49 protein-coding genes (2 of these 49 cut by a window edge) are annotated in these 57,284 nt (G+C 65.0%); 29 read left to right on the top strand and 20 right to left on the bottom strand.

The window, feature by feature from the left end; translation table 11 throughout:
- On the top strand, window positions 1-649 hold the 3' portion of the coding sequence (nth, locus tag F8G81_RS19245) for an endonuclease III (RefSeq protein ID WP_267279298.1). It extends 122 nt beyond the left edge of the window; the window shows 649 of its 771 coding nt (coding positions 123-771); its start codon lies beyond the left edge, outside the window; the stop codon is at window positions 647-649.
- Window positions 646-1,323, top strand: a complete 678-nt coding sequence (locus F8G81_RS19240) for an NUDIX hydrolase (RefSeq protein ID WP_267276239.1) — start codon at window positions 646-648, stop codon at window positions 1,321-1,323. Before nth ends, F8G81_RS19240 begins: the two co-directional genes overlap by 4 nt.
- Before the next feature lie 111 nt (window positions 1,324-1,434).
- On the opposite strand, the gene F8G81_RS19235 is transcribed toward F8G81_RS19240, so the two are convergent.
- The 3 genes from F8G81_RS19235 to F8G81_RS19225 form a co-directional block, all read right to left on the bottom strand.
- On the bottom strand, window positions 1,435-1,629 hold the full coding sequence (locus tag F8G81_RS19235; RefSeq protein WP_267276238.1) for a YegP family protein: 195 nt from the start codon (window positions 1,627-1,629) through the stop codon (window positions 1,435-1,437).
- Window positions 1,630-1,807: 178 nt separating this feature from the next.
- Window positions 1,808-2,731, bottom strand: coding sequence for a CHAD domain-containing protein (locus tag F8G81_RS19230; RefSeq protein WP_267276237.1), 924 nt, complete (start codon window positions 2,729-2,731; stop codon window positions 1,808-1,810).
- Window positions 2,732-2,841: 110 nt separating this feature from the next.
- Window positions 2,842-4,557, bottom strand: a complete 1,716-nt coding sequence (locus tag F8G81_RS19225) for a bifunctional 3'-5' exonuclease/DNA polymerase (RefSeq protein ID WP_267276236.1) — start codon at window positions 4,555-4,557, stop codon at window positions 2,842-2,844.
- 229 nt (window positions 4,558-4,786) lie between these two features.
- On the opposite strand from F8G81_RS19225, the gene ssd reads away from it, so the two are divergent.
- From ssd to F8G81_RS19190, 7 genes are all read left to right on the top strand, one after another.
- On the top strand, window positions 4,787-5,893 hold the full coding sequence (gene ssd, locus F8G81_RS19220; protein ID WP_267279297.1) for a septum site-determining protein Ssd: 1,107 nt from the start codon (window positions 4,787-4,789) through the stop codon (window positions 5,891-5,893).
- Complete coding sequence (locus tag F8G81_RS19215) at window positions 5,890-7,314, top strand: TadA family conjugal transfer-associated ATPase (protein WP_416377070.1); 1,425 nt, start codon at window positions 5,890-5,892, stop codon at window positions 7,312-7,314. The genes ssd and F8G81_RS19215 overlap by 4 nt, the downstream gene beginning before the upstream one ends.
- Window positions 7,311-8,318 (top strand): type II secretion system F family protein, encoded by a 1,008-nt coding sequence (locus F8G81_RS19210; RefSeq protein ID WP_267276235.1) that lies wholly within the window; start codon window positions 7,311-7,313, stop codon window positions 8,316-8,318. The genes F8G81_RS19215 and F8G81_RS19210 overlap by 4 nt, the downstream gene beginning before the upstream one ends.
- Window positions 8,315-8,953: a type II secretion system F family protein gene (locus F8G81_RS19205; protein WP_267276234.1), complete on the top strand. Its 639-nt coding sequence runs from the start codon at window positions 8,315-8,317 to the stop codon at window positions 8,951-8,953. The genes F8G81_RS19210 and F8G81_RS19205 overlap by 4 nt, the downstream gene beginning before the upstream one ends.
- A 341-nt stretch (window positions 8,954-9,294) precedes the next feature.
- Window positions 9,295-9,666 carry a DUF4244 domain-containing protein gene (locus tag F8G81_RS19200; protein ID WP_267276233.1) on the top strand — a complete coding sequence of 124 codons (372 nt, stop codon included), beginning with the start codon at window positions 9,295-9,297 and terminating at the stop codon, window positions 9,664-9,666.
- Window positions 9,667-9,809: 143 nt separating this feature from the next.
- Window positions 9,810-10,214, top strand: coding sequence for a TadE family type IV pilus minor pilin (locus tag F8G81_RS19195; protein WP_323809210.1), 405 nt, complete (start codon window positions 9,810-9,812; stop codon window positions 10,212-10,214).
- Window positions 10,211-10,570, top strand: a complete 360-nt coding sequence (locus F8G81_RS19190; protein WP_267276232.1) for an Rv3654c family TadE-like protein — start codon at window positions 10,211-10,213, stop codon at window positions 10,568-10,570. Before F8G81_RS19195 ends, F8G81_RS19190 begins: the two co-directional genes overlap by 4 nt.
- Here the strand turns inward: F8G81_RS19190 and F8G81_RS19185 are convergent.
- Together F8G81_RS19185 and F8G81_RS19180 are read right to left on the bottom strand one after the other, a co-directional pair.
- Window positions 10,567-12,957 (bottom strand): DEAD/DEAH box helicase, encoded by a 2,391-nt coding sequence (locus F8G81_RS19185; protein WP_267276231.1) that lies wholly within the window; start codon window positions 12,955-12,957, stop codon window positions 10,567-10,569. The genes F8G81_RS19190 and F8G81_RS19185 overlap by 4 nt on opposite strands.
- Window positions 12,958-13,060: 103 nt before the next feature.
- Window positions 13,061-13,750, bottom strand: coding sequence for a GNAT family N-acetyltransferase (locus F8G81_RS19180; protein ID WP_267276230.1), 690 nt, complete (start codon window positions 13,748-13,750; stop codon window positions 13,061-13,063).
- Window positions 13,751-13,899: 149 nt separating this feature from the next.
- On the opposite strand from F8G81_RS19180, the gene F8G81_RS19175 reads away from it, so the two are divergent.
- On the top strand, window positions 13,900-14,793 hold the full coding sequence (locus tag F8G81_RS19175) for a rhodanese-related sulfurtransferase (protein WP_267276229.1): 894 nt from the start codon (window positions 13,900-13,902) through the stop codon (window positions 14,791-14,793).
- A 14-nt stretch (window positions 14,794-14,807) separates the two neighbouring features.
- Here F8G81_RS19175 and F8G81_RS19170 read toward each other — a convergent pair whose 3' ends face one another.
- From F8G81_RS19170 to F8G81_RS19160, 3 genes are all read right to left on the bottom strand, one after another.
- Entirely contained in the window at window positions 14,808-15,407 is a 600-nt protein-coding gene (locus F8G81_RS19170) for a hypothetical protein (RefSeq protein WP_267276228.1), read from the bottom strand.
- Between the two features lie 84 nt (window positions 15,408-15,491).
- Entirely contained in the window at window positions 15,492-15,950 is a 459-nt protein-coding gene (locus F8G81_RS19165; protein ID WP_267276227.1) for a hypothetical protein, read from the bottom strand.
- Window positions 15,951-15,959: 9 nt separating this feature from the next.
- Window positions 15,960-17,117, bottom strand: coding sequence for a hypothetical protein (locus F8G81_RS19160; RefSeq protein ID WP_267276226.1), 1,158 nt, complete (start codon window positions 17,115-17,117; stop codon window positions 15,960-15,962).
- 283 nt (window positions 17,118-17,400) lie between these two features.
- Between F8G81_RS19160 and F8G81_RS19155 the strand changes: the two genes are divergently transcribed.
- From F8G81_RS19155 to proC, 7 genes are all read left to right on the top strand, one after another.
- The gene (locus F8G81_RS19155; RefSeq protein ID WP_267276225.1) at window positions 17,401-18,177 is read left to right on the top strand and encodes a MerR family transcriptional regulator; all 777 of its coding nucleotides are present in this window, start codon (window positions 17,401-17,403) and stop codon (window positions 18,175-18,177) included.
- A 38-nt stretch (window positions 18,178-18,215) separates the two neighbouring features.
- Entirely contained in the window at window positions 18,216-19,895 is a 1,680-nt protein-coding gene (locus F8G81_RS19150) for a DUF7059 domain-containing protein (RefSeq protein WP_267276224.1), read from the top strand.
- Window positions 19,896-19,964: 69 nt separating this feature from the next.
- Complete coding sequence (locus tag F8G81_RS19145; protein ID WP_267276223.1) at window positions 19,965-20,690, top strand: ArsR/SmtB family transcription factor; 726 nt, start codon at window positions 19,965-19,967, stop codon at window positions 20,688-20,690.
- Window positions 20,691-20,827: 137 nt separating this feature from the next.
- The gene (gene topA / locus F8G81_RS19140) at window positions 20,828-23,557 is read left to right on the top strand and encodes a type I DNA topoisomerase (protein ID WP_267276222.1); all 2,730 of its coding nucleotides are present in this window, start codon (window positions 20,828-20,830) and stop codon (window positions 23,555-23,557) included.
- 75 nt (window positions 23,558-23,632) lie between these two features.
- Window positions 23,633-24,085, top strand: coding sequence for an SseB family protein (locus tag F8G81_RS19135; protein ID WP_267276221.1), 453 nt, complete (start codon window positions 23,633-23,635; stop codon window positions 24,083-24,085).
- Window positions 24,086-24,153: 68 nt separating this feature from the next.
- Complete coding sequence (locus F8G81_RS19130; RefSeq protein ID WP_267276220.1) at window positions 24,154-25,140, top strand: Ppx/GppA phosphatase family protein; 987 nt, start codon at window positions 24,154-24,156, stop codon at window positions 25,138-25,140.
- A gap of 287 nt (window positions 25,141-25,427) precedes the next feature.
- A complete protein-coding gene (gene proC, locus F8G81_RS19125; RefSeq protein WP_267276219.1) occupies window positions 25,428-26,261 on the top strand; it encodes a pyrroline-5-carboxylate reductase in 834 nt (277 codons plus the stop codon).
- A gap of 69 nt (window positions 26,262-26,330) precedes the next feature.
- Here proC and F8G81_RS19120 read toward each other — a convergent pair whose 3' ends face one another.
- Entirely contained in the window at window positions 26,331-27,017 is a 687-nt protein-coding gene (locus F8G81_RS19120) for a potassium channel family protein (protein WP_267276218.1), read from the bottom strand.
- Window positions 27,010-28,443, bottom strand: a complete 1,434-nt coding sequence (locus tag F8G81_RS19115; protein WP_267276217.1) for a TrkH family potassium uptake protein — start codon at window positions 28,441-28,443, stop codon at window positions 27,010-27,012. Before F8G81_RS19115 ends, F8G81_RS19120 begins: the two co-directional genes overlap by 8 nt.
- Before the next feature lie 95 nt (window positions 28,444-28,538).
- On the opposite strand from F8G81_RS19115, the gene F8G81_RS19110 reads away from it, so the two are divergent.
- Both F8G81_RS19110 and F8G81_RS19105 read left to right on the top strand, forming a co-directional pair.
- On the top strand, window positions 28,539-29,750 hold the full coding sequence (locus F8G81_RS19110) for an acetoin utilization protein AcuC (RefSeq protein ID WP_267276216.1): 1,212 nt from the start codon (window positions 28,539-28,541) through the stop codon (window positions 29,748-29,750).
- 89 nt (window positions 29,751-29,839) lie between these two features.
- Entirely contained in the window at window positions 29,840-30,463 is a 624-nt protein-coding gene (locus tag F8G81_RS19105; RefSeq protein ID WP_267276215.1) for an ArsR/SmtB family transcription factor, read from the top strand.
- Between the two features lie 35 nt (window positions 30,464-30,498).
- Here F8G81_RS19105 and F8G81_RS19100 read toward each other — a convergent pair whose 3' ends face one another.
- Window positions 30,499-31,737, bottom strand: a complete 1,239-nt coding sequence (locus F8G81_RS19100) for an IS110 family transposase (RefSeq protein ID WP_267276214.1) — start codon at window positions 31,735-31,737, stop codon at window positions 30,499-30,501.
- 356 nt (window positions 31,738-32,093) lie between these two features.
- Window positions 32,094-33,431, bottom strand: a complete 1,338-nt coding sequence (locus F8G81_RS19095) for an alpha-hydroxy acid oxidase (protein WP_323809209.1) — start codon at window positions 33,429-33,431, stop codon at window positions 32,094-32,096.
- An 81-nt stretch (window positions 33,432-33,512) separates the two neighbouring features.
- On the opposite strand from F8G81_RS19095, the gene F8G81_RS19090 reads away from it, so the two are divergent.
- Window positions 33,513-34,232, top strand: a complete 720-nt coding sequence (locus F8G81_RS19090) for a FadR/GntR family transcriptional regulator (RefSeq protein ID WP_267276213.1) — start codon at window positions 33,513-33,515, stop codon at window positions 34,230-34,232.
- Between the two features lie 59 nt (window positions 34,233-34,291).
- Here the strand turns inward: F8G81_RS19090 and F8G81_RS19085 are convergent, their stop codons facing one another.
- Window positions 34,292-35,305, bottom strand: coding sequence for a LacI family DNA-binding transcriptional regulator (locus tag F8G81_RS19085; RefSeq protein WP_267276212.1), 1,014 nt, complete (start codon window positions 35,303-35,305; stop codon window positions 34,292-34,294).
- Window positions 35,306-35,669: 364 nt separating this feature from the next.
- Between F8G81_RS19085 and F8G81_RS19080 the strand changes: the two genes are divergently transcribed.
- Genes F8G81_RS19080 through F8G81_RS19060 form a run of 5 tightly spaced genes read left to right on the top strand, consistent with a single transcriptional unit; the run spans window position 35,670 to window position 41,590 of the window.
- The gene (locus F8G81_RS19080; protein ID WP_267276211.1) at window positions 35,670-37,112 is read left to right on the top strand and encodes a Gfo/Idh/MocA family protein; all 1,443 of its coding nucleotides are present in this window, start codon (window positions 35,670-35,672) and stop codon (window positions 37,110-37,112) included.
- 28 nt (window positions 37,113-37,140) lie between these two features.
- Complete coding sequence (locus F8G81_RS19075; protein ID WP_267276210.1) at window positions 37,141-38,106, top strand: NAD-dependent epimerase/dehydratase family protein; 966 nt, start codon at window positions 37,141-37,143, stop codon at window positions 38,104-38,106.
- On the top strand, window positions 38,103-39,008 hold the full coding sequence (locus F8G81_RS19070) for a 5-dehydro-4-deoxyglucarate dehydratase (protein ID WP_267276209.1): 906 nt from the start codon (window positions 38,103-38,105) through the stop codon (window positions 39,006-39,008). Before F8G81_RS19075 ends, F8G81_RS19070 begins: the two co-directional genes overlap by 4 nt.
- Entirely contained in the window at window positions 39,008-40,111 is a 1,104-nt protein-coding gene (locus tag F8G81_RS19065; protein WP_267276208.1) for a mandelate racemase/muconate lactonizing enzyme family protein, read from the top strand. The genes F8G81_RS19070 and F8G81_RS19065 overlap by 1 nt, the downstream gene beginning before the upstream one ends.
- Before the next feature lie 27 nt (window positions 40,112-40,138).
- Window positions 40,139-41,590 (top strand): aldehyde dehydrogenase (NADP(+)), encoded by a 1,452-nt coding sequence (locus tag F8G81_RS19060; protein WP_267276207.1) that lies wholly within the window; start codon window positions 40,139-40,141, stop codon window positions 41,588-41,590.
- A gap of 82 nt (window positions 41,591-41,672) precedes the next feature.
- On the opposite strand, the gene F8G81_RS19055 is transcribed toward F8G81_RS19060, so the two are convergent.
- From F8G81_RS19055 to F8G81_RS19040, 4 genes are all read right to left on the bottom strand, one after another.
- Complete coding sequence (locus tag F8G81_RS19055; RefSeq protein ID WP_267276206.1) at window positions 41,673-44,057, bottom strand: bifunctional SulP family inorganic anion transporter/carbonic anhydrase; 2,385 nt, start codon at window positions 44,055-44,057, stop codon at window positions 41,673-41,675.
- A gap of 456 nt (window positions 44,058-44,513) precedes the next feature.
- Window positions 44,514-45,716, bottom strand: a complete 1,203-nt coding sequence (locus tag F8G81_RS19050) for a M24 family metallopeptidase (RefSeq protein ID WP_267276205.1) — start codon at window positions 45,714-45,716, stop codon at window positions 44,514-44,516.
- The gene (locus tag F8G81_RS19045) at window positions 45,713-47,824 is read right to left on the bottom strand and encodes a DUF6807 family protein (protein WP_267276204.1); all 2,112 of its coding nucleotides are present in this window, start codon (window positions 47,822-47,824) and stop codon (window positions 45,713-45,715) included. The genes F8G81_RS19050 and F8G81_RS19045 overlap by 4 nt, the downstream gene beginning before the upstream one ends.
- A 16-nt stretch (window positions 47,825-47,840) precedes the next feature.
- A complete protein-coding gene (locus F8G81_RS19040; RefSeq protein ID WP_267276203.1) occupies window positions 47,841-49,010 on the bottom strand; it encodes an acetylxylan esterase in 1,170 nt (389 codons plus the stop codon).
- Between the two features lie 455 nt (window positions 49,011-49,465).
- Here F8G81_RS19040 and F8G81_RS19035 point away from each other — a divergent pair, with 455 nt between their 5' ends.
- From F8G81_RS19035 to F8G81_RS19020, 4 genes are all read left to right on the top strand, one after another.
- Complete coding sequence (locus F8G81_RS19035) at window positions 49,466-50,410, top strand: carbohydrate ABC transporter permease (RefSeq protein ID WP_267276202.1); 945 nt, start codon at window positions 49,466-49,468, stop codon at window positions 50,408-50,410.
- Window positions 50,400-51,350 (top strand): carbohydrate ABC transporter permease, encoded by a 951-nt coding sequence (locus tag F8G81_RS19030; protein WP_267276201.1) that lies wholly within the window; start codon window positions 50,400-50,402, stop codon window positions 51,348-51,350. The genes F8G81_RS19035 and F8G81_RS19030 overlap by 11 nt, the downstream gene beginning before the upstream one ends.
- A 271-nt stretch (window positions 51,351-51,621) precedes the next feature.
- Window positions 51,622-52,995 carry an ABC transporter substrate-binding protein gene (locus tag F8G81_RS19025; RefSeq protein ID WP_267276200.1) on the top strand — a complete coding sequence of 458 codons (1,374 nt, stop codon included), beginning with the start codon at window positions 51,622-51,624 and terminating at the stop codon, window positions 52,993-52,995.
- A gap of 173 nt (window positions 52,996-53,168) precedes the next feature.
- Window positions 53,169-53,636 (top strand): AAA family ATPase, encoded by a 468-nt coding sequence (locus tag F8G81_RS19020; protein WP_267276199.1) that lies wholly within the window; start codon window positions 53,169-53,171, stop codon window positions 53,634-53,636.
- Between the two features lie 133 nt (window positions 53,637-53,769).
- Here the strand turns inward: F8G81_RS19020 and F8G81_RS19015 are convergent, their stop codons facing one another.
- The 3 genes from F8G81_RS19015 to F8G81_RS19005 all read right to left on the bottom strand — a co-directional run.
- Window positions 53,770-55,791, bottom strand: coding sequence for an HNH endonuclease signature motif containing protein (locus F8G81_RS19015; RefSeq protein WP_267276198.1), 2,022 nt, complete (start codon window positions 55,789-55,791; stop codon window positions 53,770-53,772).
- A 29-nt stretch (window positions 55,792-55,820) separates the two neighbouring features.
- Entirely contained in the window at window positions 55,821-55,946 is a 126-nt protein-coding gene (locus F8G81_RS19010) for a hypothetical protein (protein ID WP_267276197.1), read from the bottom strand.
- 107 nt (window positions 55,947-56,053) lie between these two features.
- Window positions 56,054-57,284, bottom strand: partial view of a beta-galactosidase gene (locus tag F8G81_RS19005; protein ID WP_267276196.1) — the 3' portion only. 785 nt of this gene lie beyond the right edge of the window; only the last 1,231 of its 2,016 coding nucleotides appear in the window; the start codon falls outside the window, past its right edge — the gene reads right to left on this strand; the stop codon is at window positions 56,054-56,056.

The raw sequence follows: 57,284 nt of genomic DNA, 5'->3' as shown, positions 1-57,284 counted from the left end.
GGCGCAGACTACCGACGTCACCGTCAACCAGATCACTCCGCTGCTCTTTGCGCGGTACCCGGATGCGCGCAGTCTTGCCGAGGCAGACCCGGCGGACCTGGAAGCGATCATCAAACCGACAGGGTTTTTCCGGGCGAAAACCCGGAATCTGATTGCCCTGGCCACCCGACTCGTGGACGACTTCGACGGTGTTGTGCCGGGACGGCTCGATGACCTGGTGACACTGCCTGGGGTGGGACGCAAGACAGCCAACGTGGTCCTGGGCAATGCCTTCGGGATTCCTGGAATCACCGTGGACACCCATTTCGGCCGCCTGGCCCGCCGTTTCGGCTGGACCACGTCAGAGGATCCTGTCCAGATTGAATTCGACGTGGCGGAACTCTTTGAGCCAAAGGATTGGACCATGCTCTCCCACCGCGTGGTGTTCCACGGGCGGCGGGTGTGCCATTCACGGAAGCCGGCATGCGGTGCGTGTCCCGTGGCCAACTGGTGTCCCAGCTACGGGCTTGGTGAAACAGATCCTGCCAAAGCGGCCAAACTCCTGAAATACGAACTCGCACCGGGCAGCGAGCCACTCCTGGAAAAGCTGCTCGCTGAAACGCACCGGGCCGCCGAGATCCGGATGGAATCCCAGAAGAGAAGTCCGTGAGCGCCCGGCAGGATCTGATCGACCTGGTGCGAAGGACCGAATCCGGGACCGCACCCGAACCCAACGCGCTCTGGGCCACCCTTACTGTGGATGAAAGCATTGCCCGCAGGGCCGCGGTCCTGATGCTGTTTGGCGTGCTGGACAACGTCCCCGCTTCCTCAGGGAAGGCCCTGGCGCCCGCGGATCTGGACGTCCTGCTGCTGGAACGTGCGCACACGCTGGACTCGCATCCCGGCCAGGTGGCGTTTCCGGGCGGCACCATCGACCCCAACGAATCCCCGGTTGCTGCCGCCCTGCGGGAGGCGGAAGAGGAAACCGGGCTGGACGCCACGGGCGTCGAAGTCCTGGGAACCCTCCAGGAACTGGGGCTGGCCCGGAGCAACTTCCTGGTCACACCGGTGGTGGGCTGGTGGGCGTCGCCGTCGCCCGTGCGGGTGGTGGACTACGCCGAATCCGCACAGGTGTTCCGGATCCCGGTCCGCGACCTGCTGGACCCGGACAACCGCGTCATGTCCACCGTCAGCCGGGGCGGCCGGACTTTTAACAGCCCGGCCTTCACGGTTAACGGTGTCCTGGTGTGGGGCTTTACCGGGATGGTGCTGACGGGACTCTTCGAGCAGCTGGGATGGGCGGTCCCGTGGGACCGCACCCGCCTGCACGTGATAGACATCTAAGCCGGTCCGGGCACTCTTTCACGGGCCAGCCTTCAGCTCTTTCACGGGCCAGCCTTCAGGGGGCCTGCGCCAACAGGGGTCCCCGTCTGACGATGTCTGCTGCGACGTCCGCTACGACTGTGTCTGTTGCCGCAGATCGACCACTATTCCAGTAGCAGCATTTTCGCGCATTGCCTTGATGCCCTCAAGCAGTGCGCTGACATGTTTAAAGTTCGGCGAAACCGCCACGATGTTCCCCTCCGCGTCTGTGAGCCGGAGCCTGTAGGACTCGTCGCCAACACGGTGAATTTCGAACCTGCCCGCCATAAGCCGGACCTCCCCTGGGTATGCTTCTTTGCAATTCCGGTGGACCGTGCTGCTACAGTCACGAGTCCGACTGTAACGTGATCCCCGGCACAGTGGATAGCTACTGCCCGGTACATTTCTGCGCACGTCCCTGGTGGTCCCACCATCACACATGACTGGAGCGGGCAAGGAAAATCGGCTATGGCCGGGGGCTCTCAGTACGTCCAAGGGCCATCACGATGGCCGGCGACGGAACCGGGTCAAGGGCAAGCAGCCTTAAAAACTCCGTTTCGGCGGCAACCGCGCGCAGGGACTCGAGCTGGGCCAGTGCCGCTGCGTCCCGCGGATCAACGTTGGCAGTAGCTGTCAGCAATATGCTGGCCACCACGGCATCGTGCTGTTCGCCCAGGAGCCGCTGGAGCGCGATGGCAGGACGAACGATCGCCAGGGCAGGTTCCCCGAATGACGCGGTTACTGCCTCGGCCGAATAGCGAAGGCCCTTAATCGCTTTACGGACGTTGTGCAGCTGGAAGTGATGCTCATCCAAGGGCAACGGTTCGCGCGCCTTCGCCATCAGGATCCCGAGGCGCTCCCAGCGGTTCTGCAGCGCTGCTGTGACCTCCATCCTGCCGGTGTGGCCCCAACCGGCTGCGAGAACACGCCGTGCCCTGGCCAAAACCGGGCCTGTGGCCGTCTGCTCCAGTGTCGCCGCCCGTTCCACAGCCCGTGCGCGGAGCGCTTCAACCAACTTCCGCAGGCTCTCCTCACGGTGCCACGGACCGTTGGCATCCAGCACCAGGGAGAGCCGTTCAGCTTGGACTTCGGCATCACGCGATTCGCCCAGCCCGCGCGCCAGCGTCTTCAGCATCCCGACGTCGTCCGCCGGGAAATCGGGCAAAAGGAACCTGTTGCACGTGGCCACCGAGCGGAAGCGGCGTACCGCAACCCTCGCGTTGTGGACGGCTTCCGGATCCCCTGCTCCGGCCAGGGGGAGGTTGCCTTCCAGCACATTCAGTTGGTCCAGGAGGTAGTCAGCCAGCGCCGCACGCGGCCGGGTCCGGCTTTGGTGCGGGGCGCCGGAAGATCGCCCGGAGCCGGCCTGCTGCTCCTGAACACCGCTCATGTGGCCAGTTTCCCTTGCCCATGCCCGCCGCCACAAGGGCAGGGGCGTTCAGGTATGGTTCCATGTCCGGATTCCGCGCCTGGCTGACACGCATTGATTCCCGTGTGGGTCTACTTTGCGTTGTCGTAGGAATCGACCACGGCCACACTGACTGGAAATTCGACGGGAATGCGGCCGAACAGCAACTCCTTGGCTGCCCCGGCGGCTTCCTCGATGGCACGGATACACGCCTCCACTCCGGCTTCCGGCGCGTGCACCATTACTTCGTCGTGCAGGAAAAACACCAGTTCCGCCTGGAAGGAACCTTCCGCGCGCATGGCTCGCAACCGCCGTCGTAATTCCGCCAGCCAGCAGGCGGCCCAGTCAGCAGCCGAACCCTGCACCACAAAGTTGCGGGTAAAACGGCCGCGGGACCGGGCGATGGAGTCGGCCCGGCGTTGCTCCTCCGCGGTGGCGGTCCGCTGGCTTTGGAGCCAGCCTTCCGATGGCGGGGGGCTGCTGCGGCCCAGCCGGGTAGTAACGGTGCCGCCCTGCTCGCCGTTGCGCGCCGCCTGCTCCACGAAGCCCACAGCGCGGGGATAGGTGCGGGCCAGCTGCGGCATCAGGCGGCCGGATTCGCCGGTAGTTGCACCGTAAATGGCACCAAGCAGGGCAATCTTTGCCTTCGCACGGTCACCGCCGAACCCCTGCGCCGCAATACCCGCATAGAGGTCCTTGTCCCTTGCGGCTTCCGCCATTTTGGAGTCCTGCGCGAGGGCCACCAGGACCCGGGGTTCCAGCTGTGAGGCATCCGCGACAATAAGTTTGTAGCCGGGATCCGCGTGCACGGCGCCGCGGATCTGGCGCGGAATCTGCAGGGCACCGCCGCCACGGGAGGCCCACCGGCCGGACACCACTCCGCCCACCACGTATTCGGGCTGGAACCGGCCGTTGTTCACCCATGCGTCCAGCCACGCCCAGCCGTTGGCGGTGTGCAGGCGGGAGAGTTTCTTGTAGGCCAGCAGCGGTTCGATGGCAGGGTGGCTGGATTCCTGGAGCTCCCATTTTCGGGTGCTCTTTACCTCAATGCCGTTGCGGTGCAGGGCGCGCATCAGCTCCTGCGGGGAGTCAGGATTCAGTCCGGGGGAGCTGAGCAGGCCGCGTAATTCGGTGTTCAGCGCCTCAAGCTTCGCCGGCCTATGGCCCAGAGGCGGGCGGGGCCCGAGGTGGTCCGCCAGGATTTGCCCGTGCAGGTCCTCCCGCCACGGAACTCCTGTATGCTGCATTTCCGCTGCGATCATTGCCCCCGCAGATTCAGCCGCCAGGAGCAGCTGAAGCCGCTTCTGCTGGTTGTCTTCGCCGCTGGCCGAGGCCAAGGCTGACTGCTGGGCGGCGTATTCGGCGCGCAGTTCGTTCAACGTCGGCAGCGATGCTGCACTCCGGGCCAGATCCTCAAAGAGCGCACCCTGCTCGGCGGGCGGTGGCGGTGGCTGGAGGGCACGCGGCGGCTGCTGCGGATCGTCAAGTGTGATCTTTTCGGCGTTCCGGGCGTAGTCAGTGTGTGCCGTGAACTGGGAGTACGCCAGGATGTTGCCGCACAGCGTCAGGTCATAGCACCGGTCAACTTCCACCCCGGACGCCAGCAGAGCCGGATACCAGTCCTGTGTCCGGTGCCAGATCCAGCGGGGTGGCGGCGCTCCGTGGGCGTGTTCCCGCTGGCGTACGACGGCGGGAAGACCGGCCGCGCTGACCACGCACGGTTCCGGGTTGTCCGGGTGGGGGTCGCCCGCCTGAGTGACTTGCTGCAGTACTGCGCCTTCAGCGTGGGCGGCGAGCAGCAAGTACATGGTTCTCATTCTGCCCTGTAGGGAAGGCCTGATTGACCTCCCCTCCACAGCTGGCCGTTGCGGAGTGTTGTCCACATAGATCACTGCGCCCCTTAGCGCGTTCGGTGGGCAGCGGGAGAGTGGTCCCATGAGCAGGCATCAGCTACCGTCGTCCACCTTTGAACAGGGCGCCCCATCAGGCCCGGCGCGCCGCGGCTCCCCTGCAGGCAACCCCTCACACGGCACCGGAATGACCCTTGCAAAAGGACCGGATCCTGCTGCGGCTGCATGGCTGCCGGATGACTCTGCGGAGGTTCTGCTGGTCACAGGCTTCAGCGTTCTCCGGAGTGAGGTGGAGCGGATCGTTGCCGCCGCCGGAGGACAACTGCGTGTGGTGCCTGATGTGGCCGAGGCCGCCAAATGCTGGGACTCGGCAGCAGCGGTGCTGGTGGGGAGTGACGTCCGGGAGTTGCCGCCGCGGCGGCGGGCGCCGGCGGTTCTGGTGGGCCTCAACGGAGAAGGTGACAGCCTCTGGCATCTGGCTGCGGCCCTCGGGGCTGAACGGGTTGCAGTGCTGCCGGACGCCGCCGCCTGGCTGGCGGAATACCTCAGCAGGTCGCGCTCACCTGAGGCCGGCGGACTGGTGCTCGGGGTTACCGGAGGATGCGGCGGGGCAGGTGCCACCACGTCTGCCATTTGGATCGCGCAGGCTGCGGCCGGGCTGGGTGCGCGCGTCCTGCTGGTGGACGGCGATCCCTGGGGAGGAGGGCTGGAACTTGCCCTCGCTGCCGAAGAGACGCCGGGCCTGCGCTGGCCGGATCTCTCCGAGGCCAGCGGAAGCATCGATCCTGAACAGCTCTCTGATTCCCTTCCCGTCGCCGGAGGCTTTTCGTTCCTGTCCTGGCCGGGCAGCCGGGACCGACCCACTCCAGTGGACGCTCCCACGACGGCGGGTGTCATGGATGCCGCACGGCGTGGGTACGAACTGGTGGTCGTGGACATCGGCCGAGGCTCAGAACAGCTGCACACCTTCGCCTGGGACTGCGACCGCATCCTGGTGGTGGTTCCTGCACTGCTGAAAGCTGCGGTGGCTTCAGCCCGGTTGTTGCAGGAGCTTCCGCCGGTTGAAGCGGCACTGCTGATCAGGGGCAAAACAGGAGCGGCCCTGGACGGTGCCATGATTGCGGAGGCAGTGGGGCTGCCGGTGCACGGAAGAGTCCCGGAGCTCCGCGGCGTGGGTGCCGCGTCGGAGAACGGAAGGCTCCTCGAGCTGGGCAAACGGCGCGGCGTCAGGCACTTTGCCGCTTCAGTTCTGGACCTGCTTGAGGACGAGATTCCGATGGGTGAACTCCTGTGAGCGGCCGTCTGCCCCTTTCCCCAGGCACTCCCGGTCCCGCAGCAGGGATCCGGCGCCGGCAGTCCAGGGCCCAGGATCCCTGGGCACTGGATTCGGCGCTGCTGGAGACCGTCCGCGAATCGGTAATGGCCGACGCCGGACCGGTCACCCCTTCCCGGGTGGCTGCCGCTGTCCAGGCCACAGGCAAGCTGCTGGGGACTGCCGGTTCCCTTGCCGCAATGGAACGGATCAGCGCTGAACTCAACGGGCTGGGACCCCTGCAGGAGCTAACCAGGGACGTGCGGGTGACAGACATCTTCGTCAACGCCCCGGACTCCGTCTGGGTGGACAGGGGAAAGGGGATTGAGCGGGCCAACGTCTTCTTTGCAGGTGAAAGCCAGTTGCGGGCCCTGGCCTCACGGCTCGTCGCTGCCGGCGGCCGACGGCTGGATGACGGGTCGCCGTGCGTGGATGTCAGGCTGGATGGCGGCTATCGGGTCCATGCTGTGCTGCCGCCCATCTCCACAGCGGGCACCCTGCTCAGTATCCGGATCCGCCGCGAGCAGGTATTCAGCCTTGACGAACTCCGGTCCGGGGGCATGTTCGGCCCACTTATCCAGGATGTCCTCGAACGCATTGTGGAGCGCCGGCTGAGCTTCCTCGTCAGCGGAGCCACCGGCTCAGGCAAAACAACCCTGTTGTCCACGCTGCTGGGACTTTGCTCTCCCGGCGAACGGCTGGTGCTGATTGAAGATGCCGCGGAACTGAACCCTGTTCACCCACATATTGTGTCGCTGGAATCACGCCACGGGAACCTGGAAGGTGGGGGTGAAGTGGATCTCGGTGAGCTGGTCCGGCAGGCATTGCGGATGCGGCCAGACAGACTGGTGGTGGGGGAATGCCGCGGGGCTGAAGTCAGGGAACTCCTTACCGCCATGAATACCGGCCACACCGGAGGGGGCGGAACCATCCACGCGAACACGGCCACCGCAGTCCCGGCCCGGCTTATAGCCTTGGGGGCATTGGCGGGGCTGGGGGAGGACGCCATCAGGCTTCAGGCTGCCAGCGCGCTTGATGTGGTTATCCATGTGGAGAGGTCGGCGTATGGGCGCCGCGTGGCCTGCATCGGGGTGGTAAACAATGGTCCCGACGGCCTTACAGTGGTTCCTGCCTTGGAAGCTGACGCTTTTGAAACTGGGGCGCTGGATGCCGGCGCTGTAGGGAGAGAGGCTTTCAGGACCGGGGCTTTGGAAAGTGGCCCGCTGGAGCCTGGGGCGCTGGATGCCGGCGCTATGGAAACTGACACGGGCCGAACACGTCACGGGCCGGCGTGGGCGCCGCTCGCCGCCCGCCTTGGGCTGCAGCACGTCACGCGTGCGGCATCAGGCGGGGGCTTCGTTTCAGGCAGCAGCTTTCGAGCCGTATCCGGAACGGCAGCATGACTGTCCTTCTGGCCGTCGTACTCGTGGGGGCGGTGTTGCTCCTGCACCGGCCCGGTGGAGTGGTGCGCCGGCTCAGGCGCGGTATGGGCACTGGCAAAGTGGGCAGCCTTGGCTCGTCGGGCCCTACGCCGGGCCGGCGCGGAGCTCCAGCTCGTGACGTATCCCTCCTTGGTGCTTTCATGGATGGTGCCTTCCGCCGTGCTTGGTCCAGTGATCGCCGGTTCAGTGGTGGTTGGTTCCTCCGTCTCGGACGTCTTAGTGACAGGCCGGGGGTGGGCGCGGGGGCTGTCTCCCTGACCCTGGTGGTGCAGCAGCTCGCCGCATTGCTGAAGGGCGGCCGGACTCCCGCCAGGCTGTGGGAGGAGATATGGCTGGTCCACACCGGCATGTCGGAACGGGTGCCGGAAGGATCTGGCCGGGTGCCAGAAGGGCCTGCATCGACGGAAGCGCTTGGACGGACCGGACCGCGTGGGAGGATCGAACAGCCATGGCCGGCAATGCGGCCGGAAGCCATGCCGGGCCGGGTTGGCTCTGGCTTGAGCCCAGCCTCACTGATCATGCTCGGGACTGCGCGGGCCGCCGCTATTCGCGGCGCACCGGTGTCCGACGCCCTCAGGATGTCGGCCAGGACCGCCTTCCCGCGCGGAGGCAAAGAGCTCCGAGTCTGGCTCGACCTCGCTGCCTGCCTCGATATTGCCGAGGCAAGCGGCTGTCCTCTGGCTGACGTCCTATCCCGCTTTGCCAGCCAACTCGAGGTGGAAGATGACGCCGAGGCCGCCCGGCAGACGGCGCTGGCGGGACCCAAGGCCACAGTCAGTCTCCTGACGTGGCTGCCGCTGATGGGTCTTGGTCTGGGCATCGCCCTGGGCGTTGATCCACTTGCCATTTTGTTCGGCACACCTCTTGGGCTGGCAGCGCTGGCTGCTGGTGTGCTCCTAACAGTTGCTGGCCGGGTCTGGTCTTCGCGGTTGGTCCATGCCGCGGCAGGGGCGGCCGTGCCATGACAGAAAGTTTTCTCCCTGTACTTTCCTTGGTTTTTGTCCTGACCGGCGCCGCGACTCTTGCTTTTGCGGGCCACGGCCGGGCCAGGACGCGGCTGCTCAGCCTTTGCTCTGCACCAGCATCGGCCGCTGCCGGGAAGGCGGGGGATCGGTTCCGCAGCCATGACACGTCTGCGGACTCGCGCCGGGCTGGCAACTTCGAGGGACTGCGCGACACTCCGATGATCCTGGAGCTCGTGGCCGCGATGCTGGACTCCGGGTCAGGCATTGGACGATCGCTCGAACTCGTGGCATCCGCTGCCTCCAGTGACTACCGCAGTTCGCTGCGTCCGGTCGTTTCGGCGCTCGCCATCGGCGCCGACTGGGAGACGGCTTGGCGAAGCTCGGAGGTGCGCCTGCCGGAGATCCTCGAGTTGCGTGATGCCTTGGGTTTCGCAGCACTGACGGGCGCCCCATCCTCGGCGATTCTTTATGCCCAGGCTGCCAGGCTGCGGCGCGAGAGATTCCGGGCGGCGGAGAAATGCGCGGCATCACTGGGCGTGAAGCTGGTCATTCCCCTTGGACTGTGTTCGTTGCCTGCCTTCATATGCCTCGGCGTAATTCCGGTGCTGCTGGCGCTGGTTCCCTCCGGATCCTGACCCAGTCGCTTGGGGCATCACATTCGCAATTGTGTATGGCAAGCTCGCGGCTTGGTGCGCCATGCCCCATGCGCGATGCCTCATACCCCATACCCCAACCCGCTGCGATTCCCAGTGCGCGCTTCTTCTTTGAACGGTCAGACCCTCCGGTTCAGTCCTCCTCCATGCGCAGCGCTCTTCCGACCACACCTAACTCGCGTGCCCACAGCTCTTGTCCTCCACACTCAGCGCGCAGCCACCTCTTTTCCACTTAGGACACCGTTCCCCTTACCGCCATTCGCGGGGACGGGAAGAGTCGAATCCACCGGCAACCAGGCCGGACCGCAGAAAGGAACATCACTATGTCGCTTAGCCAAAGCAGCCCGAAAGCCCCCACTCCAGGCGCTCCCACTCCAACCCCACCGCCTCCCGCAATGTCGCCCGGAGGAAGTGCCCACGAGTCGGAGGCTGTAGCGCCTCCGGGCAGCGGGCAGGAGCGGACGGCCCAAGGCCATGACAACGTCATTGAGCTGTATCTCGGTGCCAGCAGGCTGCAGCGGCGTCGGCGCGGTATCCGCCTTATGGGTTCGCAGTCAGGAATGGCCACCGCAGAATATGCCATCGCCACGTTGGCCGCGGTGGGATTCGCCGGCTTGCTCGTCTTCATTCTCCGCAGCGACGAAGTACGTGGCTTCCTGCTGAACCTCATCCGCACGGCGCTGGCCTTGCCATGACCAAGATGCCCGGCACTTGCCGCTCCAGCCTCCGTGCGTGTGCGCGTTGGCGTCCGGCAGGTCGAAGCATCCTCCGTTGCTGTTTCAGGCTTGGTTGCCACGGCCGGCGGAATGCCCGCGGGGCCGTAACGGCGGAGTTCGCGGTGGCCTTGCCGGCAGTCCTGCTGCTGCTCGCGTTGCTCCTGGCGGGAGCCGCGGCAGGAGTCACCCAGCTTCGTCTGGAGGAGGCGGCGCGGGCCGGTGCCAGGGCATTGGCGCGGGGCGAGAGCGTCGCAGCTGTCGAGGGAATCGTCAGGACGCTGGCCGGAGCTACCGCAACAGCTGCCGTGGCCGCTGATGGCGAATGGGTGAGTATCACGGTGGCTGACCGGGTTGGTGGCCCGTTGGGGACGACGGTGCCCTGGACGTTGACTGCTGTCGCGTCTACGAGGAGTGAAACTCACGCTGCCCGCCAAATGCCGGGTCAGGAACTCGCGAAACATCTGGGGCCGGTGGCACTCGGCGAGCTCCTGATAACACACCAATCGCGGGGGCGGGCGGCCGCATGAGCGGCAGGATCCGGGACCACCCGGAGCGCGGCTCGGGCACCGTCCTTGCAGCGGGACTCGCACTGGTGGTGATGATGGCCATGGCCCTGATGCTGTTGTTGGCGCAATCAGCGGTGATGGCCAGCAGGGCGGCAGCCGCCGCCGATCTGGCGGCCCTCGCCGCGGCCGATGCCCTGCGCGGCCTCACACCCGGCCAGCCGTGTGCGGTAGCAGCTGACGTGGCAGAACGGCACTCCGCCAGGCTCGTGGGTTGCACAGAAGGTGCAGGCCAGACAGTTGAGGTCCGGACAGAACTGCTCGCCAGGACAGTCCTGGGGACCGCAACCGGCCAAGCGCGTGCGGGACCTCCGCCCTAGCTCTGGAAGCTGGGCGCCTCGAACAAGTCACTGCTTGTTGCTGCCTCGCTCGCATCCCTGAGCAGCACATCGATCAGGGTGATGGCGGCTGCCTTGTCCAAAGGGTTGTTCTTGTTGCCGCACTTGGGGGACTGCACACAGGACGGGCAGCCTGACTCGCATTCGCAGGCCTCGATGGCATCCCGGGTGGCGGAGAGCCATACCTTGGCCTTCTCGAAGCCGCGTTCGGCAAAACCCGCACCGCCGGCGTGCCCGTCATAGACAAAAATCGTGGGCATCCCGGTGTCGGCATGGATGGCTGTGGACACACCGCCAATATCCCAGCGGTCACTGGATGCCACCAGCGGCAACAGTCCAATGGCGGCGTGCTCAGCGGCATGAAGGGCGCCGGGGAACTGGGCTTCGATGAGCCCTGCTCCTGCCAGCGACCGGTTTTCCACCACAAACCAGACCGCTTTGGTGAAGAGCTCCCTGGCCCCCAGCTCCAAGGGCTCCTCGCCCAGGATCTCGTTGGAGATCAACGCCTTGCGCTGAAAGGAGACCACCTGTGTTGTGACTTTCACGTCGCCAAAATGCACGGAAACATCGCCCCATTGGGCCGTCCGCTGGGTCCCCAGTACCTCGATCTGGGTGACGTCCCGGGCCGTGGTGTAGTAGTCCGGGTTGGCACGCCGCACCACCACGCAGTGGTCGTCTTCATTCAGGTCTTCCACCACATAGCTGTCTCCCTGGTGGACATAGACGGCACCGGTATGAGCCTGATAGTGCGTTTGCGGGGAGTCCATGGTTCCCAGCAGGGAACCCGTATCGGCGTCCACAATACTCACCGGTCCGCCGCCGTCGGCCCGCAGATTAACCATTGCCGCGGCACTTTGTGAGTGCGTCCAGAACCACCCTGCAGGCCGGCGGCGAAGGTATCCCTGAGCCACGAGCTGTCCGAGCAGTTTTTCGGATGTGCTGCCGAACAGGCCCAGTTCAGCCACGCCAAGGGGCAGCTCCGCGGCCGCGGCGCACAGGTGCGGCCCCAGCACGTACGGGTTGGAGGGATCGAACACTGTTGCCTCAACCGAGACGTCGAAGATGGCCTCGGGATGGTTGACCAGGTAGGTGTCCAGGGGGTCATCGCTGGCGACAAAAGCTGCGATGGCGTCCTGGCCCGCCCGCCCGGCACGGCCTATTTGCTGGAACAACGACGCCCTGGTCCCGGGCCAGCCTGCCACCAGCACGGCATCCAGTCCGGAGATGTCGATTCCCAGTTCCAGGGCGGATGTGCTGGAGACGCCCAGTAGCTCCCCGGAACGCAGGGACCGTTCCAGGGCGCGCCGCTCTTCCGGCAGGTAACCGGAGCGGTAGGCCGCAACCCGCTGGGGCAGGCTGGGATCCACCTCGTCCAGGAGGCGCTTGGTAATGGAGGAGATCGTTTCCGCCCCCCGCCGCGACTTGATAAAGGCAATGGTCCGGACGCGGGAGGAGACAAGGTTGGCCAGGAGGTCGGCAGTTTCCGCTACCGCGGTGCGCCGTTCCCGGGCACCGTTTTCCCCTTTGAGCTCCATCAGTGCAGGCTCCCAGAAGGCCACGGTAGTTGAGCCGTGCGGTGAACAGTCCTCGGCGACAGCCCGGACAGGTGCCCCAATGAGGCGCCCGAAGGATGTGCCGGGCTCCGATGCGGTGGCTGACGCAGCGATGAAAACGGGCCCCGGGTTGGAGGTTCCCGAATTGTAGTAAGCGCAGATGCGGCGCAGGCGTCGCATCAGGTTGGCAACGTGCGAGCCGAACACTCCACGGTAGCTGTGGGCCTCATCAACGATCACGTACTGCAGCCGGCGGAAGAAGCTTGCCCACCAGGCATGGTTCGGAAGGATGCCGAAGTGGAGCATATCCGGATTGGCCAGGATGAAGTTGGCGTGGTCCCGTATCCACCGGCGGGAGGCAGGATCGGTGTCGCCGTCGTAAGTCTCGGCCCGGACTGTGGGCAGTTTCAGGGCGCGGATGGCTGCCAGTTGGTCCGCGGCGAGGGCCTTAGTGGGCGAGAGATAAAGCGTCACGGCGCCGTCGTCGTGAATCTTTCCTGGCTGGGACAGGACCCGAAGCTCCGAGCGGTGGATGGCGTCCAGTGCCGGAAGCTGGTACGCCAGCGACTTACCGGAGGCTGTGCCGGTGGCGATCACAACGTGCTCGCCACCATTGGCAAGGTTGGCGGCCTGGATCTGGTGGCGGTAGGGCTCGTGGATGCCCAGGGAACCATAGGCAGAGACGAGATCGGGGTGAGCCCACTCGGGCCATTCCTCGTGGATCGCCTGGCGGGCCGGGATGGTGCGGACATGACGCAGCTGTTCCGGATCCGGGCCGCGGCCCAGCAAAGGAATCAGGGAGTCATGGGGGTTCACCCCAACATTCTTTCACCCAGGAAAAAATCATTGGGCACGCTGGAAGAATTCATCGCCCAGGGGCAGCTGACCGGAGATTATCGACCCAGTCTGGCGGTCAGGATCAGACGGAAAGGTCGGAGCCCTCGTTGGAGGCGGACAGCATCAGAACCTGGCAGACGGTGGACCACCCCAGGTGCGAATACAGCTTCTGGCCATCCAGGGATGCCAGTAGCAGGCCATTTTCCACATCGTGCTCAAAAGCCTGCGCCGCCAGCGCCTTCATGATGAAGCTGCCCAGCCCTCGGCGCTGGAAGTTCGGTTCGGTGACAATCTTGTCGAAAACGGCCGTCCCGCCAACCACAAAGACCCGCCCGCTGGCTGCCAGGGCGTCACCGGAACGCACCACGGCATGATGCACGCCGTCGAGCTCAGACGTCTCAAGAGCGAGATCGTCATCGGAGAGCCAGGGATCTTCCGAGTCCTGCGTTTCCATGTCCACGATCATCATTGCCTGGGAGGCGGAAGTGACGTTGAGACGGTGTTTTTCGGCCAGGTAGGTGTAGCGGGCAAGGTCATTGGTCAAAACGCTGAGCACCCTCGAAGGAGCTTCGGCTGCCTTGGCAGCCAGGGAAGCAAACTCCTCATCTGAGGGGTCATGGGCGAAATACTCCCATTCCCCGGTGGTGTCGGCCCGCAGCACGGCGGGAAAGCGGCCCTCAGTGGCCGTCGGGTATCCGCGGCAGCCGGCCCAGCCGGCTACCCAGACTTCAAGAAGGCGAGTGATGTCTCCAACCATGGCGTCCGGACTCATGTGATGAGACTATTCCAGCCCTGTCACAAGCAACAGGGGTTGGCTGCCCCGATATGACTTGCTTACGCAATTGTGATCCCGGCAACTGCGGTTCCCGGCAAAAATCTTGCAGGCTGGAACGCTTGAGCCCACCCAGTACCCTTAAATACGTGGCTTTGAACAGAATTGTGCTTTTTTATGGCTTTACCCCGATCGCTGACCCGGACGCGGTCCGGCTCTGGCAGCGTGCCTTGTGCGAGAAACTTGGACTCACCGGACGCATCCTGATCTCCAAGGACGGCATCAACGCCACAGTGGGAGGGGAGATCGGTGCGGTGAAGCAGTACGTGAAAACCACCCGTGAATACAAGGGCTTTCATGGGATCGACGTGAAATGGTCTGACGGCGGGGCCGAGGACTTTCCGCGGCTCAGCGTCAAGGTCAGGGACGAGATTGTCTCTTTCGGCGCTCCCGGCGAACTCAAGGTTGATGCCAACGGCGTGGTGGGCGGCGGTACTCATCTCCAGCCCGAAGAACTCCATCAACTTGTGGACGCCAGGAAACAGGCGGGTGAGGAGGTGGTGTTTTTCGATGGCCGCAACGCGTTTGAAGCGCAGATCGGCCGGTTCAAGGACGCCATTGTTCCCGATGTTGCCACCACGCACGATTTCATCAAGGAACTCGACTCCGGCAAGTACGATTCCCTCAAGGAGAAGCCGGTGGTCACGTACTGCACCGGCGGCATCCGCTGTGAGGTGCTCTCCAGCCTCATGGTGAACCGCGGCTTCAAAGAGGTGTACCAGCTGGACGGCGGAATCGTCCGGTACGGCGAAACGTTCAAGGATCAGGGCCTCTGGGAGGGTTCGCTGTATGTCTTCGACAAGCGCATGCACGTGGAGTTCAGTGAGGACGCCAAGACGATCGGCGAATGTACCCGGTGCGCCGCCCCCACCAGCAAATTCGAGAACTGCTCCAACCCCAGCTGCCGCACCCTGACCTTGTACTGCACTGAATGCGCCTCGAGTCCGGAGACCTTGCGCTGCCCGGACGGCTGTGCGGCCTGACCGCAGGCGCAGCGTCAGAGCAGTGCCAGCCGGTAGGCGTAGTTGGCAGCCGACCTTGACTCCATGCGGAACGTCAGCACGGACTCCCCGGAAATGTAGATGACGTACTGCCTGGTTGATCCGCACCGAAGTCCCACGTCCACCAACGTGACGTTGTCGCTGCGGACGGTAAACGTCACGCGCCGCAGGCCCTTGCAGGCCAAAGACAGCGCATAGGTCCCGGCAGGCAGGCCCGCTGCTTCCTCCGTCTGGGCTTCGTTTTCTGCCAGCAGGCCGTGGTCCATGTGGATCACCTGCTGTTTAGTCGCCGGGAGCGCTTCTTCCAGCCATGGCCCCACATCGGCCTCGCTAACGGGATCGTCCCGCCGCGGATCGCGGGTGAACACGGGGTCGGTGACAGCCGGAGCTGCTGACGCCGCGGGATCAGCGACGTTCCGCCCGTCGTCGTACGTGTATTCACACCCTGCCAGGGACGCACCCGCGATCATGGCGCCGGCGGCCCACAGCACGACGCCGGCAGTGAAGCGGGTGCGCAGCCGCGCGTTCCGGGACGGGCACCAGCCCGGAAAAGAAACCGCGTTACGGCGCGAGGGCGCCCCCTGAACGGCGGGCATACTCTGACTGTAGGCTCGGCGTTGATGCCAGACCAGAGCTGGCACCACCCAATGCGGGTATTAGGGGATACCCCGAGTCGGCAGCTACCCTGCCGGCACCAGCTGGTAGGCGTAGAGCAGCGGCGCATCCACGCTGGACGCACTGATCTCCAGCGGGCCCGCTTCGGCCACGGTGACCTTGGCGCTCTCGCGGGTGCCGTAGCACGCGGCCCCAAGATCCACCAGCTCGCGTCCCCCTGCCCGGACCGCCAGGAAGGCCTTGCCGCCACCCTCGCACACCAGGGTCAGTGTGTAGCTGCCGGCGGCAACATCCTCGGTGTGCTCCATCGGCTGCGAGTTAAGGATCCTGCCCGCGTCTTCTGCCACAGTCTCCGGGGCGGACGGCAGGGCAGTGGCCTTCCACGCGGGCACATCCGCGTTCTCCACGGAAAGCTGCTGGGCGCAGCCGGCAACTGCCAGCAAGACTCCGACGCCAGCTGCGGCAGCTGCGGCGGAGAGGGAACGGGGCAGGGCGCGCGGAAACGACCAAAGACGGACAACCATGCCTCAAACTTACCCGGCGATCAGCTCCTGCACCCCGCCCCGGTGCAGGGCCAGGTAAACCCGGTCCCGCAAGGCGTTGGCCTCCGCGTCCGTCAGTGTCCGCTCCAGCGGTTGAAGCACCAGCCGCACCAGGACGTTCACCTGGCCTGCGGCCATCGCCAGGCGTTCGACGGCGGCGGGCGGCAGCTCCGCCGTCGGCGTGACCGCCTTGACCTCAAGGGCAGCGAGGACGTCCGCATCCGCGCCCAACGCGGTGCGGGCCAGGTCGCCGAGAAGCTCGACGTCGGCCTCGGCTGCGGAGGGCAGCACCAGCGAGAGGTCGCGGCGGACTTCGGGCATGGCCGATACGGGACGGTACGGAGCAAGATCCAGGAGCTGACGTTGGACGTCCGGATGCCCGGAACGAAGGAGCCTGATGTCGGTGATGCCCTTTCGCAGCATCAGCGCGCGGTCAAGACCCATGCCCAGTGCCAGGCCGGCCCACCGGCGGGGGTCTAAGCCTGAGCCGCGGAGGACAGGCGCGGCCACCAGTCCGCACTCGGCCAGTTCCAGCCATTCGCGCCGTCCGTCGGGCAGGGTGACCAGCACGTCCAGCTGCCGCCCCGCCGCGGTGTAGCTGTGCTTTGCAGGCGTGGCCCGCCACTCGATCCCGGGGTGCTCGGCAGCCGGGAGCACAGCTTCCACCACGGCGGCCATCATCGACTCCAGGTCTGAAGGCCCCAACAGCCCGCGCGCCCTGAGCCGCCACAGATCCACCTGGTGCGGGGCACCAACGTGGGTCCTGTCGATGGCATCCCGGCGGTACACCAGGCCGGGAAGCACGTGCAGGGTGTCGTAGTGGCCCAGTTCGCCGCGGAGCGAGTCCAGGAGTGCGGGAATTCCCGCCGAGGTATGGCTTCGGAGCATCACGGTGGGGCTGACATGCCGCGAATAGCGTGAGTCGCGGGTGACGTCGTCGGACGAGTATCCCAGCCGGTCGTAGTTGTCAGACGTGGCCACCAGCGGATTGAGCCGGTGGATCTGGGACGGCACCGACCACAGGCGTTCAAGCGCTGCGACCACGTCCGCCAGGAGCAGCTGCATGGCATGCGGACCGGCTTCGGGATCGGACAGGTCACGCAGGGACAGGGCAGAGTTGAGCTGGGTGAGGGAAAGGTAGTTCTTCATGTCGGGGGGTCCTTTGGTGCATCAGGTACGGGAGGGGGAGAACACCCTCAACCGCTGAGCCGGACGGACCCCGGCAGCTCCAGTCAGGCGCGCGATGGGAAGCCCGTGCGGCCGGTAAGCGGCCGAGGGCTGATAAATCGCTGCTGTGTCTGCATTCGTCCATAATACGCCGCGCGGCCCAAGGCCCTGGCTCAGCCCTCTTGACCTTGACGCTACGTCAACATCTACGGTGGGTGTATCGGCCCAGGGAACGGGTCCATAGACGACTGGCAAGGAGGAAGCGATGGACTGGTCCATCCAGGACATAGCCCGGATTGCAGGCACCACCAGCCGGACGCTGCGCCACTACGACGACATCGGCCTCCTCAAACCAAGCCGCACCGGGCACAACGGCTACCGGTACTACAACCAGGCCGCCCTGGTGCAGCTCCAGCGCATCCTGCTCCTGCGCGGACTGGGGCTGGGCCTGCCCGTCATCAGCCAGGTGCTCGATGACCAGGCGGACGCCGCCACAGCGCTCGCCGGGCACCTCGAGTGGCTGAAGCAGGAACAGGACAGGCTGGCACGGCAGATCGCGTCGGTCAGGCAAACCATCGAAGCAGTGAAAGGAGGCGGCGAAATCATGGCAGAAGACATGTTCAACGGTTTCGACCACACGCAGTACAAGGACGAGGTAGAGGAGCGCTGGGGCAAGGACGCCTACGCCCGCGGAGACGCGTGGTGGCGCGGCATGGGCGCCCAGGAGAAGGCCGAATGGAAGCAGCGCTCACAGCAGCTGGGCGCCGACTGGATCGCAGCGGCCACGTCCGGCATTGCCCCGGACAGCCCTGAGGCCCAGGACATCGCACGGCGCCACGTGCAGTGGCTGACAAATATCCCCGGAACGCCGGCCGCCCACGACGCAGGGGCCGCAGGCGGCCAAGGCACCGTCAAGGCGTACGTCACAGGCCTCGGCGAGATGTACGTGGCGGACCACCGGTTCGGCGCCAACTACGGCGGCCCGGACGGCGCCGCCTTCGTCAGGGATGCGCTGGCGGTCTATGCAGAGCGGAACCTGTAGCTCCGGAACAGGACGTCGGCCGCCAATAGACTTGACCGGTGACTGACTCCTCGCTCTTTACCGCCGGCAACACCCCTGACGCTCCGCGCAGCGACCTCCCGGAGCTACTCACCGCGCTCGCCGCGGACCTGCGCCGGGTGGACTACACGCTCGACGGCGTAGCGGGGCTCCTGGGCGACTCCGCTTACCGTGCGCTGCACCGGGACCAGCTCATCCCCGCCCTGCTGGCCACCGAAAATGCCGCCCAAGGCGAGGGTACGACGGCGGCGCTCGCCGCCGTCGTCCGTCTCTGGCTGCTGGCCGAACCGCAAGAGCGTGACACGCTCGACGCCGCCCTGCCGGGAGTTGGGGCGGAGGGCTTGCTGACGCTGGGCCTGGTGGAGCCCGTTCCCGGCACTGACCAGCCGGGGCAGGACCTGCTCCGCGCCAAGGTGGACCTTCGGCCGTACGGCTGGGCAGGGAACCCGGAAACTGAGGCGGCAACAGGCGAAACCGGCGGCGCAGAGCTCTGGGTGGCGAGCGACCTTGCTGCCCACCAGCGCGGCGGAGTGCTCCGGCACGACCATGTGCTGGGGATCGGGCAGGCTTCCACCACCCTGGTGCAGTCCACCATCCGACGTCCGGTAGCCAGGGCACTTGACCTCGGCACGGGCTGCGGGATCCAGACGTTCCACCTCCTCCACCAGGCCGGGCATGTGACAGCCACGGACATCTCCAAGCGCGCCCTGGCCTTCACCCGCTTCAACCTGCTCCTCAACGCAGACGTGCTTCAGGTGGACCCGGAACGCCTGGAGGAGAGGGTGAGCCTGCGGCTGGGGTCCCTTCTGAAACCGGTTGAGGGTGAAAAGTTCGATCAGGTGGTGTCCAATCCGCCGTTTGTCATCACGCCGCGGACCACCCACGAAGACGCCTCCGAGCAGTTCACCTACCGGGACGGCGGCCTTCCGGGCGACGAAATCATAGCGTCGCTGGTGGCCGCCTTGCCTGGCGTTCTCGTCCCGGGTGGCACTGCGCAATTGCTGGGCAACTGGGAGATCGCGGCCGGGACCGAGTGGCAGGAGCGGCCACGGGACTGGGTCAGTCCAGATGTGGACGCCTGGTTCATCCAGCGCGAGCAGGTGGATCCGGAGCAGTACGCCGAAACCTGGCTGCGGGATGCCTCCGAAGGCCGGGACAGGAAACACTACCTGGAGTCCTATGCCGCATATCTGGACGACTTTGCGTCGCGGAACGTGGAAGGCATCGGATTTGGCATGATCTGGCTCCGGCGTCCCCTCGGTGACGGGCCCGGCGAAGCCACCATCAGCCGCTTCGAGGAAATCACCTATCTGATTGAACAACCGATCGGGCCCCACCTGGGCTCCGCCGTCGAACGTTCCGACTGGCTGGCAGCCTGCAGTCTTGAGGACGCGCACCTGCTGGTGGCGGAGGACGTCACCGAGGAGCGCCACCAGCGCCCCGGCGCCGAACACCCCGGTGTCATCCTCCTGCGCCAGGGAGCGGGGCTCCGGCGCACCAACCTGCTCAGCACCGAACTGGCCGGATTCGTTTCAGCGTGTGACGGTGACCTGTCCGTCGGGCAGATTATTGGCGCCCTGGAAGCGCTCCTGGGCGGCAGCCTTGCGGGGGAGGACGGGTTCGACGCCGGTGCTTTCCGCAGCGGGCTGCTCACCGAGGTGGGGAACCTGGTGCGGGACGGCTTCCTGTTGCCTGGCTAGCAGGTTCGGGCGGTTCTGCGATATCAAAGGTTTCTTTCACGCCTGGGGCGGGCTGGATAGACTGAAGCAGTGGATACAGAATTCGCGCACTTGGGCGCGCCGGCGGCAGGGCTGACGGCAGCGGCTGCACCAGCGGCCGCCCTGGAATCGCCTGAATCGCGTGACGGGGCCGGGACGAAGGTGGAAATCACCGATCCCAAAGCTATTCGCGCCCTGGCCCACGCTGCCCGGCTCGAGGTTATCTCGGAGCTGTATTCCACCCAGCTGAGCCGGACGGCCACGGAACTGGCTGTCCAGACCGGGCTGACGCCCAGCGCCATGAGCTATCACCTGCGGGCGCTGCAGAAGTGGGGCATCGTGGTGCCGGCTGCAGCCTCCGGTGACGCCCGGGAGCGCCGCTGGAAGGCAGCGGGAACCGACGTCACCATCAATTCGGGCGGGGGAGCAGCCAGTCCAGAGTTCGCCGTCCTCGAGCTGGAACTGGACGCCTTCCGCCGCCGGGTCCGGGCCTACCGCCACTCCCGGGAGGAAAGGCAGGGCAACGGGGGCCAGGCCCAGGCCCCCACCGCCGTCGTCCTCGCGAGCAACCTGCTGCACCTGACCCGGGAGCAGCAGGCAGAACTGACCCAGCGCCTGTTTGCGCTGCTCAGGGAGTACGAGCTGGAGGATCCCCGACGGATTCCGCCTGGGTCCGAGCGGATGGCCGCCATGTGGTCGCTGATTCCGGACGACCGTTCAGACCTTGCTTCAGACCCTGTTTCAGGCCCCGGAACAGACTCCGGTTCAACTGTGTAAACACTGGAAATCCGGGACATCACCGCACCCCGAAAAGCAAGGTCTTTTCCACAGGAATGCGCATGTTTGTCCAAAATATGGTGAACTAGGCCAGTATGGGCTCATCTGCCCGAGCAACCTTTTTCTGTAGGAGCACCGTGCCAAGCAAGGCCAAAACCGGCAAGAAACTCGTGATTGTGGAGTCTCCCGCCAAGAGCAAGACCATCGCCAAGTACCTCGGCGAGGGCTTCATCGTAGAGGCCTCCATCGGTCACATCCGCGACCTGCCGCAGCCGTCAGAGCTCCCCGCTGAACTGAAGAAAACATCGGTGGGCAAGTTCGCCGTCGACATCGAAAACGACTTCAAGCCGTACTACGTGGTGTCCCCGGACAAGAAGAAAAAGGTTGCCGAGCTCAAGGCCCAACTCAAAGACGCTGACGCTCTTTATCTCGCAACCGATGGGGACCGCGAGGGCGAGGCCATCGCGTGGCACCTGCTGGAGGTGCTCAAGCCCAAGGTCCCGGTATACCGGATGACGTTCGGCGAAATCACCAAGGAAGCCATCCACCGCGCTATGGACAACCTGCGCGATGTTGATGCTGCCCTGGTGGATGCCCAGGAAACCCGCCGGGTGCTGGACCGCCTCTACGGCTACGAGATCTCCCCGGTCCTGTGGCGCAAGGTGGCCCGCGGCCTGTCCGCCGGCCGCGTGCAGTCAGTGGTCACCCGCATGGTGGTGGACCGTGAACGCGAGCGGATGGCATTCAAGGCCGCGTCCTACTGGGACCTGACCGGGCAGTTCGGAGCCGATTCCGGTTCCTTCAAAGCGAAACTGGCAGCCGTTGACGGCGCCAAGGTAGCCACCGGCCGTGACTTCAACGACGACGGCGTCCTCACCTCGCGCAACGTGGCGCACCTGAACGAGGAACTCGCCACGTCCCTGGCAGCCGGGCTGCAGGACGCTTCGTTCGCTGTCCGCTCCGTTGACACCAAGCCGTACACCCGCCGGCCCGCGGCACCGTTCACCACTTCCACGCTGCAGCAGGAAGCCGGCCGCAAGCTGCGCTTCTCCTCCAAGAGCACCATGCAGGTTGCCCAGCGCCTGTATGAAAACGGCTACATCACCTATATGCGTACGGACTCCTCGGCGTTGAGCGACGAGGCCGTCACTGCCGCCCGTCGCCAGGCGTCCGAACTGTACGGCCCGGAGTACATCCCGGCGTCGCCGCGCGTCTACTCCAGCAAGGCCGCGAACGCGCAGGAAGCCCACGAGGCCATCCGCCCCGCCGGAGACTCGTTCCGCACGCCGGCGCAGGTTGCCAAACAGCTCTCCGGCGACGAGTTCCGCCTCTACGAACTGATCTGGAAGCGCACCGTCGCCTCCCAGATGGGTGATGCCAAGGGGTCGACGGCCACCATCCGTCTCGGCGCAGTGGCTGCTGACGGCCGCGACGCAGAATTCTCCGCCTCGGGTACTGTCATCACCTTCCCCGGTTTCCTCGCCGCCTACGAAGAAGGCAAGGACGAAACCCGTGGCGACGAGGACTCCGAGGAGACCCGCCGGCTGCCGAACGTTGCCAAGGGTGATGCCCTCAAGGCCTCGGACATCATCGCCGTCGGCCACGAAACCTCGCCGCCGCCGCGCTTCACGGAAGCATCCCTGACGGCCGAACTGGAAAAGAAGGGCATTGGACGCCCTTCCACCTACGCCTCCACGATTTCCACCATCCAGGACCGCGGCTACGTCCGGAAACAGGGCTCAGCACTGGTTCCCAGCTGGATCGCGTTCTCCGTGATCCGCCTGCTGGAGCAGCACTTCACCGACTACGTGGATTACGAGTTCACGGCCGATATGGAAGGCGACCTGGACAAGATCGCCAACGGCCAGGCCGTCGGTTCAGCCTGGCTCAAGCACTTCTACTACGGCGAAGACGCCGATCCTGGCCTGCTGAGTATCGTGAACAACCTCGGCGAGATCGATGCGCGCGAAATCAACTCCGTGCCCATCGCTGAGGGCATCACCCTCCGTGTGGGGAAGTTTGGCCCGTATCTGGAAAGCACCATCCCCACGGTGGACGCCAAAACGGGAGAGATAGTTGAGTCCTCGCGTGCCAACGTTCCTGAGGACCTGGCCCCGGACGAGCTGACCGCTGCCAAGGCCGTGGAGCTGATGGAGACGGCCGCACCGGAAGAACGTGTGTTGGGCACCGATCCGCACACCGGACACACCGTCGTGGCCAAAAACGGCCGTTATGGTGCCTATGTCACGGAGGTCATCCCGGAGATGACCGACGAACAGCTGGCCAACCAGCCCGTGGAGTATTACAAGAACGGCAAGCCCAAGCCGCCGAAGAAGCCCGTCAAGGCCAAGCCGCGCACGGGATCGCTGTTTGCCTCGATGTCGGTTGATTCCGTGACCCTGGATGAGGCGCTGCAGCTAATGAGCCTGCCCCGGGCACTGGGCGAGGACGCCGAGGGCAACCTCATCACGGTGCAGAACGGCCGTTTCGGCCCGTACCTGAAGAAGGGCACCGACTCCCGTTCCATCGGTTCGGAAGAGGAAATCTTCACCATCACGCTGGAGCAGGCCCTGGAGATCTACTCCCAGCCCAAGCAGCGCGGTGCCCGTGCCGCGGTGCCGCCGCTGGCCGAGTTCGGTCCGGACCCTGTGTCGGAAAAGAACATCGTGGTGAAGGAGGGCCGCTTCGGCCCGTACATCACCGACGGCGTCACCAACATCACCGTCCCGCGGGCGACCTCCCTGGAGGAACTGACGCGGGAGCAGGCGGTGGAACTCCTGGCCGAGAAGCGCGCCAAGGGTCCGGTCAAGCGCACGACGACGGCCCGCAAGGCGCCGGCTAAGAAGAAGGCCGCGGCCAAAAAGTAGGGTCGGACCGCTGATTTCGCTTTGTGGGCACAGACTGTGTTTGCGCCGGGGTTCGCAACGTGATCGAGTAGATGCATGACTGAACAGCCTGGAATTGCCGATACCAACCCGCTGAACGACCTCGAAGAGAAGCTCGCCCAGGGCGGACAGCCCGACGCCAGCCCGGTGGACGTCATCCTGTCCTTCCTCAACAGCGAGGTCTATGTCATCAGCACCGAAGGCATCGAGGGGGAAGACTCGCAGGTTGAGCCCCTCGTCCTGGCCAACGCCGACGGCGAGCCCGTCCTGGCGGTCTTCTCGCACCCCACCCGCGTTGACCAGCAGTACCTTGAGGCAGCCCCGAACATCCTGGGCACGCAGGGCGCCGCCATCATCGCCAACATCGGTGAGGAGCTGGGCATGGTGATCAATCCGGGGGCCGCCTTCGGCTTCGAGATCAACCCAGAGGGCGTGGCCAACATCAAGCGGGACTTCAAGCGCGCTGATGAGCTTCCCGACGGTGCGCCCGCGGATCCCGCCGCGAACTGACGCCGGCCGTAGCCGACATCCGGCGTCCCGGTTGTGAGCCGGGGGCCGTACCGGGCAATAATGGCTGCATGCGGCTAGGCGTCCTCGATATCGGGTCCAACACTGTCCACCTTCTCCTGGTGGATGCCCACCCCGGCGCGCGCCCGGTTCCTTTCGCGTCCCACAAGCGGCCACTATCGCTGGTCCAATACCTGGACGACGACGGCAACATCACCGATGCGGGCCAACACGAGCTGACTGAATTCGTCCTGGAGGCCTGGGAGTTCGCGGCCAAGCACAAGGCTGCGGATCTCCTGGCGTTCTGTACGTCGGCCATCCGGGAAGCCACGAATGGCCCCGCCGTGCTGGCACGCGTCAAGCACGAGACCACCGTGACCCTGCAGGAGCTGACAGGAAGCGAAGAGGCGTCCATGACCTTCTTCGCCGTCCGCCGCTGGTACGGCTGGGGTGCCGGCCCCATCCTTAACCTCGATATCGGCGGCGGTTCCTTTGAAATGGCCTTCGGCCAGGACGAGCTTCCGGAAGTGGCCACGTCCGTTCCGCTCGGCGCCAGCCGCCTAACCCGGGACTGGCTGTCCGAGGACCCGCCGTCGGCCAAGAGCGTCAAGGAGCTGCGCCGCTACATCCGCGCCACCCTGAAACCCGCCGTCCGCGAATTCGACGGCCTGGGCCGGGCGAACCTCGTCGGCGGAACATCGAAGACTTTCCGGTCCCTGGCCAGGATCGCGGGGGCAGCCCCCAGTGCGGCCGGGCCGTACGTCAAGCGTGAGCTGAACGCCACCGACTTGGGAGTCTGGGCCCAGCGCATCTCCGCCATGAAATCCGAGGACCGCCTGCACCTGCCGGGCGTCTCCGAAGCCCGCGCCAACCAGCTCCTTGCAGGGGCATTGGTGGCCGAAGCAGCTTTGGAGCTGTTCAAGTTCAAGAAGGTCAAGATCTGTCCGTGGGCGCTGCGTGAAGGGCTGATCCTGCGCCGGCTGGACCAGCTGGTCTTCTCCGGGCCCCTGCATCCGGCCCCGCATGTGATTGCGCCGGAGGGCTCGCTGGCCAGCTGAGGCAGCTGCTGGTCCCCAGGGTGGCCGGTTAACGCGAAAGCGCCGGCGCCCGCAGCAGGAAAATGGGGGGAAAACCTGCTGCAGACTGCCGGCGCCTCGGGCAAACATCCCCATGCTTGCCGCATCACTCGCACCCTCAATGAGGTAATAACTACATTAGGTGCCCAACGTGGGAGCAACCTGCAATGAACATGGGAGCCGGCTGTGAATCGCCGAATGCCAGTTCCGGCGTCGTCCGTTCACTTTCAGTTTGGTCAGCGCAGCGCCTGAACTGCCATGATGGAACCATGAGTAACCGAATCGCATTCCTTGGCTGTGGATCCATGAACGAAGCTATCCTGACCGGCCTGGTGGAAGGTGGAGTGGACCCTGCCGACATCGTGGCCACCGTTCGAAGGGCGGAGCGGGCGGCCGAACTGGCGCAGCGCCACCATGGCATCACCGCCATCGCCAGCGAGGAGGAACCCGAAAACAACAGGCAGGCGGCCAAGGGTTCAGGGGTGGTCATCCTGGGCGTCAAACCGGCAGGCATAGCTGACCTGGCCCGGGAGATCAGCGGCTCGCTGTCGCCGGATGCCATCGTCATCAGCGTGGCCGCAGCGGTTTCGCTGGAGCAGCTGGAAGCCGCCCTGCCACCCGGTCAGCCGGTAATCCGTACCATGCCCAACACTCCGGCAAAACTCGGCCGTGGTGTGGTCTCCGTATCGCCTGGCAGCAACTGCACCCCTGAACAGCTGCAGAAGGCCAAGGACATCCTCAAACCGGCAGGCACTGTGGTGGAGGTGCCTGAGGAACAGGTGGATGCGCTGTCGGCAATCAGCGGCTCGGGGCCGGCCTACGCGTTCTACCTGGCCGAGGCCATGGCAGCCGCCGGCGTTGAGCTGGGCCTTGACCGGGAACTGTCGCTTCTCCTCGCCCGGGAAACTGTGGCGGGGGCGGGCTTTATGCTGGCCGAGCCGGGTGCGGACCCGTCGGCGCTGCGAAAGTCGGTGACCAGCCCCAACGGCACCACCGAACGCGCCATCGCCACGTTTGATGAGCAGGGGATTCCCTCGATCATCGCTGCGGGCGCCCGCGCTGCCGCCGACCGTGCTGCCGAGATCACGCGCCAGCTGGGCTAGTCCCCAACCGCACCCTGACCTCGCAAGCTCGGCCAGGGAACCCTGCGGTCGTGGGCCCACCCGAACCGCTTAGGGGCGGGCGGCGAACCGTTCCAGCAGGTCAACGTGGCCGGACACAATCAGCATGTCGCGTGACGAGACCTTGGTTTCCGGACGCGCATAGGTGAAGTCCTCACCGGGTGACTTAACGCCGACGATTGTCACTCCGTATTTGGAGCGGACCTTGGATTCGTCCAGCGTGAAACCTACTGTTTCACGCGGCGGGTACATTTTGACGATCGCGAAGTCGTCGTCGAACTCGATGAAGTCCAGCATGCGGCCGGACACCAGGTGCGCCGCCCGGACCCCGGCGTCGGCCTCAGGGTAGATCACATGGTTGGCGCCGATCCTGGTCAGGATCTTGCCGTGCGACGGCGTGATCGCCTTGACCCACAGGTGCTCGATGCCCAGATCCACCAGGTTTACGGTGATCAGCACTGAGGACTCGATGGACGTGCCCACTCCCACCACCGCCGAGGTAAATTCCTGGGCGCCGAGCTGGCGCAGCGCATCGATGTTGGTGGCGTCCGCCTCCACCACGTGTGTCAGCAGCGGCGCCCACTTCTGCACCAGCGTCCGGTCGCGTTCGATGGCGAGCACTTCCCGGCCCTGCTTGACGAGCTGTTCAGCCGTGGAGGAGCCAAAGCGGCCCAGCCCGATCACCAGGACCGGCGCATTGTGGGCGGGGCGGTTGGGGATGCCTGAGGAATTAGCCAATGATGGGCCTCTCTTCCGGGTAGTGGTACAGCTGGCTACGCTGTCGCAACGCCAGCGCAGCTGCAAGGGTAACGGTGCCCACGCGGCCGGCGAACATCAAGGCAGTAAGGACGTAAACGCCCGTCGGCGGGAGCTCGGCACTGAGGTTTGTGCTGAGCCCCACGGTGGCGAAGGCTGAAATGGTTTCGAACAGCACCCGGTCCAGCGACGCGCCACTGATCTGAAGAAGCAGGAAGGCGGAGACGGAAACAAGGGTGGCGCCGGCCACGATCACGGAGATGGCCACGCGCATGGTGCCCTGCGGAATGGTCCGGCCGTAGACCTGGACGTCGGAATCGCCGCGGGCCTCGGCAACAATGGCCAGGAACATCACGGCAATGGTGGTGACCTTGATGCCGCCCGCGGTGGAGGCCGAGCCGCCGCCCGCGAACATCAGGGCGTCCGTGAGCAGCATGGTGGTGGATTCCATGTGGTTCTGGTCAACGAGGTTGAACCCGCCTGACCTTGTCATGACTGAGGCAAAGAGGGAGTGTGTGATCTTGTCGCCCAGGTTCATGGGGCCGATGGTCCGTGCGTTGTCCCACTCCATCAGCGCCCAGAGGACTGTTCCTGCGGCCAGCAGGATGAAGGAGACCTGGATGGTCAGTTTGGTGTGCAGGTTCCACTTTTTCCAGTTCAGCCCGTTCTGCTGCAGTACCATCACCACGGGGAAGCCCAGGCTGCCCAGGAACACACCCAGCATCAGCGGAACCAGGATCCAGAGATCTGTCTCGTAGGGGACGATGCCGTCTGAATGGGGAGTAAAACCGGCGTTGTTAAAGGCGGAGATCGCGTAGAAAATGCCGTGCCAGACGGACTGCCAGAAGGGCTCGCCCAAGGTCATGAACCGCGGGATCAGGGCCAGCGCCAGGATCCCCTCGATGACCACGGACGTGGTGATGACGATCCGGAGCAGCGTACCCACCTCGCCGAGGCGGCCCGCGTTGTTCATGGCTTCCTGGGCGATGAGCTTGCCGCGGACGCCAAGCCTCTTGCTCACCATCAGGGCCAGCAGGGACGCCAGCGTCAAAGTGCCCAGGCCGCCGACGAAGATGCCCACCAGGATGACCAGCTGGCCGAAGAAGGACCAGTGGACCGCCGTCGAGACCACTGTCAGGCCGGTGACGCATACGGCGGAAGCGGCCGTGAACATTGCCTGGTGCAGGGGTGTTGCCTCGCCGCTGGCAGCAGAAACGGGCAGGGAAAGCAGGAGGGTGAACACCAGGATGACCACGCCGAACACACTCAGGGCAAGCCGGGCCGGCGAAGTATTGGCAATATCGTCGATGAAGTCGCGCAGCCGCGTAAAGATCCAGAGGCCTTCCCGCTCTTGGGCGGCAGGGTGCCAGCTGGCCGGGCTCCGGGGCCTCGACTGGCGTTCCGTCATGTGTGTGGCTTTTCCTCGGTAGAAACTGTTTCCTTCAGTAGTAAACCACTAATGGCCGGGCCAGAGGGGCGGCGGGCTCGGGTAGCCTGTGATTGATGACATTCCTGCCCGGTCTCAGCCAGCCCGCACCACCAACGACGGTGGTGTGGAACTCGTCCATGACCGCGTACAACTTCGGCCCGGGACACCCGATGGCGCCGGAGCGGATGGATCTTACAGCGCGGCTTGCCCGGAGCCTGGGGCTGCTGGACCTTGACCACGTCTCCGTTGCCGCGCCGGACATAGCGTCCGACGCCGAACTGGAGACCGTGCATTCTCCGGATTTCGTGGCGGCGGTACACCGGGTCAGCGAGGATCCCTATTTCGCCGACGAAGCCCGGGGTTTGGGGACCGAGGATGATCCGGCCTTTGCCGGCATGCACGAGGCCGCTGCAAGGCTGGCCGGCGGTTCCCTGCTCGCCGCCTCCGCCATCCTGGACGGCTCGGCCCTCCGTGCCGTGAACTTTGGCGGTGGCCTCCACCATGCCGCCCGCGACCGGGCCAGCGGCTTCTGCATCTACAACGATTCCGCGCTTGCCGTCCGCAGGCTGCTCGACGGCGGCATTCGCCGCGTTGTCTATATCGACGTCGACGCGCACCACGGGGACGGGACGGAAAGCATCTTCTGGGATGACCCGCGGGTGCTCACCATTTCGCTGCACGAAAGCGGGCTCACGTTGTTTCCGGGAACCGGCTTCGCCGATGAGGTCGGTGGCCCGCAGGCTGAGGGCACTGCCGTGAATGTTGCGCTGCCGTCGGGGACGGCGGACGCCGGCTGGCTGCGCGCCTTTCATGCTGTGGTGCCGCAACTGGTTGGTGCGTTCAAGCCTGAAGTGATCGTCAGCCAGCACGGTTGCGACTCGCACCGCCTGGACCCCCTGGCCCACTTGAACGTGAGCGTTGACGGGCAGCGCGAGGCCGCCACTGCCATCGCCGCCCTTGCTGCCCGGCACTGCGGGAACCGGTGGATTGCCACCGGCGGAGGTGGCTACAACGTGCTGGATGTGGTGCCACGGTCCTGGAGCCATCTCATCGCGATCGCAGCTGGCCGCCCTATTCCGCTGGGGAGCAGCGTGCCAGAGGACTGGCGCAGCTACGTCCAGGACAAGTTCGGCACGGCAGCTCCAGGGCTCATGGGCGATGACGTGGAACTCTGGTGGCGCTCCTGGGAAGTGGGGTTCGATCCCAACGACGCCGTGGACAGGACGGTCATGGCTACGCGGAAAGCAGTCTTTCCGCTCCACGGACTGGACCCCTGGTTCGACTGAGCCGGATGCAACTACACACTGCTTTGGAAGTGCGTCAGCAGGCGAAATAGTTGATGCCTTTCGGCGTATATGTCGCTAGGGTGGGAGGCATGGTGACAGACGACGTATTTGCCGTCATTGCGGAAGCAACCCGGCGTGACATCCTGGTATCCCTTCGTTCAGGGGACAAGGCGGTGGGGGAGTTGGTAGAAGAACTGTCAGCCAGTCAGCCCACCATTTCGAAGCACCTCAAGGTTCTCCGTGAAGCGCAGCTTGTCACCATGCGCGCGCAGGGCCAGAAGCGTTATTACGCGCTGAACTCCAAGCCGCTGGAGACCGTGGCCAGCTGGCTGGGGACGTTCGACGTCGGGCCTTCCGCCGCAGTAAACAGGTCGCCGGAGCTGGAGGGAATCCAAGTCGCCCCGGCCGAGGTCACTCCGGCCCAGGGAACGCCAACCCAGGGGACGCCAACGCAGAACCGCGATGGTGAGTTGGTGGCCGCTACTGCCTTGGCGGCAGGGTCTGTTGCTCCCGGGGCCGTGCCTGCCGGCGCTGGCGCGCGCGGAGGCGCGGAGTTGAGTCCCGCCGTCGTCATTCCCGGTGGTACCACCGCTCCGTTGAGTGACGACACGGTCCCGCAGCAGATCGGCCGCACTGTGGGCCGTGCCGCCACCAAGGCCGCGGACCTGCTGGCCAACCTCCCCAACCTCCCGAAGTTCGGCCGCAAGAAGTAGCCCCTCAGCCCAACTAATACGAAAGTGGAGGTGGGTTAGGCTGCGGTGGCCGGGGTGATGGTGACGTTGTAGCCGAGGCTGTTGAGTTGTTTGATGGCGTTGTTCTTGGCCCGGGATGGGTTGAGTCTGGTGTAGTGGTCGGCGCCGGGGTCGGTGTAGCACTCGCCGTTGGTGAGCATGTGCCAGGTTGCGGTGAGGATGGAGTGCTCGACGGCGACGAGGGCTTTGTTGCGCCCGCTGCGGGCGGTGATGCGGTGGTATTTCGCGGCGAGGTAAGTGTTCTTCGAGTGCGCTGCTGACATGGCGGCGGTGCCTAGGGCTCCCTTGAGGTATTTGTTGCCGGGCAGGATGTGGGCTGATTTGATCCGGCCGGCGGATTCGTTGGCGCTGGGGCAGACGCCGGTCCAGGACGCGAGCCTACCGGGGGTTTCAAAGACTGTCATGTCTCCGCCTGTTTCGGCGATGATTACCTCGGCGACGCGTTGGGAGACTCCGGGGATGGTGGCCAGGGCTTCCCTGGCGTCACGAAAGGGCTCCATCGCCTCCTCGATCCGTGAAGTAAGTGCCTGGATGGTTCGGGTATGGGCATCGATCTGGTCCAGGTGAAGCCTCGCCATGAACGCATGGTGGGGTTTGAACCTGCCGGTGAGTGCATCAACGAGAGCCGGGATTTTTGAGCGCATCGTTCCACGGGCCATGCCGGCCAGGACTTCCGGGTTCCGCTCTCCGTTGATGAGGGCTTCGAGCATGTCCCTGGAAGAGACCCCGGTCAGGTCAGAGACCACCGAGGAGAGCTTGATCCCGGAGCTCTCCAGGAACTTCTCCAGGCGCTGGATTTCCCGGGCGCGGTCCCGGGTCGCGAGGGCACGGGCCCGGGTGAGGTCCCGCAGTTCACGGATCGGTTCTGGTGGTACGAAGGAGGCGCGCAGCAGCCCATGCGCTGCCAGTTGCGCCAGCCAGGCAGCGTCTGAGACATCGGTTTTACGGCCGGGGATATTCCGGGCAGCTTTGGCATTGACGAGCATCACCGGCAGCGTCTCCTCGAGCAGATAGAAGAAGGGTTTCCAGTAATCACTGGTCGCTTCCATCACGACGGTAGTGACGTGCTCGTGTTCCAGGAACTCGCGCAGCTCCAGGATCGATTGCGTCGTCGCACCCCAGGTCGTGACCTTTGACGTGTACGTCCCGGCCCGGGCTCCGGGCACCCGAACGCAGACCTTCGCGTCCCGTTTGGAGATATCCATCCCCGCAGCGCGTTCATGCACGATGTCCATTCCGGCTTCCCTCCAACACTGCTAGACGGCTATGACAGTGTCAGTCTCGGGGAGGACAGGGAAATCATTCAGGAATCTAATACCCGTGCTTCAAAGCAACAATCCACGGTTCCCGTGGAAGCCCTCCACACCACGCTGACTCACGGACTCAGGGCACCAAGTTGGGTCGGCGTTGACCGAGACGGACACCACCATGATCACCCCACCAGCCCAGTCAGGACCAGAGTCTGGGCGGGCCGAACGCATACTTTCCCTATCCCACGGCGCGCCAGCGACGCTCATCCGCTGACTCGCAGTTAACGCTCCCAAAACGGGTTTTCACAGCGTTAATTGCGAGTCACTTGGGCGGGCGGACCTTACTTGTTGAGCAGCCGCACGTGGTCCGGCGTGAGCTCGGAGATCCTGCTGACCCCCAGCAGCGCCATGGTGCGGGCCATGTCCTTCTCCAGGATCTGGATGGCGCGGTCCACCCCTGCCCGGCCGCCCGCCATCAGGCCGTAGAGGTAGGCGCGGCCGATCAGCGTGAAGTCGGCGCCCAGGGCCAGGGCAGCCACGATGTCCGCGCCGCTCATGATGCCCGTATCAAGCATGATGGCTGCGTCCGTGTTGTCCTTGGTGAAGGCCTGCTTGACCTCGGGGAGCAGGTGGAACGGGATGGGTGCCCGGTCCAGCTGGCGTCCGCCGTGGTTGGAGAGGATCACGCCGTCGGCGCCGTGGTCCACCACCCTGCGGGCATCCTCGACGGTCTGGATGCCCTTGACCACCAGCTTGCCCTTCCAGGTCTCGCGCAGCCAGTCGAGGTCCTCGAACGTGAGGGTGGGATCGAACATTGAGTTGATGAGGTCGGCCACGGTGCCGGTGTAGCGGGACAGCGAGGCGAACGTCAGCGGCTCGTGCGTGAGGAAGTTGAACCACCAGGCCGGGCGGTAGGACGCATCCAGCACCGTCTTGATGGTGAGCGCCGGCGGGATGGTCATGCCGTTGCGGACGTCCCGGAGGCGGGCTCCGGCCACAGCGGTGTCCACGGTCACCATCAGGGTGTCGTTCCCGGCCTTGGCGGCGCGATCGATCAGTTCCAGCGAGCGGTCGCGGTCTGTCCAGAGGTAGAGCTGGAACCAGTTGCGGCCGCCGGGAGCGGCGGCAGCCACGTCCTCGATTGAGGCCGTGCCCATCGTGGAAAGCGTGTAGGGAATGCCTGCGGCCTCGGCAGCCTGTGAACCGGCGTACTCGCCCTCCGACTGCATCATGCGGGTGAACCCGGTGGGGGCGATTCCCACCGGCAGCCGGGAGGACTTTCCCAGGATTTCAGTGCTCAGGTCGATGCTCGATACGTTGCGCAGGATGCCGGGCCGGAACTCGATGTCCAGGAAAGCTTCGCGGGCGCGCCGCAGCGTGATCTCGCCTTCTGCGGCGCCGTCGGTGTAATCGAAAGGCGCCTGCGGGGTGCGGCGCTTGGCGATGTCCCGGAGATCCCAGATGGTGCTGGCGCGCTTGAGCCTGGCTTCCTTGCTGAACTCAGGCTTTTTGAATTGCATGAGGGGGGCAAGGTCGGAGTACTTGGGGAGGCGGCGCTTGAGGGCGGCGGGCAGAGGAGCCGCCGCTGCGGGGAGGGGCCGTGTTCCGACGGCGGGAACGTCCGTGGCGTCCGGCGCCGGAGTGGTCTCGGGGTTGTTCGGCTGGATCGTATGGGTCATGGCTTCCTTCATGGGCCGGACTGCTGTGGTCTAACCACACTGTAAGCCATGTGGTCCAACCACATCAACTAGGATGGCCCTATGCGCACCCACCAACTTGTCCTGCACTGGATCGAGAGGCAGCTCTCCGAGGGCCGGCTGACCGTGGGCGGCCGCCTTCCCGCCGAGCGCACGCTGGCCGAACAGCTGCAGGTTTCCCGGACCTCGGTGCGGGAGGCCATCCGGATACTGGAGGCCATGGGCGTAGTCCGCGCGGGCGTGGGCTCGGGACCGGAAGCGGGAACGGTGGTGATCTCAGATCCGACGGCGGCCCTCGGCTCCGCTCTGCGCCTGCACGTGGCCACGCAGCATCTTCCGGTGTCTGACATTGTGGAAACCCGGGTGTTGCTGGAGTCCTGGGCGGCCGAACGGGCGAAGCCAGATGCCCCCGAACTGGATACCGCAGCCAGCCTCCTGGACGAGATGGACGCCGTCGGATCAGCTGCCAGGGCAGGGGCTGCGAAAACGGGCTCGCCTGTTGATGACTTTCTCGCGCTGGATGTCAGGTTCCACCTGGCCCTTGCCGATGCCGCCGGAAATGCAGTGGTGAGCGCCATGATGGGATCGCTGCGGGAGTCGATCCAGGGCTACGCCGCAGAGCTCACGTCCAATCTCCCCGACTGGGACGCCACTGCCACGCGCCTCCGGGCCGAGCACCGGGAGATCCTTGCCGCCATCCGGAACGGCGACGGCGAGCGGGGGGCCAAGCTGGTGGCCGCGCACATCGAGGGCTACTACCGCGAAGCAGGGGTTCAGCACTAGGCGCGTGAACTGTCACCGCACAGCCACGTTGCACTGCCACCTCGCAAGGCTGGGAGCAGTCAGCCCTTCGCCGGTCCGCTGCTGGCCCTGACCTCCAGGCGCGGCTGGTACCTGCTGCCGGGTGCGTCGTTGTCTTCCTTCCGGATCAGTGCCCGCAGCTGGTGCCACGCCTGTTGGCCAAGCTCCGTGATGGGCACAGCCGCCGTGGTGAGGGCGGGGGTGGTGTACCTGGCGAAGGGAATGTCATCGAAGCCCGTGACGGAAATATCGCCGGGTACGTCCACTCCGCGTTCGTGAAGCCCGCTCATCAGGCCCATGGCGACGAGGTCATTGAAGGCCAGGATGCCCGTGGCGCCACTGTCCAGCACAGCATCCACGGCACCGTGGCCTGTGTCGAAGTCCGAGCCGCCTTCGAGCATCCTGACGTCCACGTGCGGATGGGCAGCCTTGAACGCTTCCAGGCCCTGGAGGCGCATGGCATTGGAGGCGCTGCGTGCCGGGCCGGCCAGGAACGCCAGGCGTGTGTGGCCGAGCTCTGCCAGATGCTCAGCAAGGTCCTGGACGCCCTGGCCGTAATCCACCACCAGGCTGGGTACGTTGGGGGCCGTGGTGGTCCTGTTGATCAGGACCAGCGGATGCAGTGAGGGGGCTATCTCCTCCAGTTCGGCATCGCTCATGCGGGGAGCGCACAGCACCAGGCCGTCACAACGCCGTCGGGCTTCGCCGGCGAGGATGGATTCTTCGCTGGACACTTCGAAGGAGTCGGCAATCAGGACGCGGTAGCCGTCCTGTGCCGCGGCCCGGCTTAGTCCACGGAGAATGGCCTGGAAGGTGGGGTTGGCGAGGTCGGGGACCACAATGCCGATGGTGTCCGTTTTGCCCAGTGCCAGGCTTCGGCCCACCGGGTTGGGCTGGTACTTCAGCTCCGCCGCGGCTGCCCGGACCCGGGCAGCGATCTCAGGATCCACGGTGAAATTGCCGTTCATTACCCGCGAAACAGTGGCATGCGAGACGCCGGCCCTGATGGCAACGTCCGCGATGCCGATCCTGCCCGTTGCCGATTTCCTGACCATGGCCTGCCTTTCGTAAGTCCCCGGGACCGAATCGCCTTGGCGGGCGTGAGGGCCGGAGACCAGCGGTTCGTGAGTGAAAGCATATAACGCGACTAGAAACCGATTTCCATCCATAGTGCGTCAACATCGGATCATCTGCGAGGTGGCCGTGCCAACCACCTTGACGCCAGAGCTGGAAAACGGTTTCTCTCAAGGGGGATAATGGTTGACGGGACCGTGCATCTCTTGATACAAATCTAATAACCAACTGAGAAAACGGTTTCTGAGCAGGTCGACCCTCCTGGATGAACCATCCAACCTCAGTCACTCCATCGAACAACGGCCGGCAACCGCCGGGCACCGAAGCTTTTCGAAAGGGACCCCCATGGTCAACACAGCCGAGTCGACGTCCGCCACAGCGGCTTCGGGCTCTGAAACCCTCAAGGGTGCAGCGGGAACCCAGGCAGGGCAGTCCAAGGCGCGCATTGCCCTGATCGGCACCGGCGGCCGTTCGGAAATGTACATCCGGGCAATTTTTGGCAAGCACGCGGACACCGCCGAGCTGGTGGCGTTCTCTGACGTCAACCCCGGACGGGTGCAGTTCTACCAGAAGCTGATCCAGGAACTAGGGGCCGCCGGACCAGTTGCCGCCTTTGATCCCGCAGATCTCACCGCCTTCGTCCAATCCAATAACATCGACCGCGTCGTGGTGACGACGCCTGACTACACCCACGCCGACTACATCGTGGAGGCGCTCAACGCAGGCGCCGACGTCGTCGTTGAAAAGCCCCTCACCATCGACGCCGAGGGCTGCCGCCGCATCACCAAAGCAGTGCACGAGACAGGCCGCAACGTTGTGGTCACCTTCAACTACCGCTATTCGCCGCGCAACAGTGCCCTCAAGGAGATCATCCAGAGCGGTGTGATCGGCAAGGTCACCTCCATCGACTTCAGCTGGGTCCTGGACACGGTTCATGGTGCGGACTACTTCCGCCGCTGGCACCGGGAAAAGAAGAACTCCGGCGGCCTGCTGATCCACAAGGCGTCCCACCACTTCGACCTCGTCAACTGGTGGATCGATGACGTCCCCGAGCGCGTCTTCGCCTCTGGAGGGCTCAAGTTCTACGGCGACAGGAACGCGGCCGAACGCGGGCTTGGTCCCCGCCCGGAACGCGGCACACCGGATGCCGCGGCGCCTGCGACTGCCGAGAAGGACCCCTTCACCTTGGACCTGCGTGAGGATGAGCGGCTCAAGGCGCTTTTCCTGGACAACGAGCACTACGACGGCTACCGCCGCGACCAGGACGTCTTCACCGGCGGCATCACCATCGAGGACAACCTGGCCCTGGTGGTGGAGTACCAGGGTGGTCCGCGCCTGAGCTACTCGCTGAACGCCCACAGCCCCTGGGAGGGTTACCGGGTGGCGGTTAATGGGACCGAAGGCCGTGCGGAACTCGAAGTGGTGGAACGAGCCGCAGTCACCTCCAGTACTGACAAAAAGACGGTGGTGGACCCCAGCGCAACCCCCATCGAGGAGGACGACGCCATCCGCCGCAACGGCGAACGCCTGGTGGTCCAGCGCCACTGGGAAGCGGCTTATGAGGTGCCGATCGTCAACGGTGAAGGCGGCCACGGAGGCGGCGACGAGCTCCTGCTTTCGGACCTCTTCAACGGACCGGGCGAGGACCCGCTGGGACGTCCCTCGGGCTACCTGGACGGGCTTCGTTCCGTCTCTGTGGGCATCGCCGGGAACCGCTCCCTCGAATCGTCACTTCCCGTCCGCATTGAAGACCTGGACCTCGGCGTTGACCTCCGCCGGGGTGCTTAGTCCGGCGCCTCAAACCTAAAGGAAAACCATGAGCAGGATCTTTGTCACCGGCGGCTCCGGCCGCCTGGGCCGCAGCGTTGTGGCCGGGCTGGCCGAAAAGGGCCACCACGTGATCTCGGTTGACCGCGATGCCGTACCGGCGGATCAGCTGCCCGCCGGCGTGGTGCAGGAAACGGCAGACCTCCTCGCCCCGGGCGAGGCGCTGCGCCTCCTCCGGGAAACCATGCCCGACGCCGTCATCCACCTCGCGGCGATTGCCGTCCCTTTCAGCGCGCCGGAAGACGTTATTTTTGCCACCAACACCCGCCTTGCGTACGCAGTGGTCAGTGCGGCCACGGAGCTGGGAGTCGGCAAGATCGTCACCGCCAGCAGCCCCACCGTTCTCGGATACGGCTCGCCGGCAGGCTGGCTTCCGGCCAGCTTCCCGTTGGACGAGCGCACCCCACCCAAGCCCTGGAACGCCTACGCGCTGTCAAAGTTGATCGCGGAACAGACCGTGCAGATGTTTGCCGCAGCGCAGGGGGAGAGGATCCGGTACGCGGCCTTCCGGCCCTGCTACGTCATCTCGCCGGAGGAATGGGAGGGCGCGCCCACCCAGCAGGGTCACACCGTTGCCGAACGGCTCACAGATCCGGCACTGTCCGCCCCCGCGCTGTTTAACTACGTGGATGCGCGCGACGTCGCTGACTTCCTGGACGTCCTGCTGCGGAAGATGGACTCGATCCCCAACGGCGAAACGTTCTTTGTTGGCGCCGCAGACGCCCTGGCAACGACTCCGCTGGCCGAGCTCATGCCCCGGTTCCTTCCCGGCAGCGCGGAGCTGTGCTCCGGACTCACGGGCGCGGCTCCGGCATTTTCGATCGACAAAGCCCATGACATGCTCGGCTGGCAACCCAAACGGAGCTGGCGGACCGAACTCAAAACACCCACCCCCTACGACGGGACCTCCGCCGCGCTGGTGACGGCTGGCACGGGATCCAAGGAGACATCATGAAATTCGACGGCGTACTGTTTTTCCCCGTCACCCCGTTCACTCCTGAAGGCGGCGTCGACGTCGAGCTCCTGAAGGAACACATCGGTTCCAGGCTGGCGTTTGGCCCCGGCGGCGTCTTCCCGGCCTGCGGGACAGGCGAGTTCCACGCCCTGAGCCTTGAAGAGGTGCGCACAGTGGTGACGGCCGCCGTCGAGGTTGTGGCAGGCAAGGTGCCCGTGGTTGCCGGAGCAGGAGGCCCCCTGGGTCACGCGATCGCTGCCGCCCGCGCTGCCGAAGAAGCCGGCGCCGACGCCCTTCTCGTTCTGCCGCCGTACCTGGTTACCGGCCCCACCGAGGGTCTGGTGGCCTACATCGAGGCTGTGGCAGACGCCAGCAGCCTCCCCGTGATCGTCTACCACCGCGGCAATGCCAGGTTCACCGCCGCCTCCATGGCCCGGCTCGCGGGCAACCCCAAGGTCATCGGCTTCAAGGACGGACTGGGCGATGTTGGCCTGGCGCAGGAGATCGTCACCGCGGTCCGTGCCACCGGCCGCGAAGAGTTTGCCTTGTTCAACGGCCTGCTGACCGCCGAACTGACGCAGGGCGCCTACCGGGGACTCGGCATCCCGCTGTACTCCTCCGCCGCGTTCGCCATGGCCCCGGAGATCGCCAAGGCCTACTACGACGCCTACATGTCAGGGGACGAGGACCGCCGCAATGCCCTGCTGGAAGGCTTCTACGCCCCGCTGGTTCGGCTCCGCGACCAGACCCCCGGTTTTGGTGTTTCGCTGATCAAGGCCGGGCTCCGGCTGGGCGGCCTTGCTGTTGGCTCTGTCCGTCCGCCGCTGGTGGATCCCACGGACGAGCAGCTGGTGCAGTTGAAGGCCATCCTTGCCAAGGGCTACGAGCTGGCCGGCCGCTGATGAGCATGCCCGTCGCCGAAGCAGTCCGGACAGCACCGCGGATCACCGGCCTTTCCACCCGGCTTCTGACAGTCCCGCTGCGGCGCAGCTGGGGTGCGGAGGCGCCGGAAAACCACGTGATCGTCACGGACATCCAAACGGACGACGGCGGCGCGGGGCACGGTTTTTCGTGGACGCCCACCATCGGTCCGCAGGCCGTCAAAGCCCTGCTCGACTACGACATCGCTCCTTTCGTTACCGGGCTGCCAGCCAATCCTGAGACGGTGTGGGACGCACTGTGGAAGCGGCTGCATGAGGCCGGTGGCGGGGGACTGACCACCATCGCCATGGCGGGCGTGGACCTTGCCCTCTGGGACCTGCAGGCGCGCAGGGCAAACACCTCCGTGACCGGACTCCTGGGCCAGCGGCAGGAGTCCGCACAGGTGTATGGCTCGGGCGTGAACCTGCATTACACCCTTGAGGAGCTGGTGGCCCAGGTTGAGCGCTGGATAAGCGCAGGGCACCAGGCCGTCAAGATCAAGGTGGGCAAGCCCGACATCCGGGAGGACGCCGAGCGGGTGGCCGCCGTCCGTTCCGTGCTGGGGCCGGACCGCAAGCTCATGGTGGATGCGAACCAGCGCTGGGACCTGCCGACTACGTTTAAGGCGTTGGACGTCCTCGCTGAATTCGGGCTGGAATGGCTCGAAGAACCCATCCGGGCGGACGATCTCTGGGCCTACCGCAGGCTGCGCAAACATTCGCCCGTGCCCATCGCCCTGGGCGAAAACCTGCACACCATCTACCGCTTCCGCGATTTTATAGCCGCCGAAGCCGTAGATATCATCCAGCCGAACATCATCCGGGTGGGCGGCATTACGCCGTTCCGGCGGATTGTTGAACTGGCACGGACCAACAGCATCCGGGTGATGCCGCACTTGCTGCCCGAGCTCTCCGGCCAGCTTGCCCTGACCCTGGCCGAACCCACTCTCGTGGAGGATGTCGAAGATGCCTCGTTCGAGCAGTTGGGTATCCTGGCGGCGCCATCTCCGGTCCGGTTCAGCAACAGCCGCGTGACGCTCACTGGCCAGCCGGGCCTCGGCTTCCGCTTCCGGGACGAACTTTAAACGACGTACGAAGAACAGGTGCCTTACGTGACAACTGCAACACTTTCCCTGTCCGAACTCACCGCCGCCGCCACCCGGGCCGCGCAGATCGCGGCGGCCGCGTCCGATGCCGAACGCGCGGCCTGGCTGACGGCCGTTGCTGACGCGCTTGACGCCAACGTGGCCGAACTGGTGGACATCGCCGATTCTGAGACCAGCCTGGGCCCCGTCCGGCTGACGGGCGAAGTGGCCCGCACCTCCGGACAGCTGCGCCTCTTTGCCCGGGTGATTACTGAAGGCTCGTATCTCGAAGCCATCATTGACCACGCGGACGCTGCCGCCAGTCCGCCCAAGCATGACCTGCGGCGCCTGCTGCGGCCCATCGGACCGGTGGCGGTGTTCTCAGCCTCCAACTTCCCGTTCGCTTTCTCGGTGGCCGGCGGCGACACCGCATCCGCGCTGGCCGTTGGATGTTCGGTTATTGTCAAGGCCCACTCCGGGCACCTGAAGCTGTCTGAACGGACCGCGGAGATTGTGGCAGAGGCCCTGCGTTCGGCCGGTGCCCCGGACGGCCTCTTCGCCTTGGTCAGTGGCCGCGAAGTTGGCACCGCCCTGGTGCAGGACCCCAACATCAAGGCTGTCGGCTTCACGGGCTCCATCCCAGGTGGCCGCGCGCTCTTTGACCTGGCCGTTTCCCGGCCCGATCCCATCCCGTTCTACGGCGAACTCGGCAGCCTGAACCCCGTGGTCATCACCAGCGCGGCCCTGGCAGAGAAGTCCGCCGAACTCGCCGCCGGATTAGCAGGGTCCTTCACCATGGGAGCAGGCCAGTTCTGCACCAAGCCAGGCCTGGTCTTTATCCCTACCGGCACCGGTTTTGCCGCTGATTTGGCGGCGGCAACCAAAGACAAACCGACGTCGGCCATGCTCACCGGCCGCATCGCTGACGCGTACCCGGACGGCCTGCGCAGCGTCGCTTCGGTCCCCGGCGTGACTGTAGTCAGTGGCACGGTGCAGCAGGATGCCACCCGGGACGGTGCCGCACCGGTGGTGTTCTCCACCTCAGCCGCCAATGTCCTGGAGCGCCCGGACGAGCTGCTTGAAGAGTGCTTTGGTCCCACCACGCTGCTGATCGAATACCAGGACCAGGACGAGCTCTTCCCTGTCCTGGCCAAGGTTCCGGGCAGCCTCACCGCCACGGTCCACGCCCTGCCCGGCGAGGACGTTTCAGGTCTCGTGGAACAGCTGTCCGGCCTTGCCGGCCGCGTGCTGTTCGACGGCTGGCCCACCGGCGTCGCCGTCAACTGGGCGCAGCAGCACGGCGGACCCTACCCGGCCACCACCTCACTGTTCACTTCGGTGGGAGCGACGGCGGTACGCCGGTTCCAGCGGCCGGTGGCCTACCAGGATGCTCCCGAAGCCGTCCTGCATCCGGCCCTCCGGGAAAGCAACCCGCTGGGAATCCCGCGCCGTGTTGATGGCGAACTGGTGCTGCCTTAGCGAATCGCTTCGCGGATTACTGCAGGCGGGGAACCCGAGATGGTTTCCCCGCCTGCAGTGTCATACCAATAGCCGCTGCCTGCTAGTGCACAGGCTGTTCTTCCTCCATGGTCTCCACGGACTGGGACGGCAGCGGATCTAGGTGGCTGATGCCGGTGGACGTGATCCGAAGGACCTGGGCCGTGGAAATATCGTAAAAGAGTCCGGCCACGTGAACCCGTCCGGCCTGCAGCGCCTCCTGCAGGCCGGGGTGGCGGTTGAGCCGGTCCAGCTGCACCGCGACGTTAACCATCGCCAGTTGGTCCACGGCGTCGTACCCGGCTTCGGCTGCGGCCACCTGGACGGGATGCCCGGTGCGGAAAGCGCCAAGGCTTGGCCTGGCATGATCAAGCCAGACGTCAACGGCGCCCCGCTCCCCGGCAGCCGTTGCCGCGCCGGAGGTTCCTTCCCGTGTGGAGGCCTGCAGGCCGTCGTCGAAAGCCCCAACGGCTTGCGGGTCGGCGCTCAGCGCGGTCATGGCGCCGCAACCCGAATGACCGCACACCACCACTGATTCCACCGACAGCTTGTTGAGCGCAAAGTCCAGGGCGGCTTCAACAGATGAATCCAGCCCTTGGCTGCCCACCACGTTGCCCACATTCCGGACAGTGAAGAGGTCTCCGGGACCGCTGCTGGTGATCAGGTTCGGCACCAGGCGGGAGTCCGAGCAGGTCAGGAACAGGGTGTTCGGATCCTGGAACGAAGCCAACTCCTGGACGTGCGGCCGGACAAGGTGGGCGTTACGCCGGTGGTAGTTGTCCACGCCCGAGAGTATGGAACGCAGGGGCCCGGGAACGTCCGGTGCTGCTGCACCGTGCCCGGCCAGGATCCGCTGCTGCCAGCTGCGCCAGGGCGCAAACCCGCCCCGAAGCGCCGAGCGTGAGGTGCCGCGGCTTGGCGGGCCGGCCTGGGCGCCGTGGAGTGTGGCGGTTCCACTCTCCTCGATCACCACCGTGCCGCCGTTCCCCACATGCCGGTTCCGCCACGCGTCCAGGGTGTCGTGAACCGGGTGATCCAGGAAGTCCACCTCCAGCTCCACCGTGACGTGAGTGCCGGCCGGCACGGAGGCCAGCACGGTACTCAAGCGGGGCAGGGAAAGGAAACTGCAGGATCCGTCGATGACCACGCGCCAACGGTCCCGGTCCCCGGAGCTGGCATTGGATCCGCTGCTGGTGGGGTCAGCAAGCTGTTCTGCATGGATGCTGGCGCGCACAACGCGCCAGAGGACAAGTCCCACCGCCAGAAGCAGCCCGGCAACTACGCCGGCGAGCAGGTTGACGAAAACAACGCAGAACAGTGTGACGCAATAGACCGTAAGATCGCCGGTCAGCCGGGCAGTCCGGATGTCGGCGGCGCGGACCAGCCGGGTGCCGATCACGATCAGCAGTCCTGCAAGCACGGCTTCGGGAATCAGCTGGATCAGGCCTGCCAGCAGCAGCGAGAAGACCAGCACCCACACACCGTGGAGCACGGCTGACTTCCGTGTCCGGGCGCCGGCCTCCACATTGGTGGCGCTTCGCACGATGACGCCCGTCACCGGAAGCCCACCCAGCAGCCCGGAAGTCAGGTTGGCTGCGCCCTGGCCAACGAGCTCACGGTTGAAATTGGTCCGCCGGCCGTGGTGCATCTTGTCCACGGCCACCGCCGACAGCAGCGACTCAACGCTGGCAATCAGTGCGATCGTGAACACTCCTACGACTGCAGCTGTCCAGTTCCCGTCCGGCAGCTCGGGGAAGGACAGGGCGTCCAGGAGCGAGCCGTCGAAGGTGATTCTGTCCACGGTGAAAGGCAGGGAGAGGAGGGTGGCTGCGATGACGGCTACGAGCGGCCCCGGAATCCGGCGGACGGGGGAGGGAAGGTGCTTCCAGACCACGAGCACCCCAATGACAACGGCCCCCAGAACAGCTGCAGTCATGTCAATCGAGAAGATGCTTGCCGGAATGGCGGTGATGTTCTCCCAGGCGGAACTGGCGGATGCCGAACCAAGCATCACGTGAAGCTGCTGCAGCACGATGGTGATGCCGATGCCGGCCAGCATGGCGTGTACCACCACCGGGGCGATGGCCAGTGCCACACGGCCGATCCTGGCCGCACCGAGCAACGCCTGAAGCACACCGGCTGCGGCGGTGATGGCACACGTTGCCTGCCAGCCGAACTGTTCGATCAGGCCAGCCACAATGACAGTGAGGCCGGCGGCGGGTCCGCTGACCTGAAGAGCTGATCCACCGAGGCTCCCTGCCACGATTCCTCCGACGGCCGCGGCAATCAGGCCAGCCATAACGGGGGCGCCGGATGCAGCCGCTATTCCCAAGGACAGTGGTACTGCCACCAGGAACACCACCAGTGACGCCGGGAGGTCCCACCGGAGCCCTGCCGTCAGGGATCTTCGGAGTTTGCTGGCTGGTGTGATGACAGTTTCTGATGGCATTGCGGTCCCTTCGCTGATGCTTCGCGGTCCCGTGTCACGCTATTGAGACGCCGGTCCGGCCTGCAAGGACAGCCAGGGTGAGAAAAAACACGCCAAAAAACCTGTTCCGGGCCTCCAACCGCGGGTCCTTTTGGGGCCTGGCCTGCGGTTTCGAATTGGCACACGCCGCGGCCTGATCAAGGGAGGGACGGCCTGCCCACTTCGGCCCGGGATTCAAGTCAAATCCGCCTCAACAGGGCTTAAGGAGCAGCATCCAGGTGAAATTACTGCCTGCCGAAGCATCGAAATGGCGCGTTGGTCTATACCAATGACGCTCTGTTGCGCTTCTGGTTTGCCAGCCCCGGCCCAACTGTGCGCCCAGGACTTCCCTTCGCCCAACTGGGTAGCGCTAACTGTCGTTATGACCCTTCAAAACGACAGATAGCGCGACTTAGTTGGGAGACTGGAACCCGCACGTCAGAGCTGAAGCGTCAGGGGCCGGCGGATTCCGTTGACGAGGGTTGCCGGCCAGCGTTCGTCGACCGTGAGTACCTTGATGCCCGACTCCGTGAGCTGGATGGTGTCTTCAATCTTGACGGCGGGTCCGGACGGGTTCCAAGTGAACGTCTGGTTCAGCACGACGGTATCTGGGACGGCGCCGGTGACCCGGGGATCACGTCCCGCGTACCCGGCAGGCCCGCCCTGGTGGTGATTCTCCCACTGGTCTGCCCCAAGACCATGCCGGGTGTAGGCCGATTTGATCTCGGTGAAGATGCGGTCCAGCCGGGCACCCGGGACTGTGGCGTCGAAGATGTCGGCTTCCACGGCCGCAATCCGGGCCTCGGCATCCAGCTCCTCCGGAGTGCCGGCGTCGAATCTTACCCAGCGGGTGATGTTGGAGACCAGCCCGTCCCGGCGGGCGCACACCACGGCCATGGCGCGACGGCCCAATGGGGAGTGTGTGGCCAGGGGATGGCGGAAGTCACTGCGCGAGCTGCCGTTGCACAAAAGCACCAGCGGCTCGGCGCCGGCGGCTACTACCCGGCCGGCGAGTGCCGACACCAGCTCGAACTCTGTGGTGTCTGGCTTCGCCGTGGACAGGACATCGGTCATGATGCCTGCGAGTTCCGCGCTCAGGTGGGCATAACGTGCGCTTTCAGCCGGCAGCAACTGCTGGCGTGCCGCCCTGAGCTTGTCGGCGACGGCGGCTTCCGCCAGCGGCCCTTCGTGTGGAGCCGAGCCGTTGGTGATCGCACCCGTGGAACCGCCATCCCTGGTGTTGAGGCCGACGGCGGCAGCAGCCTCGTGCAGGTTGCCGTACCAGGGCACGGAGTGAAGGGAGACGCCGGCAGGCAGTTCCTCGGCGGCTATGCGTCCTGCCTCGTTGTTGAACGTCACCAGGTGATCGCTCTCCCGGTCCACCAGCAACGCAGCGATCGGGTCCCCTGCCAGGCTGATGTGTACCCGGCTGCCGTCCAGGTACCAGGTCAGCGCCGTGTGGCTGGTCAGAAGCAGCGAGTCACGGCCGGCGGAGTCAAGGATGTCCAGGACACGGCGCCGTTTGATGGCCCGGTCTTCCGCCGACGCCGGCGTCACCCGCCCGGCCACGTCCGCTGACTGTTTTGGATCCTGCGCCGGCACCACTTGCGTGGCCGTTGCCTCGGTTGCTGTCTGGCTCATCGTTTTTCCCCCTGTTTGTTGATCAATGCCTCGATGTCTTCCGCAGCCAGGATTCCGTCGGCTATGAACACGGTTACTCCGCGGCGAACGGCAGTACCGGGTTCGGCGATGACCGGGGTATCCCAGGCGAGCGATTGGCCCACACCCGGATATCCGTCCACCCGGACAAACCACGGATCGGTGGAACCTTCCTCGGCAACGAACACCAAGGTTGCGCTTCGGTCAGTGCCACCGCCGTCCGCCGTTCCGCCGCCGTCGTCCGTCCCGCCGTCGCCCGTCCCGCCGCTGAATCCTGCATCGAACGTTCCGGACCAGGCCAGCCACGGTGCCACACTCCCGTGAACGGCGGCCTCCCCGGCAGCCGCAGGGGTCCACACAGCGGCGCCACTACATTCGGGAAGCCGCCAGAAGAAGCCGCCGTAGCCGCCTTGGTGGCGTCCGTTTGAACCGGGGCTGCCCAGGCTCACCGGCTGATTGCCGGCGGGGGACAGCGCAAAATGCAGGGTCAGGCGCCAGACGGAGGGGCTCACAGCGTCCCACGTCCAGGTGCGCTGCTCGTTGAGGATCGGGTCGCCGTCGGGTCCGTTCCAGGAGAGCGTCTCGCTCAGCCGGCCCTCGGACTCGGCAGCCTCAGTGCGCACGATCCGGCCGTGGTCCGGGCGCCAGATGTATTCTCCGGCGGCACGGGTATAGGTGCGGCCACCCCAGAAATTGACGCCATCCACATCCTGGAGGGCCGCGCCGACGCCAAGGTGCCAGACATGGTCCAACGGCTGATGGTCGGTGACGACAGTTCCGGCAAGAGTTCGGACCGGGTGCAGGTAGGGCCGAGGCGAAGAAACGGCCCGGATATGGCTCCCGTCCTGGTAGCCGGCCACTGGCTTCCCGTCGATGCTGAGGGTCTGGGCCGGGGGCAGGCTGCGGGCCCACGGGACACCCAGTTCAGCAAAGGTCGCCTGGGCCTTGACGGCTCGTTCGATCAGTCCGGCAATGCCGTGGACCACGGCATGGGCATTGTCCCCTTCGCCAACCCAGGTGAAGTGTTCAGGGCCGATCTCCTGCGGATCAGGAGAGATGCGGATGGCCTCGAGCACGGAAGTGAACGCACCGGTGTCCGGAAGGGCGCAAAGCAGCGGTGTTCCGGACTTCCGGGCTTCGAGCAGGTTCTCCAGCAGGTCGGTCCGGCCGAAAGATTCACGGCGTTCCCCGGCCGGTGTGGTGATCACCAGCTCGTCCTCCGTGTACAAGAACGTGATCTCGCCCAGGGTGCCGTGGACTGTAACGGACGGATTCTGCTGTTCCGGCGCGCAGAGCGTGAGGGCGCAGAGCAGGGTTTGCCCGGCGGCGGTGCGGACGCGGAGGATGGACGTGTCATCGCTTTGGGTCCCGTTGGCGCGGTAGAGGTCCGTCTCCACTGATGCCACGTCCGCGATAGTGTGGGCGCCGGCCATACTGAGCGCGGTGGCAACCGCGTGAGCCAGTGCGTTGGTGGCCACGCCGTCCACCACGTCCACCCCGTCCAGGCTTCGCTTGCCCGCCCAGCGTGAGCGCTTGAAATAGCCCTTGTTCCGCTGCCACATCCCGGTGGCGCTAAAGCCCAATACCTGGCCGACCGTACCGGACTCGATGGCGTCCCGGATGGCCGGCAGAGCCTGGGACCCGAGGCTCTGGAATCCCACCTGGACCAGCCGTCCGGAGATTTCCGCCGCTGCCAGGACACTCTGGAACTGGGCCAGGGAGGCCACCGGCGGCTTCTCCACGTAGACGTCCGCGCCGGCGGCGAGGGCTGCCAGTGCCAGGGGTGCGTGGGTCTGGATCGGGGTGGCCAGGATGACCACGTCTGGGACCGGGCCGGCGGCCAGCAGTTGGTCCAGGGTGTTGAAAACCGCTACCGATTCGGCGAGCCGTCCCGACTGGGGCGGGTTGGGATCCGCCACGGCCACCAGCTCCAGGGCGCCCGATCCCTCGAGCCGCGCCAAGTTCGCAAGGTGCCGTTCGCCGAAGCCATGCACGCCCACCAAGGCTATTCGGGGGCGTGCATCCGGGACGGTGGCTTCGCCTGCCGCTACAGAGGTACCGGGTGCGGTGGTGGCGGGTTGCTGCGTCATCAAGGATCCTTGCCTGCTAAATGGTGGGAACGGTTGGATGGTTCAGGCCGGAAGGGTTCTGGGCACCCAGGGTATTTGCGAGAAAACTTATGGCCTCTTTTTGCATCTCGCCCGTGAAGACGTGCTGGCCCGGCCACCAGCTGCCTTGGTAGCCGGCGGAGGTGTGCAGGGACTCCAGGAGCTGATGGGCGTCGCGCATGCCCGCTTCAGGAAACAGTTCGTCGTTCAGGGCATACTGCACCAGAAATCCGGTGGCAGCCGACCTCGCCGTCAGCTCCGGCCAATCGCCAAGTTTCCAGATGCCGGGCGTCTGCAGCAGCCAGGAATGCGCATCCAGGTAGGCTGGCAGCAGCGACTGGAACGTTGCCATCATGCACGTCACCACGTAGTTCCGGACCCGTGGGCTGAGGGCTGCCAGCGTCAGTGCGCGTCCACCGCCGCCGGAGAAGCCGAGGCAGCCCAGGCGCTCCGAATCCACGCCCGGCAGGCCGCCAAGGATCTCCAATGCTGCGAGGTCATCGTGCGCCACCATGCCGGCAAAGCTTGTGCCCAGCAGGCCCGCAGCCTTCGCCACGGTGTCCTCGTGGATTCCCGCGGCAGCGTTGTAGAGGTCAGCGTCGGAAGGTACGACGCCGTCCTGCCGCCACTGCGACATCCTCGCCTCCAGTGCCGCGCCCGTCCGCCACGGAGGGACGGAAAGGTCAAAGCGGCGGCTGCCCCAGGCGAAGGTGTCGTGGGCCAGGACGGCGGAGCCTGCTCGGGCGATTTCGGTCGCCAGTGCACGGCCGTCGTAGAGGGCTGCGCGAGCGGCTTTCGCCGAGGGGTGGGATTTGGGCAGGTCCACCAGCCTGTCGGCCCCGCCGAATTTGTTCCCGCCGTGGCAGTGCAGGGCCAGGATTCCGGGCAGGGGTCCGGGGCTTCCGGCCGGACGCAAAAGCCAGCCAGTGGTGCGGGGACCGAAACCCAACTGCCAGCTGAGCTGGGAGGTGGTGACGCCGTCGTACGTTTGCTCCCACACCGTGGTGACGCGCGGTGTGGGGGAAGCGCCCGGAACGCCGAGGACGTCCGCTAATTCCTGGGATTGGGGGCTGGCAGCCTGGTAGCGGGCAGTGTTTCGAACGTATGCAGGCCAATCTTCGTAACCGGCGATGGCGCTTGGCCGGACGGGCTGGATTTGTATGCTCACTGGCCTGCCTGTGAATCGAAGGATGCTGCTGGTCTGGTCTACTGCTCTTCCGGTCTACCGCTTTTCGAAGGATTCGGGTGTTCGGGAGGTTACTGGGTCCCTCAGAGGACACCGGTCCCCACAATATGCCGAGGAAGAAACAGGTAGAGTGACTGCTAGAGCAGAAAACGCTTTCTCAAAAACTAACAAAGGGCTATACAGGAGTCAAGAAACCGTTTACTTTGGTACGGAGCCGCTTTCAACGCTCCGCGGCCCAAGGCCGGCTGGGAGAGCTTTGACAACAGCTCCGCCATTGGGGGCGGACCAAACACTGATCGTCCAACGGCGATCACCACAACGTGGATGGCCACGATGACCAAAGGAGACCACATGGCCGCTAAACATATCCCCCGGGCACCGCGGCCGGCAGGCATGCCTGCCGGAGCGGGGCTGCTGCGAGCAGCGGGGTGGCCGCAATGAGTGCCATCAGCGAATTAAGCTCCCTGACAAAGCGCAAGGGACCCGTCACGGCCGAAGAGAAGAAGGCAAACGGCCGCGACAACAAGGCCGCTTACATCTTCCTCCTGCCGTGGCTGGTGGGCCTGGTGGCCATCACCATCGGCCCCATGCTGATGTCGCTGTATCTCTCCTTCACGGACTACAACCTGCTGCAGCCCCCAGAATGGACCGGCCTGGACAACTTCATCCGCATGTTCAGCGACGCCCGGCTGCATAACTCTCTCGGTGTGACCTTCACTTATGTCCTGGTGGGCGTGCCACTCCAGCTTGCTGTGGCGCTGCTGATCGCGCTGGTGCTGGACAAGGGCCTCCGCGGCCTTCCGTTCTACCGGTCCGTGTTCTACCTGCCATCGCTCCTTGGTGGTTCAGTGGCTGTGGCCATCCTCTGGAAGCAGATTTTTGGAACCACTGGCCTGGTGAACCAGGCCCTGGCAATGTTCGGCATCCAGGGGCCTGGGTGGATTTCCGATCCCAGCACCGCATTGAGCTCCATCATCCTGTTGCACGTATGGACCTTCGGTGCACCCATGATTATCTTCCTGGCCGGCCTCCGGCAGATTCCGGTGATGTATTACGAGGCCGCGAGGGTGGACGGCGCCGGCACACTCCAGCAGTTCTGGCGGATCACCCTGCCGATGCTGAGCCCCATCATCTTCTTCAACCTGGTGCTCCAGATCATCGGGTCATTCCAGTCCTTCACACAGGCGTTCATCGTCTCGGGCGGCAACGGCGGCCCCTCGGATTCCACGATGTTCTTCACGCTGTACCTGTACCAGAAGGGCTTTGGCCAGTTCGACATGGGCTATGCCTCCGCCATGGCGTGGTTCCTGCTGGTCATCATCGGTGTGTTTACCGCCATCAACTTCATCGCCGCAAAGTATTGGGTTTTCTATGATGACTAAGCTTCAGACGCTGCCCGCCCCGGACAAAGAATCTGCCGGCGCCGGTACGCCAACGAACCACCGCAAGCCCAGGAAGGCCCGCGAATCCCGCGGGACCCTTGCCTTCAGCCGTGCGGCCCGCTCCAAGGCCCTGATGAAGCATGCCATCCTGATTCTGGCCGGCGGCCTGATGATTTACCCGCTGTTGTGGATGGTTGTTTCCTCGCTTCGGCCCAACGATCTCATCTTCCGGGAGCCCGGCCTGTGGCTCAACAGCCTGGAAATGAGCAACTACACCGATGGCTGGTCCGCGCTGACCCATCCCTTCGGGCACTACATGCTGAACTCGGCCATAGTGGTGATTGGGTCCATCCTCGGAAACCTGATTTCATGCTCCATGGCTGCCTACGCCTTCGCCCGCCTGCAGTTCACGGGCAAAAAGCTGTTCTTCGGCATCATGCTGCTGACCATCATGCTGCCGTTCCACGTGGTGATTGTGCCGCAGTACATCCTGTTCTCCCAGATCGGCTGGGTGAACACCTTCTGGCCGCTCCTGGTGCCCAAGCTCCTGGCCACCGACGCGTTCTTCATCTTCCTGATGGTCCAGTTCATCCGCGGCATCCCCAAGGACCTGGATGAGGCCGCAAGGATCGACGGCGCCGGCCACCCCCGCATCTTCCTGCGGGTTATCCTGCCGCTGATGGTTCCGGCGCTGGCCACCACCACCATCTTCACCTTCATCTGGACCTGGAACGACTTCTTCGGGGCGCTCATCTACCTGACGGATCCGGATATGTTCACGGTTCCGGTGGCGCTGCGGGCGTTTGTGGATTCGCAGTCCGCCACCAGTTGGGGATCGCTGTTTGCCATGTCCATCGTGTCGCTCCTGCCGGTGTTCCTGGTGTTCCTCTTTGGCCAGCGGTTCCTCATCAAGGGCATCGCCACCACCGGCATCAAATAGCTATACCCCACTGCGCGGGGAGCCTTCTTTCAGACTCCGCCTCCGCGCTGACGCGCACGCACCAATTACACCCTTTTGATCCGGCGGCCCGCTTTAGGGTGGCGCCGCCGGATCTGCGATGTGCTCACTGAAGCGCGGTCCAGATTGTGCCCACTATTTCCCTTGGAAAACACCTTGTAATACAAGTTTTCTACTTGTAGTATCAGATCCAAGAAAGCGTTTCCTCATTTCTCATCCCCAGCGACAAGATCAAAGAAGATCGGAGTACCCAGTGCAGCTTTTTCCCCGCCCTGACTCTGCAAGGCAACGCCAGGCAGAGACATCATCCACCGGAGCAGTCCGCCGACTCCGTAAGAGCCCCCTGCGCAAGACAGGCGTGGTTGCCGCGGCAGCCGCCGTCGTCCTTGCCCTGAGTGCCTGCGGTGGGGGAGCCGCGCCGCAAAGTGCGGACGGAACCGTTGAGCTTCGTTTCTCCTGGTGGGGCAGCGACAAGCGGGCTCAGCTGACACAGGCGGCCATTGACGCTTTCGAAGCCGAGAATCCGAAGATCAAGATCAAGCCTGAATATGGCGACTGGAGCGGCTATTGGGACAAGCTCGCCACCCAGGTTGCTGCCAATGACGCCCCCGATATTATCCAGATGGATGAAAAGTACATCACGGAATATTCCAGTCGGGGTGCGCTTCTGGATTTGTCCAAGTACGAGATTGATACGTCCAAGCTTGACGAAGCGGCTCTCAATGCCGGAAAGAGCGAGGACGGCCTGACGGGTATCGCGGCCGGCATCAACGCGGCGACTATCATCGCCAACCCTGCCGTTTTCCAGGCTGCCGGCGTGCCGCTTCCGGATGACAAGACGTGGACCTGGGAGGACTTCGAGCGGATCGCCGCGGAGGTTACCGCCAAGTCCCCCAAGGGCAGCTACGGCGCTGCGGCGTACGGTACTGATGAAGCGTCGTTGGGCGTCTGGCTCCGTCAGAACGGCAAGTCGCTGTACACCTCCGACGGCAAGCTGGGTTTTGAGCCCGGCGACATCGCCGAATGGTGGGCCTTCCTGAAGCAGCTGAGCGAGAACAAGGCAGTTCCTTCAGCGTCCGAGGTTGTGGAGGCGGAGGCTGCGCCGCTCGATCAGAGTGGCTTGGCTACAGGCAAGAACGGGCTCGCCTTCTGGTGGTCCAACCAGCTTCCGGCACTTGAGAAGGCAGCAGGCACAGAACTCCAGATCCTTCGCTTCCCGTCCAAGACCGGGAAAGCCGCGGATACTCAGCTTTGGTACAAGGCATCCCAGTTCTGGTCAGCTTCCTCACGCACCAAGCACCCCGAGGAGACAGCCCAGTTCATCAACTTCCTGGCCAACAACGAAAAAGCCGGCGAGGCACTGCTGGCGGACCGCGGTGTCTACCCGAACTCCGATGTCCGGGCAGCCATCGAATCCAAGCTGACCCCCGCTGACATCAAGGTGGTCAAGTTCATTGACCAGATCAAGGAAGAGTTGGGTGAGGCCCCGGCCCCGCCGCCGAAGGGTGCCGGAGCCATCCAGGAAATCGTCAAGCGCTACACCTCTGAGGTCCTCTTCAACAGGCTTTCCACGGATGAGGCCGGCAAGAAGGCCCATGACGAAATGAAATCGGCCATCAGCAGCTAAATCCGCTTACCGCTCAGGACATTCACTGCTTACGCAGTGCTTGCAGAGCACGTCCGACGGCGGGAAGCGGCTTCCGTCCCGGTTGGAACCTCTGGTTCCGGCCGGGACGGATCTATTTAACGGCTACTGTCCACTTCGTGCGCCTAGGAGTTTGCGCACCTAGGATCGGGGACATGTCCCAGGTCATTTTCATGTGTGGTCCAGCAGGCGCCGGCAAATCCACGATCGCTTGCCAGTTGGAGAGGGACGGAATGGTGCGGCTCTCCTTTGATGAGGCTGCCTGGGAGCTGGGCCTTCGCGCCATGCCTTTGGGGGCAGGGCTTCACACCGAAATTGAGTCGGATCTTCAAGACCGTCTTGTCGCCCTTGTGGAGTCGGGGAAGGATGTGGTCCTCGACTTTTCCTTCTGGTCTTTGGAAATGCGTGAGAAATACCGTCGTCTGCTGAGGCCGCTGGGGGTGGAGCCGGAGACCATCTATCTGGCTACACCCCGGGAGGTGGTTCTGTCCCGAATCCGATCCCGATTGGCCGCGCATGCGAACGACTTCACTTTAAGTGAGGAACTGGCCGCCGAGTACTTTGACCACTTCGAAGTTCCGACGGCGGAGGAAGGACCACTGAAGGTCATAGCCAACCCGTAGGAGGTTCGTGGACCAGGCAACATGCTTAGTCCCAGAATTGGAACCTGCTGTCCCTGCAGTGATTTTCCCTGCAGGATCCGTTACGAGCCGCGACCGGCGAAGACGCAGACCACTTCAGCACGATCCGCCAAATTTATTCCTGTGGTGGTGGGGGTGGTTTGAAGTAGGTGTTTTGTTGGGGTTTTTGGGTGGGGTCGATGTGGGGTGGGGGTGTGTACCAGGGGACGCCGTTGCTGTTGGTGATGGTCCATTGTTCTTTGTGGATGAGGTGATAGTGGTGGGTGCAGAGGAGGGCGCCGTTGTTGAGGTTGGTGGGGCCGCCGTGTGACCAGTAGGTGATGTGGTGGGCTTCGCACCAGGGGGCTGGGATGGTGCAGTGGAGGAAGGTGCAGCCTTGGTCGCGGGCGGTGAGGGCGAGGCGTTGGGTGGTGGTGAAGAGGCGGGTTTTGCGGCCGAGGTCCAGGATCTCGCCGTGGGTGCCGAGGAGGGCGGGGATGATGTCGGCGTCGCAGGCGATTTTGCGGAGGGTGGTGGCGGCGACGGGTCCGGTGAAGGTGAAGTTCCCGGTCCCTGTCTGTTTGCCAGCGCCAGTGCCTGTGCCGATTGTTTTGCCGGTGGCTGCGGCGGCGCTGTTTTCTGGGTTGGCTATGAAATCGGTTTGGGGGAGGTGGGGGAGGAGGTCTTGGTAGTTGATGGTGGCGAGGATTTGGGGTCGGTTGCCGCCGGTGGTGGGCAGGGTGTTGGTGGTGAGGCCGGCTTTGATGGCGGTGATGATGCCGTCGAGTTGTTTTTGGGAGCGGGTGCGCCGGTCCAGGTCCACGTCCGCGTCCTGCCAGACCTGCTGATGCCCGCTTGTTTGTGCACCCGTTTGTCCGCCGTCCCCGCCGCCTGCACCAATGCCGGCACCGTCACCTGTTCCGGTGGGTGGGGTGGTGGTGCGGGGGTTGGTGGCGGTGTTCATGACGGTGAGGAAGTGTTCGTATTGGTCGGTGGTGGCCAGGATTTCGATGCGGTGGAGGCCGTGGCGGGGTTTGCGGATGAAGGCGCCTTGAGTGTTGCGGAGTGCTTCTTCACTGGGTTCGGTGCCGTCGGCGTCGATGGTGTCTGACCAGCGGCGGGCGACGCGGGTGAGGAAGTCGGGATCGGCGGTGGCTGCGGTGCCGGTGAGGTGCTGTTCGATCCGGGTGAGCGTTTCGGGGGTGGTGTGGTGCCGGAGCCGGTCCAGGGTGGTGGCGATGATAGTCCCGGCGCGGGAGGACACAGCCGGGCTGCACGCGATGCGGCTGCCGGGGAGGCCGGTCCCGTCAGGGGCGTCGGCTTCTTCGGTGCCGGGTTGTTGTGTGCTGGTTGTTGGTGCCAGTGCTGTGGCGAGGTGTTCCCGGGGTGGGGGTGTGGGGTCTCCGGTGAGGGTGGTGGCGGGGAGGGTGTCGTGGGCGAGGTGGAGCCGGCGGCGGGCCTCGCTGATGCCGATCCGGAGTCTGAGGCGCAGGAATTCGGCGGTGTTCCGGCAGCCGTCATCGGCAGGGGACCGCGGCACTGATGTTTCCGTCCTAGCGGTCATTTCGGGGCTGGTGCTTGTGGGGCTGGTGGCGGGCCAGGCGGCGTCCGTTTCGCGGAGGGTTTCTGTTCCGTTGTTCCAGCCAGTGACCCAGCCGCTGGTGCCGGTGGCGGCGGATGGTGTGCCGGGGCTGGGGCGGCTGGTTCTGGTGTTGGCTTCGGTGATGGCCTGGGTCCGGGTGCGGTCCACGGCGCCGGCGGAGAGGATTTGCAGGTAGTCCACGGTCCGGGCGAGCTCCTCGACCTCTCCGGCGAAGTCTGAGGCCTCCACGTAGCCTGCCAGCGCCAGAATGTCCGGAGCGGCGGCCGCAGCACGGTTCACAAGCGAAACCAGGCCGGCCACCCCAATCGTTCCAGTCGGTCCAACCGCTTCAGATGGGCCCGAGGCCTCAGCAGGCCCGGCCGCCACGGCTCCCTCGGCGGTTTCGGCCGTCCATGCTGGGCTGGCCGGGACGGCGCGAAGGTGAGAAAGCCCGCCATGCCGGGCACCGCCGTCGGACGCCTTACTTGAATTTGAAAGGCCGGCCACCGGGGTGCCTGCAGGTGTCAGCAAGGCGATACCGCCGTGCTCCGCAAGCTGTTCCCCAATCGCTTCCATAGGTCCACTCTGCCAAAGAGGTGCGACATTTAAGGGGTCACCGGATTTTGCGTCGTGATCCTGGAAGGAGCGGCCCGATGGGCATCGCGCGACGCCAGGGAAAGCGCGGCGACGGTACCGCGGTGCTCCGCAAGCTGTTCCCCAATGGCTTCCATAGGTCCACTCTGCCAAAGGGGTACGACAATAACTGGTCACCCGTAGGCGGGTGACCAGATCAAGGGTACGGGTCGGGAGGAACGGAGCCGGATACCTGAGAACCCGGTTAGTCCTCCGCGATCACCGCAACGCTTCCAGCCGAAACGCTGCCCCCAAATCGATCTCCCGTGAGCAGGTCAAGTCCGGATGCGTGCACCGTGGCCGAAGACTGTGAGTGGTTGATGGCGAACAGGAAACTGCGGCCGTCATCAGCACGGCGGCGGGTCAGTTCCACACCGGCATCCGCGGAGGCAGCGGCTGCCACACCGGATTCAGCTACCAGCCGGTCCACGATCGCCTCGATGCCGTCGGGGTCCGGGAATGTGGCCAAGTACCAGGCCGCGCCGTCGCCAACGGTGTTCCGCGTCAGTGACGGGACATCCTCCAACGGGTATTGGGTGAAAGTCTGAACCGCTTCGGCCCCCGCCAGCTGGACATGTTCGCTCCACACAGAAGACAGCCCGCCATCGCTCAACTTCAGCTGAACCCCCTGCAGCAGTGGGTGGAATTCCTCCACGCGAACGCCCAGGAGCTCGCGGAAAGCACCAGGGTAGCCGCCCAACCTGACGTGGTCGTTCTCATCCGCGATTCCGCTGAAATAGGTGATGAGGACGGTGGCCCCGGCGCGCGCGGCGTCCGCAATATTCGCGGCAGCGGCATCACTGACGGAGTACAGCGTGCAGACAAGAACAAGGCTGTAGCCCTCCAGCGACGCAGAAGGATGCACGATGTCCACCGAGATCCCCCGCAGGAAAAGTGACCGGTGGAAAGCCCTGAGCAGGTCCAGGTACTTAACATCCTGGCTCGGTTTGGAGTCGATTTCGCTGGCCCACCACGCTTCGTAATCGAACACGATGGCCACCTGGGACTCCACCCGTGAGCCCCGGACCGGAGCCAATTGCTTCAGCGCGGCACCCAAGCCCACCACCTCCCGGAACACCCGCGTATCGCGTCCGGCGTGCGGCACCATCGCCGAATGGAATTTCTCCGAACCCGCAAAGCTCTGGCGCCACTGGAAGAACATCACAGCGTCCGCGCCGCGTGCCACGTGCGCCAGCGAATTGCGCAGCATCTCGCCGGGCATCTTGGGCTGGTTGCGTGGCTGCCAGTTGACGGCCGACGTGGAATGTTCCATCAGGATCCACGGGTCACCGCCTGCAATTCCCCGGGTCAGGTCCGCGCTGAACGCCAGCTCGATGTGCCGTTCCGGATCCTCAGCCACCAGGTAGTGGTCGTTGGCGATGACATCCAGGTCCTTGGCCCAGTCGAAGTAGTCCAATGCCTTGCAGCCGCTCGAT

Source organism: Arthrobacter sp. CDRTa11 (genome assembly GCF_026427775.1).
Classification (GTDB): Bacteria; Actinomycetota; Actinomycetes; order Actinomycetales; family Micrococcaceae; genus Arthrobacter.
The sequence above is the reverse complement of the archived record's forward strand: the minus strand, read 5'-3'. Positions and strand labels throughout refer to the sequence as shown.

What these genes read in the sequence shown, in the direction of transcription:
- F8G81_RS19235 (WP_267276238.1), bottom strand. Translation starts at nt 1,629, where the DNA reads ATGGCGGGCAGGTTCGAAATTCACCGTGTTGGCGACGAGTCCTACAGG.
- F8G81_RS19230 (WP_267276237.1), bottom strand. Translation starts at nt 2,731, where the DNA reads ATGAGCGGTGTTCAGGAGCAGCAGGCCGGCTCCGGGCGATCTTCCGGC.
- F8G81_RS19225 (WP_267276236.1), bottom strand. Translation starts at nt 4,557, where the DNA reads ATGTACTTGCTGCTCGCCGCCCACGCTGAAGGCGCAGTACTGCAGCAA.
- ssd (WP_267279297.1), top strand. Translation starts at nt 4,787, where the DNA reads ATGACCCTTGCAAAAGGACCGGATCCTGCTGCGGCTGCATGGCTGCCG.
- F8G81_RS19210 (WP_267276235.1), top strand. Translation starts at nt 7,311, where the DNA reads ATGACTGTCCTTCTGGCCGTCGTACTCGTGGGGGCGGTGTTGCTCCTG.
- F8G81_RS19205 (WP_267276234.1), top strand. Translation starts at nt 8,315, where the DNA reads ATGACAGAAAGTTTTCTCCCTGTACTTTCCTTGGTTTTTGTCCTGACC.
- F8G81_RS19200 (WP_267276233.1), top strand. Translation starts at nt 9,295, where the DNA reads ATGTCGCTTAGCCAAAGCAGCCCGAAAGCCCCCACTCCAGGCGCTCCC.
- F8G81_RS19190 (WP_267276232.1), top strand. Translation starts at nt 10,211, where the DNA reads ATGAGCGGCAGGATCCGGGACCACCCGGAGCGCGGCTCGGGCACCGTC.
- F8G81_RS19180 (WP_267276230.1), bottom strand. Translation starts at nt 13,750, where the DNA reads ATGAGTCCGGACGCCATGGTTGGAGACATCACTCGCCTTCTTGAAGTC.
- F8G81_RS19170 (WP_267276228.1), bottom strand. Translation starts at nt 15,407, where the DNA reads ATGCCCGCCGTTCAGGGGGCGCCCTCGCGCCGTAACGCGGTTTCTTTT.
- F8G81_RS19165 (WP_267276227.1), bottom strand. Translation starts at nt 15,950, where the DNA reads ATGGTTGTCCGTCTTTGGTCGTTTCCGCGCGCCCTGCCCCGTTCCCTC.
- F8G81_RS19160 (WP_267276226.1), bottom strand. Translation starts at nt 17,117, where the DNA reads ATGAAGAACTACCTTTCCCTCACCCAGCTCAACTCTGCCCTGTCCCTG.
- F8G81_RS19155 (WP_267276225.1), top strand. Translation starts at nt 17,401, where the DNA reads ATGGACTGGTCCATCCAGGACATAGCCCGGATTGCAGGCACCACCAGC.
- F8G81_RS19135 (WP_267276221.1), top strand. Translation starts at nt 23,633, where the DNA reads ATGACTGAACAGCCTGGAATTGCCGATACCAACCCGCTGAACGACCTC.
- F8G81_RS19130 (WP_267276220.1), top strand. Translation starts at nt 24,154, where the DNA reads ATGCGGCTAGGCGTCCTCGATATCGGGTCCAACACTGTCCACCTTCTC.
- proC (WP_267276219.1), top strand. Translation starts at nt 25,428, where the DNA reads ATGAGTAACCGAATCGCATTCCTTGGCTGTGGATCCATGAACGAAGCT.
- F8G81_RS19115 (WP_267276217.1), bottom strand. Translation starts at nt 28,443, where the DNA reads ATGACGGAACGCCAGTCGAGGCCCCGGAGCCCGGCCAGCTGGCACCCT.
- F8G81_RS19110 (WP_267276216.1), top strand. Translation starts at nt 28,539, where the DNA reads ATGACATTCCTGCCCGGTCTCAGCCAGCCCGCACCACCAACGACGGTG.
- F8G81_RS19105 (WP_267276215.1), top strand. Translation starts at nt 29,840, where the DNA reads ATGGTGACAGACGACGTATTTGCCGTCATTGCGGAAGCAACCCGGCGT.
- F8G81_RS19100 (WP_267276214.1), bottom strand. Translation starts at nt 31,737, where the DNA reads ATGGACATCGTGCATGAACGCGCTGCGGGGATGGATATCTCCAAACGG.
- F8G81_RS19095 (WP_323809209.1), bottom strand. Translation starts at nt 33,431, where the DNA reads ATGACCCATACGATCCAGCCGAACAACCCCGAGACCACTCCGGCGCCG.
- F8G81_RS19090 (WP_267276213.1), top strand. Translation starts at nt 33,513, where the DNA reads ATGCGCACCCACCAACTTGTCCTGCACTGGATCGAGAGGCAGCTCTCC.
- F8G81_RS19085 (WP_267276212.1), bottom strand. Translation starts at nt 35,305, where the DNA reads ATGGTCAGGAAATCGGCAACGGGCAGGATCGGCATCGCGGACGTTGCC.
- F8G81_RS19080 (WP_267276211.1), top strand. Translation starts at nt 35,670, where the DNA reads ATGGTCAACACAGCCGAGTCGACGTCCGCCACAGCGGCTTCGGGCTCT.
- F8G81_RS19075 (WP_267276210.1), top strand. Translation starts at nt 37,141, where the DNA reads ATGAGCAGGATCTTTGTCACCGGCGGCTCCGGCCGCCTGGGCCGCAGC.
- F8G81_RS19070 (WP_267276209.1), top strand. Translation starts at nt 38,103, where the DNA reads ATGAAATTCGACGGCGTACTGTTTTTCCCCGTCACCCCGTTCACTCCT.
- F8G81_RS19065 (WP_267276208.1), top strand. Translation starts at nt 39,008, where the DNA reads ATGAGCATGCCCGTCGCCGAAGCAGTCCGGACAGCACCGCGGATCACC.
- F8G81_RS19055 (WP_267276206.1), bottom strand. Translation starts at nt 44,057, where the DNA reads ATGCCATCAGAAACTGTCATCACACCAGCCAGCAAACTCCGAAGATCC.
- F8G81_RS19050 (WP_267276205.1), bottom strand. Translation starts at nt 45,716, where the DNA reads ATGAGCCAGACAGCAACCGAGGCAACGGCCACGCAAGTGGTGCCGGCG.
- F8G81_RS19045 (WP_267276204.1), bottom strand. Translation starts at nt 47,824, where the DNA reads ATGACGCAGCAACCCGCCACCACCGCACCCGGTACCTCTGTAGCGGCA.
- F8G81_RS19035 (WP_267276202.1), top strand. Translation starts at nt 49,466, where the DNA reads ATGAGTGCCATCAGCGAATTAAGCTCCCTGACAAAGCGCAAGGGACCC.
- F8G81_RS19030 (WP_267276201.1), top strand. Translation starts at nt 50,400, where the DNA reads ATGATGACTAAGCTTCAGACGCTGCCCGCCCCGGACAAAGAATCTGCC.
- F8G81_RS19020 (WP_267276199.1), top strand. Translation starts at nt 53,169, where the DNA reads ATGTCCCAGGTCATTTTCATGTGTGGTCCAGCAGGCGCCGGCAAATCC.
- F8G81_RS19015 (WP_267276198.1), bottom strand. Translation starts at nt 55,791, where the DNA reads ATGGAAGCGATTGGGGAACAGCTTGCGGAGCACGGCGGTATCGCCTTG.
- F8G81_RS19010 (WP_267276197.1), bottom strand. Translation starts at nt 55,946, where the DNA reads ATGGAAGCCATTGGGGAACAGCTTGCGGAGCACCGCGGTACCGTCGCC.